Raw genomic sequence first — 57,671 nt, 5'->3', positions numbered from 1 at the left:
CACCACCGGCACACCTCTGGTCGGCCTGGTGGATATTCATTCTTTCTATGTGCTGGGTTATTTCGAAGAAACCAAACTGAAAAATATCCGTGAAGGGGATCTGGCGGACATCACTTTATTTAACGGTAATATTCCTCTTAAAGGCCATGTGGAAAGTATTGGGCGGGCGATTTATGACCAGAGCCTGGACGCCTCTGACGACCTGCTGATGAACGTCAAACCGAATGTACCCTGGGTGCGTCTGGCGCAGCGTGTGCCCGTGCGCATCAAGCTCGACACGGTCCCCGCAAACACCATTCTGGTTGCAGGCACCACCTGCACCATTTCAATCCTTAATTAAGGCCATGCCGTGAATTTCTCCTGGCTGGAATGGAAGAATACCCCGTGGGGAAAAGCCACCGGCGGCCAATGGCGGTACGCCCTGCGCAACTCCATCGCCATGATACTGGCGCTGTATATCGCCTTTGAATTTCAGATGGATGAACCCTACTGGGCGTTAACTTCCGCAGCGGTAGTCAGCTTTCCCACCGTGGGCGGCGTGATCAGTAAAAGTATCGGCCGTATTATTGGCAGCCTGCTCGGTGCGATGGGGGCCGTCTTTATCGCCGGGCATTGTCTCAATGAACCCTGGCTTTTCACGCTGGCCATCGCCACCTGGCTTGGCCTGTGTACTTACGTCTCCAACCATTATCAAAACAACGTCTCATACGCTTTCGCGCTGGCCGGTTACACGGCGGCAATCATTGCGTTTTCAACCGTCGACGTCACGGATCCTACCCAAATTTTTGACATCGCTCAGGCGCGAGTAGGTGAAGTGATCACCGGTATTTTATGCGGTGGTTTCATGATGATGGTGCTGCCCAGCACGTCGGACGGCGATGCCCTGCTCACCTCTTTGCGCAAAATGCACACCCAGTTACTGGAACATGCGCAACTGTTATGGAATGCAGAAATCAATGACCAAATCCGAAGTTCTCACGAGGGGCTGATCGGTCAGATACTGACGCTGAATCTGTTACGTATTCAGGCGGTCTGGAGCCATTACCGGCTACGTCGTCAAAACAATGTGCTTAATTATTTGCTGCACCAGCAACTGCGCATGACCAGTTTTATTTCCAGCCTGCGCCGCATGTTACTGAACTGGCCGCAGCCGCCTGAAAATCTTGCTCAAGTCCTGAGTATTTTGCTCGATGAACTGCGTAAACCCGACACCGACAAATACCGGCTTTCGCAGATCCTTCTGCTGATAAAACCTCAGGACACCGCCGATTTTCGCCATCAGGCGTTTTGGACGCGTTTGCGCGATTTCTGCTGGCTGTACGTGCGCAGCGAACGTTGGTTACGCCGCGTGGAGAACGCTAATGTGGCCGAAGCCGAAACCCTTCAGCCGCCAAAAATCACCCATCTGGCGCAGCATACAGATACCGTTGAAGCCGCTTATAACGGCCTGCGAACGTTCCTGTGCATTGTGATCGGTTGCGCGTTCTGGATGACAACGCAATGGGATTCCGGCGCCGGTGCCGTGGCGCTGACGGCGGTCAGCTGTGTGCTCTACTCCTCCACCGCGTCTCCCATCAGCAGCGTGACATTGCTGATCAAATCCCTGGGGTTACTGTTTATCGGCTGCTTTGTGCTTAAGTTCGGGCTGATGATTCAGATCGATAACTTCTGGGTGTTCTGTGCCTTTTTCCTGCCAATGCTGGTCACCATGCAAATGATGAAACTGCAATATAAACGCTTTGCCGGATTGTGGGGGCAGATGATCGTGTTTATGGGCTCGTTTCTTGCGGTCACTAACCCGCCGGATTATGACTATGGTGCGTTCATGAACGACGGCGTGGCAAAAATCGCGGGCGTAATGTTAGCCGGCATTGCGTTTCAGGTTTTGCGGCCAAGCTCTGATAAGCGCAAAAGCCGTCGCATAATCCGGGCACTGCGCCGGGATTTCATGGATCAACTTAGCCGCAAACCCTCCCTGAGCCATTTCCAGTTTGAATCACTGATTTATCACCGGATGAACCAGCTGAGTCAGAGTAAAGATCAGATTTCCCGCACATGGCTGTTGCGCTGGGGCGTGGTGCTGCTCAACTGCAGTCACATCGTCTGGCAGTTACGCGAATGGGAAACCCGCTCCGATCCGCTGTCAGCGGTGCGCGACGTCTGTATTCATTGTCTGAAGGGTGTGATGACCGAGCGCGGTGTCAGTCATGAAAATCTGGATGCGACACTTACGGAATTATTGCGCATGAGCAACTCGCTGGCGCATCATCCTGAACCTGCGGCGCGTGAACTGGCGGGGGTAATCTGGCGGTTGTACTGCTCACTGTCACAACTTCAACAGGCGATTTCGACGGAAGATGGCCCGGCGGATCCTGCGTTAACCACCACAAAACCCGCCTGACCATTCACCCGCAAAGGGTTACGGAACGTCGTAACCCAGCGCCGCTTTGCGAATACGGAACCACTGCTGGCGGGTCATCTCCAGAGACAACGCTTTGTACGCAGACTGCACGCGTTCAATTTTACCGGAACCGATAATCGGCAACGGCTGCGACGGCAGACGCATGATCCAGGCATACACCACCTGTTCGATAGTGTCGGCGCCGGTTTCATTCGCCACGTTTTGCAGCTCATCGCGCAGCGGCTGGAACCCGGCTTCACTGAACAAACGGCCGCCTCCCAGGCATGACCAGGCCATCGGTTTAATGCGTAATTGCTGGCATTGATCCAGCGTCCCGTCGAGGATCGCAGGCTGATGGATAGGAGAGATTTCAACCTGATTGGTGACCAGCGAAAACGGCAGGCGTGACTGCAACAGGCTGAACTGTGCTGGCGTGAAGTTAGAGACGCCGAAGTGTTTTACTTTGCCGCTTTTGTGCAGTTGTGTGAACGCTTCTGCCACTTCGTCGGCATCCATCAGCGGGTCCGGGCGGTGGATCAACAGCAGATCCAGATAATCAGTGTGCAGATTGGTCAGGGATTTTTCCGCGCGTGCAATGATGTACTGCGCATCAGTAATGTAATGCCCGATTTTATTGTCAGGATCGGCAGTGGTGGCAATACCGCATTTACTGACCAGCTCCATTTGCTCACGCAGCGCCGGTTTTAAGCGCAGAGCCTCACCAAATGCCGCTTCACACTGATAACCTCCGTAAATGTCAGCATGATCGACGGTGGTAATGCCCAGTTCGATATGCTGTTGCATAAACGTCTGAATCTGCTGCGCTGTCATCTCCCATTCCATCAGACGCCAGTAACCGCAAATCAGCGTTGATAAAACCGGGCCTTGTGGCGATAAAGGGGTACGTGGATCCATGATCATCTCCTTATTTTTGATATTTTCGACCAACAGAATACACAACGGCCATCGCGCTGTATTGATGCTGACAGGCAGAAACAAAAGGATGTGAAGCTGAGACGCCCGCTTTGATGATTAAAACAGCTCCGGCTGCTCCGGCTGAGGTTCATCGGGTGTTTTTCCGGCGCGCTGCTGACGCAACAACCGCTGCTGACATAAACGCAGCACATGGCGTTTTTCGGTGTCGGTCATTTTTATCCAGCCAAAGCGTTCATCGCGGCTGCGCAGGCAACCGCGGCAATAGCCCCGTTCGTCGGCCTGGCAGATGCCACGGCACGGGCTGGGGATGTCAAAAAACTCGAGCTGCTGAGCCACAGGCCCTCCGCAAATAGTGCTGAACTTTTATTCAAGACGTTTTCCCGCCATCCCGCAAGGTGAATCATGTCATGCATTTCATTCTTCAAATTACTGCAACACTGATCTGCTACCGTCCGTTCAGCCATTTCACCTGTCGGAAATGGTCAGACTGTTTCGCCTGCCCTCATCAAGAAAACAGAAATTTGCCCTCACCTCAGCCGGCACCCGCCGGCTCTTTTTTATTCTTTTTCTGTTCCTGAACCCGCCATGCACACCCGGCTATGAGAGATATTTCGCGAAAAAGCACCGTGCGCGTAGTCACCGGCAATGAAGATGGGATAAAAAAGACACCATTATTTAAGATCGTTTGACGTGAGTGAGATCCCTTAACGTCTTACCGATCAGTCCATTAACGTTGGAGTTTTTGACATGACCAGGCTTTTCTCCCCGATTGTTGTCGGTAAAAATACCTTACCGAATCGAGTATTTATGGCTCCACTGACCCGTCTGCGCAGCATTGAACCGGGTGATATCCCGACGCCGCTGATGGGCGAATACTATGCCCAGCGCCACACCTCTGGCCTGATCATCACTGAAGCGACGCAGGTTTCTTTCCAGGCGAAAGGTTATGCGGGCGCACCCGGTTTGCACACGCCTGAGCAGGTCGCTGCGTGGAAGAAAATCGTTGCAGGCGTTCATGATAAAAAAGGACATATCGCCGTTCAGCTGTGGCACACCGGGCGTATCTCACACAACAGTGTGCAGCCGGACAATCAGACACCGGTTGCGCCTTCTGCCGTCAACCCCAATACCCGCACCAGTCTGCGTGATGAGCAAGGCAACGCGATCCGCGTCGACTGCCCTACTCCGCGTGCGTTAGAACTGAGTGAAATTCCGGGCATCATCAATGATTTCCGTCACGCTGCGGCCTGCTCTGCAGAAGCCGGTTTCGATTACATCGAACTGCATGCTGCGCATGGTTATCTGTTGCACCAGTTTATGTCTCCGGCGTCTAACCTGCGTGAAGACCAGTACGGTGGCAACATTGAAAACCGCACACGCCTGACGCTGGAAGTGGTGGATGCTGCGATTGAAGAGCTCGGCGCAGAACGTGTGGGTATCCGTATTTCACCACTGGGACCGTTTAACGGCCTGGATAACGGTGAAGATCAGGTGCAGGCAGCCATCTATCTGCTGGATGAACTGAACAAACGTAAACTGGCTTATCTGCATATTTCTGAGCCTGACTGGGCTGGTGGTAAGCCTTACACCACTGAGTTCCGTGAGGTGATCCGCGCGCATTATCAGGGCGTGATTGTCGGTGCCGGCGCTTACACGGCTGAGAAAGGCGAAGAACTGATCGAAAAAGGTTACATCGATGCCGTAGCCTTTGGCCGCAGCTACATCGCTAACCCGGATCTGGTTGAGCGTCTGAAATCTCATGCACCGCTTAACGAGCCAAAACCCGAAACCTTCTACGGCGGCGACGCTCAGGGTTATACCGATTACCCGACCCTGTAATGATATAAAAGTTATCTCCACTTTTCGGCGACCGATGCCCTCCGGCCGCCGTTTTTTTGGTCAGAGATCCAGCAGCTGTTCGGGGTTTTACAGACAAAACCGCCGCTATCGGTTAGGCTGAAACTGATTATTCTCATCCTGCAAATAAAGAGGAACCTATGCGTTTACTCCATACCATGCTTCGCGTTGGCGATTTACAACGCGCAATCAGCTTCTACACCGACGTTTTAGGCATGCGCCTGCTGCGTACCAGTGAAAATACGGAATACAAATATTCGCTGGCTTTTGTTGGCTACACGGATGAAAGCGAAGGCGCAGTCATTGAGTTAACCTACAACTGGGGCGTTGACAGCTATGACATGGGCACTGCCTATGGGCACATCGCGTTAGGCGTGGATAACGTGGCGCAAACCTGCGACGACATCCGTAACGCAGGTGGCAAAGTCACCCGTGAAGCGGGCCCGGTCAAAGGCGGCTCCACCATTATCGCTTTTGTTGAAGATCCGGACGGCTACAAAATCGAGCTGATCGAATCCAAACACGCAGGCCAGGGTCTGGGCAACTGATCCGTTGCGTGCAGTCTCAGGGCGCGAAAGCGCCCTTTTTTTTGCCCACTGAAATGTCGAATATTCGCCACACGCCTGCAACTCGCGGCAAAATTTGTCATAATGTGCGCTGAATTCGATAAAGATAAGAAACTAATGGCCGAGAATAGTGACATTAACGCCCTGAGAGGCCGTTTTCGTGGTTTTTATCCGGTAGTGATCGATGTTGAAACTGCCGGATTCAATGCCAAAACTGATGCGCTGCTGGAAATTGCCGCCATCACGCTAAAAATGGACGAAGACGGCTGGCTGGAAAGCGACGAGACGGTCCATTTCCACGTCGAGCCTTTCGAGGGTTCCATTCTGGTGCCAGAGGCGCTGGCGTTTAACGGTATCGACCCGACAAATCCGTTGCGTGGTGCGGTCAGCGAATATGACGCCCTGCATGAGATTTTCAAAGTCATTCGTAAAGGGATGAAAGAGCAGAACTGCAACCGCGCGATCATCGTGGCGCACAACGCCAATTTTGATCACAGCTTCCTGATGGCCGCCGCCGAACGCGCCGGGCTGAAACGTAACCCGTTCCATCCGTTCGCGACCTTTGATACCGCAGCGCTGAGCGGGCTTGTTCTCGGGCAGACGGTGCTGGCAAAAGCCTGTATCAGCGCGGGGATGGTCTTTGACAGCAGCCAGGCGCACTCCGCCTTGTATGACACAGAGCGCACGGCTGAACTGTTCTGCGAGCTGGTAAACCGCTGGAAGCGCCTGGGCGGCTGGCCGCTGGCCATCAGCGCCGAAGAGCAGGAAGACGAAACCGCATCAGAAGAACATCAGCAGTAAGCGGTTGACGTGAAGGAACACGCTGACGGACAAACAGGCCGGACGCATAAAAACAAAAAGAGCGACGCAATGTCGCTCTTTTTATTGTCATCAGCAGCCCTGAAGGCGGCCAATTTCCGCTGCTGATTACTCTTCAGATTCAGAAGATTTGTATTTCTCAGCGGTTTCTTTGATCAGCTGTTGCAGTTCGCCACGCTGATACATTTCAATCACGATGTCACAACCGCCGACCAGTTCACCATCAACCCACAGCTGCGGGAAGGTAGGCCAGTTAGCAAATTTTGGCATCTCTGCGCGGATATCCGGGTTCTGCAGGATATCGACGTAAGCGAAACGTTCACCACAGGCAGACAATGCCTGAACTGCTTGTGCAGAAAAACCGCAGCTTGGCAGTTTTGGCGAGCCTTTCATGTACAGCAGAATCGGGTTTTCAGAAACTTGCTTCTGAATTTTTTCAATTGTTGGAGTGGTCATTTCTTGCTTCCTCAAGCCGGTACAGGCTGTCACGGTCATTACTCTTCACGCGCAGCACAAAAAAGTGCTGAATCACATTGCCCTCTATTGTAACGATGGCAGCTATCAGATAAAAACGCCATTTTTTGCAGGGTCTTTCGCAATACTGACATTTTATTTCACTATTTTAAGTGCCTGCGTGCGGGCTCACTAAAATAAAGATTCATCGAGAATAACATTTTTGGCGATGACATTAACCAGGGATTTGCATTTCGCCATGGTTTAACACAAATATTAACCTACTGAAAAATGGTCATTTTATTCACTAAAAATGGCGTTTATTTCGACGTTTTAAAAGCTATTAACTTTTTCTCACAATATGATCTAGAATCGATGCAATTCGTGCTGTTTTGTCTGGTTCTTTTAGGCAATACTCTGACATCTCTGATGTTTAACCTAACCACCTATGGTAACGAAGCTATGCGCTTACTGTTCACGCTTTTTGTGCTGCTCTTTACCCAGCTGTTTCTGAATATTGCTCATGCGTCACCGCAGAGTCGTGTTTCTGCCGATCAGCGAAAGAGTCATGTTAATCAGGTTGCCCCTGAGGAACGTCGAAAGCGAAAAACGGTTGCAGCGAAAACCACTAAAAAAACCAAAGTGGCACCGGTGAAAGAACAACAGAGTCAGGAAAAAAATGCCAGGAAGAGAGTCAAAAGCACCGAACTGGTGACGCGAAAGGCCTCTTCTGTCAAAACAGTGAAAACGACGCGAGCTGAAAGTAAGGCCGAGAGTAAGAAAGAAAAATCACTCAAAACCACCAGAGCTGAAACCAAAGCAGATAAGAAAAGTAAAACCCGGGCTTTGGCGAAAAACGCCACTGTAAAGACCAGCAAGAAAGAAGCGTATGGCCGACACCGAAAAGGCAAGAAATTAGCCGAAGAAGACAGCAAGCCCATTACGTTAAGCGCAACCCACAAGAAACGTTATCAGCATGCTCAGCAAACGGCGATGACCAAGCTGATGCACCAGGTCGGCAAACCTTATCGCTGGGGTGGAACCTCCCCCAATACCGGTTTCGATTGCAGTGGTTTAGTGTATTACGCGTATAAAGATCTGATTCGTATCAAAATGCCACGCACTGCCAACGAGATGTACCACCTGCGCGATGCCGCACCGGTGAAACGCGGTGAACTGGAGTCCGGCGATCTGGTCTTCTTTAGAATTAATAACCGTGGTGCCGCGGACCATGTCGGGGTATACGTAGGTAACGGCAAGTTTATTCAGTCTCCGCGTACCGGTGAAGACATCAAAATTACCTCACTGGGCGACGATTACTGGCAAGATCATTATGTAGGTGCACGTCGGGTAATGACCCCGAAAACGATCCGATAATAAGCAGTTCGTTAAATTTGAAGTTCCGCTAATCATCACTGAATAGCATTTAACGAAGCGTTTGTGCAGGGAAGAATGTCGGCGAAAAGGTCAGTGTGCAAAATTGAAAAGGGCGATCCCTGTATCAGGGTTCGCCCTTTTTGTTGCCCGATGACAGAGCTTTTAGTTCATCACTGCGGTGAAGCTGAAAGCGATAATCATAAGCAACGCGCAAACGGTGGTAATCAACGACAATTTCAGATTACTGTCCATAAAACCCCCTTACGGATCAATTGTGGCGTTTCATTAAGCCACATAAAATGTGTGCCAACGCATTTTCTCATACTTCATCGCTAAAATCCCGCGTTGATTCATGCGCGATATTCCACAATAACACTTCCACTTTGCTGCATTATAAGAGAAAATTGTCGGTTACCACGCCTGTGTGCCGGTCGATTTCACCCGAGAGCGTTTTGCGCCTCACTCTGACGAATCCACCCAACGATTTCACTGCCTTTTTAAAAGTCCGCAGTGAAATCCACGCAAGCAAACGATTAACATAATGCTAACGTGCTGAAACACGTGAGTTCAGGAGTCATTGTTTACATGGCAACGATTAAAGATGTCGCTAAGCGCGCTGGCGTTTCCACCACAACCGTGTCGCACGTCATCAATAAAACACGTTTCGTCGCCGAAGACACCAAAACCGCGGTTCTGCTGGCTATTAAAGAGCTTCACTACTCGCCAAGCGCCGTTGCGCGCAGCCTTAAGGTCAATAACACCAAAACCATTGGCCTGCTGGCGACCTCAAGTGAAGCGCCCTACTTTGCCGAAGTCATTGAAGCCGTTGAAAACAGCTGTTTCTCCAAAGGCTACACGCTGATTTTGTGTAACTCGCATAATAATCTGGAGAAACAACAGGCCTATCTGCAAATGCTGGCGCAAAAACGCGTCGACGGCTTGCTGGTAATGTGCGCGGAATATCCGGATGAACTGCTGAATATGCTGGAAGAATACCGCTCCATTCCGATGGTCGTCATGGACTGGGGCGAGGCGCGCAAAAACTTCACTGACAGCATTATCGATAACGCCTTTGAAGGCGGTTATATGGCCGGTCGTTATCTGATTGAACGCGGGCATCGTGATATTGGCGTGATCCCAGGGCAACTGGCGCGTAATACCGGTGGCGGTCGTTTCCAGGGTTTCGTCAAGGCGCTGAACGAAGCCAACATTCCTCTGCGCGAAGAGTGGGTGGTTCAGGGTGATTTCGAACCGGAATCGGGTTATCAGGCGATGCACAAAATCCTGATGCAGAAACAGCGCCCTACCGCTGTTTTCTGTGGCGGTGATGTGATGGCGATGGGGGCTATCTGTGCGGCAGATGAGCTCGGTTTACGCGTACCGCAGGATATTTCGGTGATCGGATATGACAATGTGCGAAATGCGCGTTATTTCTCTCCGGCGTTAACTACTGTGCATCAGCCGAAAGAGCGTCTGGGCGAAATGGCGTTTACCATGCTGCTGGACAGAATTATCAGCAAACGTGAAGAATCACAGACCATTGAGGTTCATCCCAAACTGGTCGAGCGCCGTTCAGTAGCTGACGGCCCTTTCCGCGATTATCGCCGTTAACAAAAATCTGACGCCTGCCTGTGCAGGCGTTTTTTCTCGTCCCGATGAATACTGGCTTCCAGTATCAGCAGCGTTTAAGCAGCGACGATGAGGGTATTCACTCCTGGCAGGCCAATGCGGGGGTAAGAGTTACGTTCTGACCAAACATTTATCACACCAGCCAACATCCGCCTCCCGGAGAGGTGGATGTTTATTTTCTAATCCCGTAACCATTCCTGATTCATCGTTTCTGTATCGCCCATGTATTCCAGCAGCCAGGCCAGCGAAGGAGAGGAATTACTCTGATCCCACGTCAGGCAACACGGGCTGTCAGGGAAGGTATTCTCCAGCGCCAGAACCTGTAATTTCTGCTGTTCAATCTGGTGACTCACGCGATGAACCGGCATCATCCCTACGCATAAACCTTCGCTCAGACACTCCAGCGCGCAAGTCCAGTCAGGCACGACCAGGCGCCGCTGATTATCCAGCGTCCAGGTATCACGCTTGGGTAAAGTGCGCGAGGTATCCTCCAGACACAGCGCCGGATAAGGCCGCAGTTGATCATCGTTCAGTGCGCCGGAGAGTTGCGCAAGCGGATGCTGAGGGCTGACGACACAGTGCCAGTCCATAAAACCCATATCGCGAAAACTGAAACGCCCGCCCACCGGCACCGCCCGCGTCGCGCCAATTGCCACGTCTGCGCGGCCATCGACCAGTGCATCCCAGACGCCGTTAAATACTTCGGAATGAATGATAAGTTCCGTATCGGGGAAATGACGGTAGAAATCGAGCACCAGCCGCCGCGTTCTGGCGGGTTTCACAATTCGGTCTACCGCCACCCGCAGTTCGCCACGCCAGCCGTTTGCAACCTGCTGGCACTGCCGACGCGTAGCTATCATTTTTTTTGTCAGAATCCGTGCTTCATCAACGAAAACTTTTCCGGCAGGCGTCAGCACCACGTCACGGTGACGCCGTTCAAACAAAGGAACAGCCAGCCAGTTCTCCAGCTGACGAACGGTATAGCTGATGGCAGAAGGCACACGGTGAAGATCCTGCGCTGCTGCGCTGAAACTACCGGTACGTGCCACCGCATCAACCACTTCAAGGGCGTATTCTGACCACATCACTTAGCCTTCAATATTTTTCACAGCAGATTGCAAATATTAGCGTTTCACAAGACTGTTATCAAAGCGTTAAACTCTGCATCCCAACTGTTTTCTGCATTACATCATCTGCAATACATAAATTAACGAGACAATAATGAAACCCTCCTTTGGATTTATGCTCTATCTCGCCGGATTGAGCATGCTCGGCTTTTTAGCCACAGATATGTATCTTCCCGCCTTCAGCGCGATGCAAATCAGCCTGATGACCAGTCCGGGCATGATCAGCGCCAGCCTGAGTATTTTCCTCGGCGGTTTCGCGATCGGGCAACTGCTCTGGGGCCCCCTCTCCGACCGCATTGGCCGTAAACCGGTGCTGATTATCGGCCTGACGCTGTTTGCCATTGGCTGTCTGGGTATTTTGTGGGTGGAAAATGTGCGTGCGCTGCTGGCGCTGCGTTTCTTACAGGCCGTTGGTGTGTGTGCCGCCGCAGTCACATGGCAGGCGATCGTCGTTGACCGTTTCTCACCGGATGTGGCGAAAAAAACCTTCGCCAGCATCATGCCGCTGGTCGCACTCTCGCCGGCTCTGGCACCGCTGCTCGGCGCATGGGTACTGAATCACTTTGACTGGGAAGCGATTTTCGCTCTGCTGACGGGGGTCACGGTGATCCTCCTTATCACCACGTTGACCTTGCGTGATAAGAAGCACGCAGAACATCCGCCCGAAAATAAAGCCGGTTTTGGTACTTTGCTCACTTCCCGTATTTACACGGGTAATGTGATGATTTACGCCGCCTGCTCTGCGGGTTTTTTCGCATGGCTGACCGGTTCACCGTTCATTTTGAGTGATATGGGTTACACACCGGCGGTTATTGGCCTGAGCTACGTACCGCAGACCATTGCGTTCCTGCTGGGGGGTTTTGGTTGCCGGTTAATGATCAGCAAAATGGATGGCAACAAAATTCTGCCATTTTTATTAGCAGGTTATTGCCTGAGCGTTGTCTGGCTGTTTGTTATTGCCATGTTCACCGATGCCGGTTTAGTGAGTCTGTTGATTCCGTTCTGTTTGATGGCTTTGGTGAATGGCGCAATCTATCCAATTGTCGTCGCAAATGCATTAATGCCATTTCCTGCTAATACAGGCAAAGCCGCCGCGTTGCAGAATACCCTGCAGTTAGGGCTATGTTTTATTGCCAGTCTGATGGTTTCCGCATTTATTGCGCAACCTCTTATGGCGACAGTTACCACCATGCTGTCTACACTCATCTTGGTAGTTTTAGGTCGCTGGTTGTCACAACGACAAACAAAACGCCAGGCAGACAGCGAAGAGTCCTGTCAGCAGACTGAAGCACGCTCTACTCACTGATCGCGATAATGACCTTGAGTTACAATCACTTAAAGGTCATTAGTTCTCAAGTCGATTAACTATTGAGAATGCATGCAGGCGAGCCTATACTCAATAAAACCTCTAAAAATAACACTTTTACAAAATCTTTATTACAAGCTTTTGTGTGCTACGCGGATCGCGTCACACTATTATTTCAAGGATGATTGACCTGTAAACCTGTTGGTTTGCAGGGGTTCCTCTAAATTTCCTCTGTTGGTGTCGAATATCGGACGGGGCGCTGAGTCGTCTGTTCTCATAAAGACCTGCACAAATAGCCTTTGCTTTTCCCGGCAGGTTAATAAGTCAGAAGAGAAAGTGATGGAGAAGCTATGAGTTCATCGTGTATTGAAGACCAAAGCATTCAGGATAATCAGTGGTATCGGATCGTCAGCGAAATGTTATCTTCCGCCGACATCCAGATTAATGGTAATCGCCCTTTTGACCTTAAAGTAAAAAACACTGACTTCTTCAAGCGTGTTTTGCAGGAAGGTTCTCTGGGTTTGGGTGAAAGTTATATGGATGGCTGGTGGGAGTGTGAACGTCTGGATATCTTTTTCCAGCGCGTTTTGCGAGCCGGTTTAGAAGATAAACTTCCCCACCATTTTAAAGACACATTACGCATCGCAGCAGCACGTCTCACCAATTTGCAATCCCGTAAACGCGCGTGGATTGTCGGTAAAGAGCATTACGATCTGGGCAATGATTTATTCACTCTCATGCTCGATCCCTATATGCAATATTCCTGCGGCTACTGGAAAGAAGCCACCACCCTGGAGCAGGCGCAGGAAGCGAAACTCAAAATGATCTGCGACAAACTGCAATTAAAACCGGGGCTGCGTCTGCTCGATATTGGTTGCGGCTGGGGCGGATTATCTGAATATGCAGCGCGCCATTATGGGGTCAGCGTGGTGGGTGTGACCATTTCCGCTGAGCAGCAAAAGCTCGCACAGGCACGTTGTGAGGGGCTGGATGTCACGATTCTGTTGAAGGATTACCGCGACCTGAACGATCAGTTTGACCGCATTGTGTCGGTTGGGATGTTTGAGCATGTTGGACCGAAAAATTATCAGACCTATTTCAATGTCGTGAAGCGCAACATCAAGCCTGACGGCATATTTCTGCTGCATACCATCGGCTCAAATAAAACCGACCTGAGCGTGGATCCGTGGATCGACAAATATATCTTCCCGAACGGTTGTCTGCCTTCGATTCAACAGATTGCGCACACCAGTGAATCCCTGTTCGTGATGGAAGACTGGCACAATATCGGTGCAGATTACGACCGAACGTTGATGGCGTGGCATGAACGTTTCCAGATTCACTGGCCCGAATTGGCAGAGCGCTACGGCGATCGCTTTCACAGGATGTTCACGTATTACCTCAATGCCTGCGCAGGGGCTTTCCGCGCGCGCGATCTTCAGCTTTGGCAAGTGGTCTTCAGCCCTGAAGGGGTTGACGGTGGACTGCGCGTTCCGCGTTAATTAATGGCAGCGCAACACATAAAAAATCCGGGCATAAGCGCCCGGATTTTTTTATTCACTTCTGAAAGTGCGATGCAATTATTCCGCTTTCTCAATCATCGCCTGCGCCGTCGCAATAGCCGCTTCGCGGCTGGCTAACACACGTTCAACCGTATCGACGATCGCCTGCGTTTGCGGATCGATTTCAATATTAATTTTGTCGCCGAGGCGTCTGGCGCCTAATGTTGTGCGCTGCAACGTTTCAGGAATTAAATGCACGCAAAAACGAGTGCGGGTGACTTCGCCAATGGTCAGACTAATACCATCAATGCCGATATAACCTTTATGTAATACATATTTCATCAAATCTTCATGCGGCATGCGGAACCAGATCTGACGGTTATTTTCTGAGGTGAGAATTTTTGCGACTTCGGCAGTACAAATAATATGGCCTGACATTAAATGGCCACCGATTTCATCATTAAATCGTGCAGCACGCTCCAGATTGACCAGATCGCCAACCTGTAAATCACCAAGATTGGTCAGCCGCAGAGTCTCTTTCATCAAATCAAAACTGACCAGATCACCCTGTACCTCCGTGACCGTCAGGCAACAGCCGTTGTGGGATACCGAAGCGCCGAGCTGAAGATTATCCAGCATATCCTCTGGCATGCGTACAACATGGGTACGGAAATTCGGTTTTTCATCAATCGATACAACCGTTCCGGTACCCTGAACAATTCCGGTAAACATAGCCCTTTCCTCAATTCTGAAATCTGTTGTATTAAGACAACGCTGTCGCCAGTTTGCCGCAGATTTAATTGAAAGCCAAATCTCTGCGGCACAAATAGCACCGGTTCCGGGGATCTCATTATTTAACCAACCATTAACCGCATCGTTTGCTTAAAAATACTGAAAAGGTACAATCTTCTGGCTATTCTCTACACGTCAATGTCGCCTTAAATGGCGTTTTTTTATTCAAAATAATCAACAATAAAGGTGTATCTGTGCAGAAGTACCTCGCAGAAGCGCGGGTGTTATTAGCACTTGCCATCCCGGTCATCCTTGCGCAAATAGCCCAGACATCCATGGGTGTGGTGGATACAATAATGGCCGGTTCAGTCAGCGCGACGGATATGGCTGCCGTCGCCGTCGGGACCTCCATCTGGTTACCGGCCATCTTATTCGGCCACGGTTTATTGCTTTCGCTGACACCGACCATTGCGCATCTCAACGGCGCGGGCCGACGGGATAAAATAGGACATCAGGTGCAGCAAGGTTTCTGGCTGGCCTCCGGTGTTTCAGTGCTGATCATCGCCGTACTTTATCACTGCGATCAGATCATCGGTCTGATGCACAACATTGACCCTGAGCTTCAACGAAAAGCCATCGGCTATCTGCACGCCATCATGTGGGGCGCGCCAGGCTATTTGTTTTTCCAGGTGCTGCGCGACCAGTGTGAAGGATTGTCTAAAACCAAGCCGGGCATGGTGTTTGGTTTTATTGGCCTGCTGGTCAATATTCCGGTTAACTATATTTTCATCTACGGGAAATTCGGTGCTCCGGCCCTTGGCGGGGTCGGCTGCGGTGTGGCAACGGGTGCCGTATATTGGGTGATGTTTTTCATGATGCGCTTTTACGTGCGCCATAATCGCGCACTGAAAGATATTGCCCCACCCTCACGCTTTGCTAAGCCTGACTGGCCGACGCTACGCCGGTTGATTCAGCTGGGTTTGCCGATCGCGCTGGCATTATTTTTCGAAGTGACGCTGTTTGCCATCGTTGCCCTGCTGGTTTCTCCGCTGGGAATTGTGGCCGTTGCCAGCCACCAGATTGCGCTTAACGTCGGTTCACTGATGTTTGTCGTCCCGCTGTCGTTGGGTGTGGCTGCAACGATCCGCGTCGGTTCACGGCTTGGTGAATCTTCCGTTGAAGGGGCAAAAGTCGCCGCTTACACCAGTATTGTGACCGGTATCGTCATGGCCTGTTGTACAGGGATGACGGCGATTCTGTTCCGTGAGCACATCGCGGCACTGTATAACGACAGCCCGGAAGTGGTTACTCTCGCGTCAAATCTTCTGATCTTTGCTGCGCTATTTCAGATTTCAGATGCGATCCAGGTGATCGGCAGCGGCATTTTGCGCGGCTATAAAGATACGCGTTCCATCTTCTATATTACGTTTGTTGCGTATTGGGTTCTGGGCCTTCCGGTGGGATATACCCTCGGACTGACCGATTTGCTGGTGCCGCGAATGGGACCGAGTGGATTCTGGTGCGGATTTATTCTCGGACTGACGTTCGCCGCCGTGATGATGACGGTACGCATGCGCTGGCTGCAAAAACAAACGTCGTTCACGATTTTGCAAAAAGCAGGCCGTTAACCGTCTTTCACTTACGCAATCACTGGCCACGCGCTAAAAAAGATTCATCTGCGCGTGGCTTTTGCCCCTGAGCGAAGGCCGTTATGCCTAAAAAAACAACGCAATGCGCATAAGCTCGTCAGTCGTGCACATTATGAAAGAAAAATGTCTTTTTTCCCTTGCCAGTATTCAGAGACGCCGTTAATATTCGTCCCCGTCGCCAGCACTGGCTGACAAGAAAGAAAACGATGCGTCCGTAGCTCAGTTGGTTAGAGCACCACCTTGACATGGTGGGGGTCGGTGGTTCGAGTCCACTCGGACGCACCAATTTCGAAGCAGTACCGTTGCATGATGTGCGTCCGTAGCTCAGTTGGTTAGAGCACCACCTTGACATGGTGGGGGTCGGTGGTTCGAGTCCACTCGGACGCACCAAAGCAACGCCCGGTTACTCCCTGTGTGACTTTCCCTGATTTCACTCCCTGCTTTGAATCCAACCGCTTCCTCTATAAACACCAGCACCTCCTCTGATGATTATCTGTTTTCAGGATTTCCCGACCACACGCATATGTTCGTCTTGCCTTTAACCGGTTTATTTCGAAGTTGTGGCATTTTCGCCGGTCCCGTAACGAATCTGTTATACCCTGTGGTTTCCGCTCTGCCCACTTTGGGTATTTGCGCAACAACACTCTGTCATCTGCCCTAAGCTTGCGCTTTATCACGTTTTTTATTTGGTTTCCCGCCTCGTTCCCCTCTATAATACGCATCGTCTCTTCGATTGAATGGTTTCAGCCCCTTGATCTGTCGATATCGCACTTATAAAAGCGTGACCACTCCCGTAGCGATCTTAAATCGCACTAATCGCTATGCTTTGGCTGAACTAACTACACCATTCCTTTCACAGTCTTCTACGCTTAGTAATGATTTGATTCAACCAGGCAAGACTTCAATTCCGCGCGGGCAGCCCTGCTGTCAGGCAAACACTTTTCCAATCCATCACAACTTGTAGATAAAATCGTCATGAAAAAGACCAAAATTGTTTGTACCATCGGACCGAAAACTGAATCCGAAGAAATGCTGACCAAACTGCTTGATGCAGGCATGAACGTAATGCGTCTGAACTTCTCTCACGGTGATTACGAAGAGCACGGTCAACGCATTAAAAACATCCGCAACGTGATGGCCTCTACCGGCCACAAAGCAGCTATCCTGCTGGACACCAAAGGTCCTGAAATCCGCACCATGAAACTGGAAGGCGGCAAAGATGCTGCACTGGTTGCGGGTCAGACTTACACCTTCACTACCGACCAGAGCGTAATCGGTAACACCGAACGCGTTGCTGTGACCTACGCAGGTTTCGCCGCCGACCTGAAAATTGGCAACACCATTCTGGTGGACGATGGCCTGATCGGCATGGAAGTGACTAACGTCACCGAAACCGAAGTTACCTGTAAAGTTCTGAACAACGGTGACCTGGGCGAAAACAAAGGCGTTAACCTGCCAGGCGTTTCTATCGCTCTGCCTGCGCTGGCTGAAAAAGACAAGCGCGACCTGATCTTCGGTTGTGAACAAGGCGTTGACTTTGTTGCTGCTTCTTTCATCCGTAAACGTTCTGACGTTCTGGAAATTCGCGAGCACCTGAAAAACCACGGTGGTGAGCATATCCAGATCATCTCCAAAATTGAAAACCAGGAAGGCCTGAACAACTTCGACGAAATCCTCGAAGCATCAGACGGCATCATGGTTGCACGTGGTGACCTGGGTGTTGAGATCCCGGTTGAAGAAGTTATCTTCGCGCAGAAGATGATGATCGAAAAATGTAACCGTGCGCGCAAAGTGGTTATCACCGCAACGCAAATGCTCGATTCCATGATCAAAAACCCACGCCCTACCCGCGCTGAAGCAGGCGACGTGGCTAACGCCATCATCGACGGTACTGACGCTGTGATGCTGTCCGGTGAAAGTGCTAAAGGTAAATATCCGCTGGAAGCCGTGACTATCATGGCGACCATTTGTGCCCGTACTGACCGCGTTATGCAGAGCCGCATTGATGGTCAGAACGACAATCGCAAACTGCGTATTACTGAAGCCGTTTGCCGTGGCGCAGTAGAAACTGCTGAAAAACTGGATGCTCCATTGATCGTTGTTGCAACCAGCGGTGGTAAATCTGCTAAAGCTGTGCGTAAATACTTCCCGCACGCGACTATCCTGGCGCTGACCACGAATGAAATCACTGCCCGTCAGTTAATCCTGACCAAAGGCGTAGTGACTCAGCTGGTGAAAGAAATTGCCTCTACTGATGATTTCTACCGCATTGGTAAAGAAGCGGCGATTGAAAGCGGTTTGGCTCAGAAAGGTGATATCGTAGTGATGGTTTCTGGCGCGCTGGTTCAAAGCGGCACTACCAATACTTCTTCGGTGCACGTTGTTTAAATAAAAACGTGACCCAGAGCATGAATAAACGCCGCATCCCGTGGCGTTTATTTCTTCGGGAAGCATTTTTTCTTAAAAATGGCTTAAGGCAGACGTACTGAAATTGGGATAAGTCCCATGGAAAACAGCTGTTTTCGAAGCAATTTTTAACTTTTTCGTAAAAAAAGATGCTTCTTTGAGCGAACGATCAAAATATAGCGTTTACCTACAAAAAATTATTCTCATTAGAAAATAGTTTGTGTAATACTTGTAACGCTACATGGAGATTAACTTAATCTAGAGGGTTTTATAATGAATCGCACTAAACTGGTACTGGGCGCTGTAATCCTGGCTTCAACTATGCTGGCTGGTTGTTCAAGCAACGCTAAAATCGATCAACTGTCTTCAGACGTTTCTACTCTGAACTCTAAAGTTGACCAACTGAGCAACGACGTGAACGCAATGCGTTCTGACGTTCAGGCAGCTAAAGACGACGCAGCACGTGCTAACCAACGTCTTGACAACCAAGCTCACGCTTACAAGAAGTAATATTTACTTCTCTAGTTCAATGGCGCACTCAGTGCGCCATTTTTTTATCTGTTTTTCCTCACCTTCTTTCCCCTCTTCGTACTCCTCCCATCTCGCGACATTCCATTTTGTTTCCAGCTAACGCATCTGACTTAACAATACGTTTCTAAATACCTCTCTCGCTGCGCCCCTGAGCGCCAGGAACAAAAAAGGAGCCGTAGTGGCTCCTCAGGAAAAAATCGCTTCAGCAGTGGTTTTGCGGCGCTTACTGCGTCCTTGCGGTACTGACATCTGGTTGTGACGTTGCAGCCGTCTGTGGTTCGCTGGCAGCGGGCGCCGTACCGGTGGCTTTATCCCCCACATTCACTACCACAGGCATACCGGAACGACGTGTAATAGCTTCTTTCACCATCGCAGCATTGGTGTCGTCATGCTTAATGAATTTTTTCATCGCTGCCGTCAAGGCTATCGGCTTAGTTTGCGGATCATCTTTTTCAGTATGAGACAGTGGCTGATGTACCTCGATATAGCGTTTACCGTCTGGCTCAATATCATATTTGATTGGCTGATTGATAATCTGCACGCGCGTGCCCTTCGGCACTGTATTAAACAACGCTTCGATATCATCAGGACGCAAACGGATACATCCTGAGCTCACTCGCATTCCAATACCAAAGTTGGCGTTGGTGCCGTGGATTAAATACTGTCCGGTCCCGGCTGACAGACGCATCGCAAATAGCCCCATTGGATTCTCCGGCCCTGCGGGCACCATTCCAGGCAGTTTAATGCCATCTTTCAGGTAAGCTTTACGAATATTGGCGGTCGGAGTCCATGTCGGGTTGGGGATTTTTTGGCTGACTGACGTCACCATCTCCGGGGTATTTCGCCCTAACTGGCCGATACCAATCGGATAGACGATCACTTTGTCTTCACCTTTTGGATAATAATAGAGGCGAAGTTCCGCGAGGTTGACAACGATACCCTCACGTTTGGTATCTGGTAAAAGCATTTGCGAAGGGATGGTCAGCACGCTACCGGCTTTTGGCAAATAAGGGTCCGTACCCGGGTTCGCTTCAAGCATAGCAATCAGACCAATTTGATATTTAGCCGCTACGGCTTCCAGCGGCTGACCGTCATTAGGTACCACATAAGTCGTGTTTTCGCCTACCAGGCGGCTATTATCCGGCGGCAGAGGGTATTCCGCTGCACTTGCGGTCAGGGAGTGCGTTGCCATCATTGTGCCAACTAACATCGCCAAAAGGGGTAATGCGCGTCTCATACTCAGTCCTTTTTCGGCCTGCACTCAGAGGATCTGAGGCCAGACAATTATCTTGTCTGTTAATACTAGCAGCGCAGAACTTCAAGGCAATCAAACTGCAGAAAATCAGAAAGTTACCTAATGGCATGACCGGTTGAAAACACAGTGAAACGGTTTTTTAAACGAATGAAAAGTCAGGAGTAAAACAGAATAAAACGCGGGGATATTCAGAAATGGCTTTGCTCATTAGCAGACGATTCCTAATGAGCAAAGTGAGCAATCAGCGCTTAAGCCAGCGTCGCTGCGTTAGCACGAATAGAACGGATCATCGCTTCCAGCCCCTGCGAGCGTGAAGGCGTGAGATGCTGGCTAAGTTCCAGCTCTGCGAAGAACGGACGGACATCTAGTTCAACAACATCGCGCGGCGTGAGTCCCTGGTACAGACTGAACACAATCGCCACTAATCCTTTCACGATAGCCGCATCGCTGTCGCCTTCAAAGGTGAGCGCGCCGGTTTCATCCGTGCGCATCACGATCCACACCTGGCTCTGACAGCCTGATATCAGATTTTTGTCCTGACGATGTTCCTCCGGCAAAGCCGGTAACTGCCCGCCGAGTTCAATCACGTACAGATATTTCTCTTCCCAGTTCGGGCACCGGGAAAAATTTCTCACTAACTTACTTTTATCTGGCAAAGCCATAACAACATCCTGATCGAGGTTGTCAGGCTTAGCCCAACAACCGGTGAATACGTTGCAGTCCTGCGACCAGACGGTCGACTTCTTCACGGGTATTGTACATCGCAAGCGACGCACGGCACATAGCCGGAACACCGTAGAAAGACATTAATGGCATCGCGCAGTGATGCCCCGTGCGGATGGCAATACCGTATTGATCAAGGAAACTGCCCACATCGTAAGCATGATGTTTACCGAGGTTAAACGCTATCACGCCTGAACGGTGTGCCGGACCGTAGATCTGAATATCAGGCACTGTCGCCATCTGCTCTAGTGCGTAGGTCATCAGTTCCTGCTCGTAAGCATGGATATTCTCCAGCCCCAGTTCAGTCACATAGTCCATCGCCGCGCCCAGCCCCATAATACCACCGGTATTTGGCGTGCCGGCTTCAAAGCGCCATGGTGCGGCCGCGAAGGTCGTACCTTCACTCAGGCTGACATGCTTGATCATCGATCCGCCACCTTCCCATGGCGGCATCTGATCCAGCAGTGCTTTACGCCCATACAGAATACCGATGCCGGTCGGCCCGTAGAGCTTATGACCAGACCAGACATAGAAATCACAGCCCAGCGCCTGAACGTCGACCGCGTAGTGCATGACAGCCTGTGCACCATCAACCAGCACAGTCAGCCCGGCCGCTTTCGCCTGCGGGATGATGGTTTCGAGCGGGTTAACAGTGCCCAGCACATTGGAAACATGCGCCAGCGTCAGCAATTTAGTGCGCGGTGTGATAAGCCCTTCAAGCTGAGATAAATCCAGCTCGCCTTCCGGCGTCAGATGCCAGACGTCGATGTGCAAATCACGTTCTTTCGCCAGCATCTGCCATGGAACGATATTGGCGTGATGCTCCATCTCGGTCAGGATAATGCGGTCACCGGGATGTAAAAATTCACGCCCCCAGGTATTGGCCACCAGGTTAATAGCTTCCGTGGAACCTTTGACGAAGACAATTTCTTCCGCCGATGCAGCATTCATGAAATGTGCGGCCTGAGTGCGGACGTTTTCCATCTGCTCAGTCGCTTCTGCGCTCATGGTATGAATGCCGCGGTGAACCGCAGCATAACCTTGCTCGAAAAAAGACATTTCGCGTTGAATAACCTGATGCGGTTTCTGTGCGCTGGCAGCACTGTCAAGATAGGCCAGCGGCTGGCCGTTAACTTCGCGGCTCAATACAGGGAAATCGCTTCGTACTCTTTCCAGTGGAAAAGTCATTACTTACCTCGATTGAGTCGACCCGCAATACGGGCAATCACGACATCACGCAGGGTTTCATTCTCGATGGCTTCCGTCAGTTCAGCAGCAAAAGCAAAAATGATCATTTGCTGAGCATCATCGCCGCTGATACCACGGGTACGCAGATAGAAAAGCTGTTCGTCATCAATACGACCGACGGTCGCACCGTGGCTGCACTTGACGTCATCGGCATAGATTTCGAGCTGTGGCTTAGTATCAACTTCGGTATGTTTACCCAGCAACAAGTTGTTGTTGGTCATTTTCCCGTCAGTTTTCAGTGCGTGCTTCGCCACCTTAATCATGCCGTTGAAAATCGCTTTTGCGCGATCGTTCACGATCACTTTGTGCAACTGGTTGCTGTTGCAATAACCTTTGTTGTGCTCAAGATAGGTACGGGTATCCGCAATCTCACTGTCAACCGGCAGAACCAGGCTGTTAATGTTGAGATGGGTGTTTTCACCGTTCAGCTGTGCACTGGTGTTATTACGGGTCAGACCCGCGCCCAGCAGGAAACTGTGGCTGGAAACTCGTGCATCACGCCCGACCACCAAATCATTGTGCGAGAAGTGGAAGCTGGCCTGGCTTTCGAACGCCAGTTTGTAATGCGCAAAGTCCGCATTGTCGCCCACATTTACCGTCATACGTGCGCCGGTAAAGTGCCCGTGATCGTTGAGACTCAGGTAATGTTCAATCACTTCTGCATTTGCACCGCTTTCAATGGCTAAATGATAGCGATGATGCACCGTATTCATTTCACGTGACTGGTCGCGACCGCTGCTGATATGTAAAAGATACAGCGGTTTGTCTGCCTGTTTACCGGCAGGAAGGCGTACAGCGATAGGATCCTGCGCCAGACTTTCAGTCAGGTGCAAAAAGACTTCAGACTGAACCGGCTCAGGCAGCGTTTGCTGCGCCGCCGCATTCAGTTTTTGGATCTCAAATGCACCGGTTTCAGCATCACTCAGGCTTGCATCGAAACGACCATCGACGAAAACCAGACGGTATGAATCGAGCGGCAAGGCTAAAGACTTCACTGTCTCAGCCGTTACGGCCTGCTGCTGGGGAGCAAAGAACTGATTGCCCAGCAGAGAGGAAACCGGCGTATATTTCCAGTCTTCCATTTTGGCGTGCGGGAAACCGAGGCGCAGCACCTGTTGCCAGTGCGTGTGGGCGTGAACAGATTGCTCGCCACCGCGGCTTTCAAAAAGACGGTAAAGCTGCTGCATGGCATGTGAACTGCCCGCTGCAGGTGCATTACTCTTCGTCGGTAAGCCAGCCATAACCCTGCTCCTCTAACTGTTTAACCAGGCTGAAATCGCCAGATTTTACAATACGACCCTGATACAGAACGTGCACGTAATCAGGCTTGATGTAGTCGAGGATGCGTTGGTAGTGAGTGACTATAACGAACGAACGTTTGCCGTCACGCAGAGTATTAACACCGTCAGAAACGATTTTCAGCGCATCGATGTCCAGACCGGAGTCGGTTTCATCGAGAATGCAAAGATTTGGCTCAAGCGCCGCCATTTGCAGAATGTCATTACGCTTTTTCTCACCGCCGGAGAAACCGACGTTCACTGAACGGGTCAGCAAATCGGCAGGCATCTTCAGCATCGCGATTTTTTCTTCGATGAAATCCGCGAAGTCAAAACGGTCCATGGCTTCCTGACCGCGGTATTTACGCACCGCATTCACTGCGGTTTGCAGGAAGAAATGGTTGGTCACGCCCGGGATTTCTACCGGGTACTGGAAAGCCATGAAAACGCCTTCACCCGCACGGTCTTCCGGAGCAAGATCCAGTAAATCTTTACCGTTGAACATTACGGAACCGTCGGTAACTTCGTAATCTTCCCGGCCAGCCAGTGTCGCGGAGAGCGTACTTTTACCTGAGCCGTTCGGGCCCATGATGGCGTGTACTTCTCCCGGTTTGATCTCCAGATCGAGTCCCTTGAGAATTTCCTTTTCTTCGACACGGACCTTCAAATTCTTGATGCTTAACATACGTATCCTTGAGTTTGCGCCTGCGCGCTCATAATTCTGATTATGCTTTGACTGTGCTGAACTCAAACCTGTCCGCCGCGACGTCACACCACGCTGCGACGGCAGAAAAGACGTCGGGTTTTTAACCGACGCTGTGTTCAAGGCTTATCGCCAGCAGTTTCTGTGCTTCGACAGCAAACTCCAGCGGCAGCTCGGAAAAGACATCTTTACAGAAACCGTTAACAATCATGGAAATAGCATCGTCTTCGCTGATACCACGTTGCAGACAGTAAAACAGCTGGTCATCGCCAATTTTCGACGTTGTTGCTTCATGTTCCAGCTGAGCAGTGTTATTACGCACTTCAACATACGGGAAGGTATGCGCTGCGCTGTCCGGACCAATCAACATGGAATCGCACTGCGTAAAGTTACGGGCATTTTCCGCGCCTGGTAGGATCTTCACCAGACCGCGATAGCTGTTCTGGCTATGGCCTGCGGAGATACCTTTCGAGATGATCGTGGATTTGGTGTTTTTACCAATGTGGATCATCTTGGTGCCGGTGTCAGCCTGCTGTTTGCCACTGGTCAACGCCACGGAGAAGAACTCACCGATCGAGTTATCCCCTTTAAGGATAACGCTTGGGTATTTCCAGGTGATCGCCGAACCGGTTTCAGACTGCGTCCAGGACATCTTCGACCCTGCTCCTTCACACAATGCGCGTTTGGTCACAAAGTTGAGGATCCCGCCGCTGCTGTCTTTGCTGCCGGAGAACCAGTTCTGCACGGTGGAATATTTCACTTCTGCATCTTTATGCAGAATGACTTCTACAACAGCCGCATGCAGCTGGTAAGTGTCACGCACCGGCGCAGAGCAGCCTTCGATGTAACTGACATAGCTGCCTTCATCGGCAATCAGAATAGTTCGTTCAAACTGACCCGTTTTCGCGGCATTGATACGGAAATAGGTCGACAGCTCCATCGGGCAGCGCACGCCCTTCGGCACGTAAACGAACGTGCCGTCAGAGGCGACAGCGGCATTGAGTGCGGCGAAGAAGTTGTCCTGCGCAGGCACCACGGTGCCGAGATATTTGCGAACCAGATCTGGATATTCGTGAATAGCTTCACCGAAAGAGCAGAAAATGACGCCAGATTCCGCCAGTTTTTCACGGTAAGTCGTGGAGACAGAAACGGAGTCAAAAATTGCATCGACTGCCACTTCTCTCCCTTCACGTACCGGGACGCCCAACTGTTCAAAGGCTTTTTCAACTTCGCTGGTCAGGTAGTTTTTACCCTCAAGCGCAGGAATACTGTGCGAGTCTGCCGGAGGCTGCTGTGTGGCACCAGGCTGAGAACCACAGGTATCATCGCAGCTGCCACAGGATGGCGCAGAATAATAGCTGTAATCCTGATAATCGAGAGGCGTGTAATACGCTTTCAACCAGTGCGGCTCTTCCATTTTCAGCCAAGCATGATAAGCCTGCAGACGGAACTCCAGCATCCACTCAGGTTCGTTGCGCTTCGCGGAAATCGCGCGAACCACATCTTCGTTGATGCCTGATGCTAATTCATCGGTTGCCAGCTGGGTGAAAAACCCTTCCTTGTAATTCACTCCCTCGCCGACCCAAGACTGCACATCGTCTGGAATTTCTACGTTGCTTCGTGACATGTTGGTTACATCGCTTTGTTTACAATAATCTTAAAAATCAAAAGACTCGGTCTTACAGGCCGAAACTTTCGCCACAACCACAGGCGTGTTGCGCTTTAGGATTATTGAATTTAAATATCTGATTCAGCCCTTCACGGACGAAATCCACCTCGGTTCCGTCGATGAAAGGCATCGCCTTCAGCGGAACAAACAGCAAAGCGCCGTCATGCTCAAACACCAGGTCATCGCTGGCCGGTTGTTTGGTTAAATCCAGAACGTAGCCAAAGCCGGCACAGCCCGATTGTTTTACCGAGAGCTGGAGGCCTTTCACTTCAGGATCCTGGGTCATCAGGGTTTTAACCTGTTTCGCCGCAGAATCGGTCAGGATCACGCCTTGCCATACGTTGTCGTCTAAAGAGAACGAGCCGACAGTTTCAGTTTGCATCTGTCTTACCTCATAGTTTTATGGTCATAGACAAGACCTATTGTCTCTATTCTAGTGATTACAATTATCACTTCAACCTCTTGTTTTAAGAGGGTATAGCGATGACCCACGAGGAACGTCGCTCAATGTGCATCGGCTTTGGGTCCGGTTGCCGGCGGGTCTTGAACACCGCAACCATCAACTGATTGAATAAGTTGTCAATTTTTTGTTAAAAAACTCAAAATTAACCTTACAAAGCTCATGGTTTAATAGCTTTCATTATGTCTATTATAAAACATTCATCGGAAATGCCTATTTATGAATTCACCCTAAACGCAATAATAAGGCTCTTTTTGTCTATGCTTTGGCAGATGACAAAACAAAAAAATCCGATGAAAACGTTGATCCGCTGATTTTTTGCCAATATGATGTTTATTCTTTGATAATGATTATCATTCAGATAATCCGGAATACTGAGAATGGCTCAATCGGTAAATGCGTGGTTGCAAGGCAAGATTGACGAATACAAATCGACTGTCCGCGATGCCACCGTGGATTTCTATATGGCTGACGCAGCCTTACGACGCCCTGAGGCACATCTGTGCCAGCTAAAACGCTTTAATAGCATTTGCCTGGACATGGCCAATTTATGCCTGCAAAACGGGGATGATCACAGTTATCTGCACGCGTTATGCAAACTGCATAACCGCCTGATTCTGGAAATAAACAGCGTCGTTCGATGTGAACTCTTCCGTGTTCAGAGCTACCATTTTGCGCGGCACACGCTCAAACTCATTTGCCAGTATTATGCCATGTTGGGCATCTGGGAAAAAGCGACGGCCTTCCAGACCGACTTCGCAAAACGTGTTCCTTATCATCTTTGATATATTTTCAACACGTTAGCGCAGAAAGACTTCTGAATAAAAAAGGCGGACAACTTTTCAGTATGTCCGCCCCTTCCAGCGCTATAAGTCCCGCTCATTCACTTTAGTTATCTGTCGATGACCATCGTCGTTAGCCTGGAAACACAGCATAATTCACCTTGCTGATCGAAAATCTCAATCTGCCAGACCTGACTGCGACGCCCCGTGCGTAATGCACGACACACCCCGCGAACATGGCCTTCTCTGGCCGACTTCATATGGCTGGCGTTAATCTCCACGCCGACCACCGTCTGTTGACCTTCACTGCACAGGTAACCGGCCATCGATCCCATGGTTTCTGCCAGCACCACGGATGCGCCGCCGTGTAATAAACCGAAAGGTTGGGTGGTACGGGCATCTACCGGCATGGTGGCTTCAAGAAAATCATCACCCAGCCGGGTAAACACTATCCCTACATGCCCTACCATGCATCCCTGACTGCGCTCATTGAGCGCTTCAAGCGTGGTGGTTCTTTTCCAGAATGACATTGTGCTTCCTTATCCTCAGGGAATGATTTCCAGCAGAGCCTGTAGCGGATGGCGAACCCCATTACCCTCAATACGTTTGACCTGGCTGCGGCATGAGTAACCCGTCGCCAGACAGCGCTGACGCGGTAAGCGCTGCAGCGAGGTATGCCATGACAGCTCATAAATTCCGAGTGAGTTTTTTAGATTTTTAGCTTCATGACCGTAGGTGCCTGCCATTCCGCAGCATCCGACGCTGACATTTTCCAGCTTCGCGCCGTAACGGGCAAAAATATCGCTCCACTGTTTTCCACTGGTCGGCAGCGCCGTGCTTTCGGTGCAGTGTCCAAAGAGATACCACGATTCGCCGCTTTGCTGCTGCGCCGGACGTTCTGCCAGCCAGGTATCCAGCCATTCGTGCACCAGCTGAACCTGGAAAGACCCGCGGGTGTCACCGAGAATTTCTTTATATTCATCGCGATAACACAATACCAACGCAGGATCGACGCCGACCATCGGCATTCCCAATTGCGATACGCGGTTGAGGAACAACGACGTTTTCTTCGCCGTTTTGGCAAAACGTTGCAGGAAACCTTTTATATGCTGCGCCTTTCCGTTCGGGGAGAACGGCAACAGCACCGGCTTCAGGCCGAGTTTTTCGATTAAACGAACGAAATCGGCCACCACCTGCGCATCGTAGAAGCTGGTGAACGGATCCTGAACGACCAAAACATATTCCCCTCGCTGAGCCGGTGATATTTTTTCCAGCTGTTCGAGCGTCATCGTAATGGCACGGTGCCCCAGCAATTGCTCACGTAGCGTCGGTGAAGACAGCAGCGGCAGATCCACCATGCCGATGCTTTTGCGGCTCATCTCCCGCACCCAGGGTTGTTTAAGGAAGAAGTTAAACAACTTTGGCGCCCGCGCCATCAGCGGAGCATAACTTTCCACGCTCGCGACCACATGGTCGCTGGTTGGGCGCAGATAGCGCGTGTGATAAAGCTGGAGGAAACGCGAACGGAACCCGGGAACATCTATTTTGATCGGACATTGCGTTGAACAGGCTTTACAGGCAAGACAGCCTGACATGGCCTCTTTAACTTCATGTGAGAAATCATATTCGCCTTTATTGGCATGCCAGGTATTACGCGTGCGATCGATCAGAGTGCGGAAACTCAGGCCTTTTTCCGGCAGGGCATTTTCCAGCACCAGCGGATCAACGCCCTGCTCTGACAGCAATCTCAGCCACTCGCGCACCAGACCTGCACGGCCCTTAGGCGAATGAATACGACTGCCGGTTATCTTCATTGACGGGCACATCGGGCTTTTCACATCAAAGTTAAAACACAGACCGTTGCCATTACATTCCATCGCGCCACGGAATGACTGACGCACCTCGAGCGGAATACGCCGGTCCAGGGTGCCCCGTTTGGCGGCATCCACTTTCATCATCGGCTCATCGCAGTCAAGCGGCGCACAGATTTTGCCGGGGTTCAGGCGGTTATCAGGGTCGAAGGCGGTTTTTATCCGTCGTAATTCATGGAACAACGTTTCGCCGAAAAATGCAGGACTGTATTCGGCGCGAAAACCTTTGCCGTGTTCACCCCACAGCAAACCGCCGTACTTGGCCGTCAGCGCCACCACCTCGTCAGAAATCTGTTTCAGCAACATCTCCTGCTGCGGGTCACACATGTCGAGTGCCGGACGCACATGCAGTACACCCGCATCAACGTGCCCGAACATGCCGTAGCTCAGATTATGGCTGTCGAGGAGTGCGCGAAACTCCACGATGTAATCCGCCAGATGCTGCGGAGGCACGCAGGTGTCCTCTGCAAACGGCAGCGGTTTTGCCTGCCCCTTGGCATTTCCGAGCAGCCCAACCGCTTTCTTACGCATATTGTAAATGCGTTCGATTCCGGCGAGATCGGCGCAAATCTGATAGCCAATCACCCCGCCTTCCTTGTCGCTCATGAGCCCGTCAAGACGTTCGCATAATGCACTCACCTGATCTTCAATCAGATCGGCGTCGTCACCGGCGAATTCAACAATGTTCAACCCCTGCATATCTTTGCCGTCAACGTCCTTAATGTACTCACGGACGCTATGCCAGACGATATCCTCACGTGCCAGATTCAGCACCTTTGAATCGACGGTTTCCACTGACAAGGCTCTGGCGTCGACCATAAACGGCGCATTACGCAGCGCGGAATTAAAGGAGTCGTACTTAATATTGACCAGCCGACGCACTTTGGGGATGGGTGTGATATTCAGGCGCGCTTCAGTAATAAACGCCAGCGAACCTTCGGAACCGGTCAGGATCCGTGTCAGATTGAAGGTTTGCAGATCATCGCTTAATACATGGCGCAAATCGTAACCGGTGAGGAAGCGGTTAAGTTTTGGAAACTTTTCAATCACCAGCGCGCGGTTATCGCGACAACTGTCTAATACCGTGCGGTAGATTCTGCCAATCACCGAGTCTTCTTCACCGAGTTTGTCGGCAAGCGCAGCGGGCATGGCGGTGGTATCGAGCATCTCCCCACCGAGCACAATCGCCCTCACCCCGAGAACATGGTCCGAGGTTTTGCCATAAACCAGCGACCCCTGCCCTGACGCATCGGTATTGATCATGCCGCCGAGCGTCGCGCGGTTACTGGTCGACAATTCAGGTGAGAAGAAATAACCCAAAGGGCGCAGATAGTCATTGAGCTGGTCTTTGATAACACCAGCCTCAACCTTGACCCACCCCTGTTCAGTGTTGATATCGAGAATGCGGTTCATATGACGGGACATATCAACCACGATGCCGCGGTTCAGAGCCTGACCGTTCGTGCCAGTGCCCCCGCCGCGCGGCGTGAAGACCAGCGTTTTAAAACGTTCCTGCCCGGCAACGCGGGCAATCAGGGCAACGTCTGAGGTTGCCAGCGGAAACAGGACCGCATCCGGTAACAGCTGATATACGCTGTTGTCGGTCGCCATCGTCAGGCGATCCGCGTATGTCGTGGTTAGATCACCGGTAAAACCGTTGCTCTTTAAGGCTTCCAAAAAATCGAGCACCAGCTGGATGACACCCGGCGCCTGAGAAATCTGTGGGATCATTGAATTATGACTCTGTCTTTGTTGTATGCCTGGCAGACGCTAAGCGCTTGCCGGATCTGCCGGGCAGATCCACCCTGTTCTTTACCCAGAATAAAAACTAACATACTTCGTTTTTAAGCGCTCCGTCTGGCTGAACTTTGTTTCAATTGTTTCATGACGTTCCGCAAAATGCCGGTCTGGCAACACCGTGTTGCAACTAAATTTGCGGCGCGCTATCCAAACCTGACTGAATGTTCCATGATTATTGATGGATGCCGTCGGCGCGGCGTATCGCTATTTTGGAGGCTCAAGGCTGAAGCCTCTTCGTTTATCCTTATGAGAAACATGAATGAATCTCCCAATTAAACGTTATGACTTACCACAAATTATGTTTGGGGTGCTCTTTATTGCGCTGATGACTGTTGCCAGCATCTGGATAGTTCAGCCCTTTATATTAGGCTTTGCCTGGGCGGGAATGGTGGTGATTGCCACCTGGCCGCTGATGATCAAATTACAGCGCATATTGTGGGGGCGACGTTTCCTTGCCGTCATCGTCATGACCCTGCTGCTGATCTTACTCTTCGTCTTACCCATTGCTTTACTGGTCAGCAGCGCCATTGAAAATGGTGCGCCGCTGGTGGCGCTGGCAGGCAATCCCTCGACCTTGCATATGCCGGATTTTCAGTGGCTGAAAGCGATCCCGCTGGTGGGTCATAAGCTGTATTACGGCTGGCACGCGCTGATTAATGGCGGCGGCAATGTTTTGATGACCAAAGTACAGCCTTACGTCGGACAAACGGCATCCTGGTTCCTGACGCAGGCCGGGCATCTGGGGCGCTTTATTGTTCACTGTTCTCTTATGTTGTTGTTCAGCGCCCTGCTCTATAGCCGGGGTGAACAAGTCGCGATGGGGATCCGCCACTTCGCGGTGCGTCTGGCGGCAGAGCGCGGCGATGCGGCTGTCATTCTGGCCGGTCAGGCGATCCGCGCGGTCGCTCTGGGTGTGGTGGTGACCGCCATTGTGCAATCCGTTCTCGGGGGTATCGGGCTGGCGATTGCCGGCATTCCTTATGCGACCGTATTAACCGTCGTGATGTTTGTCTGCTGCGTCGCGCAAATTGGCCCGTTGCTGGTGCTTATCCCTGCCATCATCTGGCTTTACTGGTCAGGTGATAATACCTGGGGCACGGTGCTGCTGGTCTGGAGTTGTGTGGTCGGTTCACTGGATAATGTGCTGCGCCCGGTGCTGATCCGCATGGGTGCCGATTTGCCTATGTTGCTGATTTTGTCAGGCGTTATCGGTGGCCTGTTTGCTTTCGGCATGATTGGTCTGTTCATCGGCCCGGTGGTACTGGCCGTTTCATACCGCCTGATTTCGCTTTGGGTGCATGAGGCACCAGAGCCTGAGTCAAACCCGGAAGAAGCATTAAAAGCGCTAAACGAGTGATACCTTCAGACATTCATTAACGCTCTGGCGTTGTCCCATCTGAATAATGAGACAACGCCACTGCCTGTTATTCCCGCCAATATTTTTACCTCTTCTTGTGTTAAAAAAACGTCTTATCCTCTTTCAGCTAATAATAAAACCTATTAGGAGGATTCTTACAGACTAAATACCTTGAGAAACCTAGTATTATTAACAGTTCGGATTTCAACCCACTGATTTATATACACGCTTTCCCCTAAAGCATGTATACCCCAAATTGCTGTGTGTAGTCTTTGCCTGTCTTCGTGACGGGCTTTTTTTTATCCGAAATTTGCCCTAGGTTATTTTTCGCACCTGACATACCCCGGTATTTTTAGTTCATAAAAAAAGCCATCGCTTTTACACGATGGCCTGCATTCATTATTTCACCTACATTCGGAATTTATTTACTTGCCTGCCAGCGCCAGCCAGGTCTGCACGACGGTATCCGGATTGAGCGACAAGCTGTCGATACCCTCTTCCATCAGCCACTGGGCAAAGTCCTGATGATCAGAAGGACCCTGTCCGCAGATGCCTACGTACTTGCCCTGTTTCTTCGCGGCTTTAATCGCCATCGATAAAAGCGCTTTCACCGCTTCGTTACGTTCATCAAAGAGCTCAGACACCACGCCGGAATCGCGATCCAGCCCCAGCGTCAGCTGGGTCATGTCGTTTGAGCCAATAGAGAAACCGTCGAAGTGTTCAAGGAACTGATCTGCCAACAGCGCATTCGATGGGATTTCACACATCATGATGACTTTAAGGCCGTTCTCACCACGTGTTAATCCCTGACGGGCCAGTTCTGCAACCACGGCTTCAGCCTGTGCAACGGTGCGAACAAACGGGATCATCACTTCAACATTGGTCAGGTCCATGTCATTACGCACCCGTTTCATGGCTTCACATTCCAGCGCAAAACAATCGCGGAAGCTGTCAGACACATAACGGCCCGCACCACGGAAGCCCAGCATCGGGTTTTCTTCATGCGGTTCGTATTTCTCGCCACCGACCAGGTTAGCGTATTCATTCGATTTGAAATCAGACAAACGCACGATCACGCGTTTTGGCCAGAAAGCTGCGCCCAGCGTGGCGATCCCTTCGGTCAGCCGCGCCACGTAATACTCACGCGGGCTGTCATATCCCTGAATAAGTTTACTGATTTCGTTCTGCAACTCCGGCGTCTGCTGGTCAAATTCCAGCAATGCTTTCGGATGCACCCCTATCATGCGGTTGATAATGAATTCTAACCGCGCCAGACCGACACCTTCATTTGGCAGGCAGGCAAAATCAAATGCGCGATCCGGGTTACCGATATTCATCATAATTTTCAGCGGGAGCGCCGGAAGTTCATCTACCTCAGAACTTTGTATCGTGAAGTCCAGCTCATCCTGATACACATAGCCGGTGTCGCCCTCGGAACAGGACACCGTGACCTTCTGTTTTTCTTTCAGTTTTTCAGTGGCATCACCACAGCCAACCACTGCCGGGATCCCCAGTTCACGGGCAATGATCGCCGCATGACAGGTTCGGCCACCGCGGTTGGTGACAATCGCCGACGCTTTTTTCATGATCGGTTCCCAGTCAGGATCCGTCATGTCGGTCACCAGTACATCGCCGGGCTTAACGTGATGCATTTCACTGATGTCATGAATGATTTTCACCGGGCCCGCGCCGATACGGTGACCGATGGCCCGGCCTTCCACCAGCACGTTGCTGCTGCCGTTGAGCTGGTAACGCTCCATCACCTGACCGTTAGAACGTACAGTTTCCGGGCGTGCCTGCACGATATACAGCTTGCCGTTATGTCCGTCTTTCGCCCATTCGATATCCATCGGACGGCCATAATGTTTTTCAATTAACAATGCCTGACGCGCCAGCGCCTGAATTTCTTCGTCCGTCAGCGAGAAGGTTGTGCTGAGTTGGGCGGGCACATCTTCAATCTGAACTTGTTTGCCGTGCTCCTGGCTGGCTGCATACACCATGCGAATTTTCTTGGAGCCCATGGTGCGGCGCACGATGGCCGGCTTGTTTTTCGCCAGCGTCGGTTTGTGCACGTAGAACTCATCCGGGTTTACCGCGCCCTGAACCACCATTTCGCCCAGGCCGAAGGCTGACGTGATAAAGACCACCTGATCAAAACCAGACTCAGTATCTATGGTGAACATCACCCCTGCGGCCGCGAGATCAGAACGCACCATGCGTTGTACGCCGGCTGAAAGCGCAACGCCGCGATGATCGTAACCCTGATGCACACGATACGAGATTGCACGATCGTTAAATAACGACGCGTAAACGTGCTTCACTGCAGTCAGTACGGCATCGAAACCCTGAACGTTGAGAAATGTTTCCTGTTGCCCGGCAAAAGAAGCATCGGGCATATCTTCAGCCGTGGCGGAAGAACGCACGGCAAAAGAAGCATCAGGCTCACCTTCAGAAAGTTGCTGATAAGCCTCACGGAGGGAGGCTTCAAACTCAGGCAGGAAAGGCGTTTCCACTATCCACTGTCGAATTTTTTCCCCCGCCTGCGTTAACTGCGCAATATCATCTACATCGGTTTTATCCAGTAACTCATGGATGCGATGATTCACGCCGCTTTGGTCGAGAAAGTCATTGAAAGCCTGAGAAGTGGTGGCAAAACCATTAGGGACAGATACCCCTAACTCAGACAAATTGGTGATCATTTCCCCGAGGGATGCGTTCTTGCCCCCGACTTTATCAACGTCGTTCATACCCAGTTGGTTGTACCAGATAACATTGCGTAAATCGGGATCGAGATGAGCCATGAAACAATCCTTTCTTAATATTCAGTAGGAGAGCAGAGAGTCGTCATTCATTCGCACAGTCAGAAGACAAATGACTTAATTTTATCTGGCAGCGTGTCTGTTAACACCGGTTCATATATCACGCTGTTATTTCGAGACTAGCATAATGATCCATAAGAGCAGGACAGGTGAATCGATCCAGCAAAACAAACTATTTTTGTTTCGGAAAATTCCACAGCCCGGCGGCGGACCGTTCAGGTGAAAATCACAATATTCCTTATGAATCAGCATGAAATTGTCTGTAAACCTGTCACAAAAATCAGGCTACCAGAGAAGCTGACGCGCTGCTGAAGCAAATCAAAAAGCTGCGGAGAATCGCGAAAAAATTAAAATCCTATTTCATTTATTACAGTCATTTTGCGCACTGTCTCGCAGCAATGAACATAAGTCTGAAGGTCAGGTGAAATAGCCTTTTTATTTATGCGATTTCTCGGTATTACTAAGCGTGTTCCCGAAAGGGTGAGGTAAACAGAAAGAATTTCAGGAGCGGTGTGTGGACAGATGTGTATTTTACATTTCCGACGGTACGGCAATTACGGCTGAGGTATTAGGCCATGCCGTGTTGTCACAGTTTCCGGTCAACGCGACCACGTATTCGCTCCCTTTCGTCGAGAGTGAGGAACGCGCTAAAAAAGTGTGCGAGCAAATCAACACCATTTATGAAAACACGGGTGACCGCCCGCTGGTGTTTTACTCGATCGTTTCACCGGACATTCGTGACATCATCAAAGCCAGTGAAGGGTTTTGTCAGGATATTGTGCAGTCTCTGGTGGCGCCGCTGCAAAATGAGCTGGGCGTGGAGCCAACGCCGATTGCCAACCGCACGCACGGCCTGACCGCCAGCAATATCACTAAATATGATGCACGTATTGCCGCCATTGATTACACCCTGGCGCATGACGACGGGATTTCTTTGCGAAATCTGGATCAGGCGCAGGTGATTTTGCTGGGCGTGTCCCGCTGCGGCAAAACACCGACTAGCCTCTATCTGGCACTCCAGTTTGGGATCCGCGCGGCAAACTACCCGTTTACCGCCGATGATATGGATAATATTCAGCTGCCTGCGGCACTGAAACCTCATATGCATAAGCTTTTCGGGCTGACCATCGATCCTGAACGCTTAACCGCTATACGTCAGGAACGGGTGGAAAACAGCCGCTACGCCTCCCTGCGCCAGTGCCGCATGGAAGTCTCTGAAGTGGAAGCACTTTTCCGTAAAAATCAGATCCGCTATCTCAACAGCACAAACTATTCTGTTGAGGAGATTGCAGCGAAGATCATGGACAGCTTCGGCATGAGTCGCCGCATGTTCTGAGCCTTTTGCTGATGTGGGTGGCATAACCCGCCAACAGTGGTTGAATTCATCTGTTATTACGTTATTGTGATCGCCATCACTTCCCGGTATTCCTGCCGCAGCGAAGAAACAAATTTTAGAGAGCACCATGTCACAAACAGATGAGCTGCGTACGACGCGCATCGACAGCCTGATTACGCCTCAGGCACTGGCAGATAAATTGCCAATCTCTCCGTCGGTCGCCCAACACGTGATGGCATCACGTAAACGTATTGAAAAAATTATTACCGGTGAAGACCCGCGTCTGCTGGTGGTTGTCGGGCCCTGCTCAATTCATGATATTGAAGCCGCTATTGATTACGCCGGAAAGCTGAATGTTCTGCGTGAGAAATATCAGGATCGCCTTGAAATCGTGATGCGAACCTATTTTGAGAAACCCCGCACCGTGGTGGGCTGGAAAGGTCTGATTTCAGATCCGGAGTTAAACGGCTCATGCCGGGTTAATGAGGGTATCGAGCTGGCGCGCAAAGTCTTACTGGCCATCAATGAGCTGGGTATTCCTACCGCGACCGAATTTTTGGATATGGTGATCGGCCAGTATATTGCCGATCTCATCAGCTGGGGCGCTATCGGTGCGCGTACCACTGAGAGCCAGATCCATCGCGAAATGGCGTCCGCCCTGTCCTGTCCGGTGGGTTTTAAAAACGGTACAGACGGCAACACCCGCATCGCCATTGATGCTATGCGCTCCTCCCGCACCAGCCATATGTTCCTGTCGCCGGACAAAAACGGTCAGATGACGATATATCGCACCGCCGGTAATCCTTACGGCCATGTCATTATGCGCGGTGGTAAAAAACCGAATTATCATGCTGAAGATCTTAAACAGGCTTGTCTGAATCTTGCCGAATTCGACCTGCCACAGCGCCTGGTCATTGATTTCAGCCACGGTAACTGTCAGAAACAGCACCGGCGCCAGCTGGATGTTGCGGCCGATATCTGCGAGCAAATTCGCAGCGGTTCTACAGCGGTAGCAGGCATCATGGCGGAAAGTTTCCTGGTCGAAGGAACTCAGCCTATCGTGCCCGACAAACCGCTGGTATACGGAAAATCCATTACCGACCCTTGCCTGAGCTGGGAAGATACAGAAACGCTGCTGTCCATGCTGGCGGATGCCACCGACAGCCGGTTCTGATCCCTTCCGGTAAACCACGCAAGACAGCCCAGGGCAACGTTCACGTTGCCCTTTTTTATGCCTTCAGATCGCCCTGACGTTCACCTCAATATTTTCAAAACCACTGCGTTATCCCCCGGTATTTAAAGGGCTATTTTCCGAAAATTACATTCTGCCAACAAAAATTTTCTTGATGTGTTTCTGCAATGATTTGATAATGATTATCAAATTGATATTAATTCCCATTACCATGCTTGAGCGAGATAGTGGTCATGCGGAACAATATTTTACAAATCATTCACATAACAGCTCAAATTTTTATCTGCCCAATGGCGGATGACGTTTAAGACTACGAGGAGACAGCCATGCATTCAGTTCACTATCAGGATTATTTACAGGCAAAAGACGCTAATCCAGGTAAATACGCACGCGATCTGGCCAACATTCTTGGTATCAGCGAAGCCGAATTAACGGCCCTGCGCGTTTCCCACGACTCAGCAAGACTGAATGTTGATGCCCGCACGCTGCTCGCCGCGCTGGAACACGTCGGCGGCACAAAATCCATCACCCGCAACGAATATGCCGTTCACGAACAACAGGGCCATTATCAGAATCAGCATCTGAACGGACACGCCGGGCTTATCCTCAATCCGCGTGCGCTGGATTTGCGCCTGTTCCTGCAACACTGGTTGCACATTTTCAGCATGACGGAATCCACCGCACGCGGCGATCGTCACAGCATTCAGTTCTTTGATGCTCAGGGCGAGGCGGTGCATAAAGTTTATACCACCGATGAAACGGACATGGCGGCGTGGAATGCGCTGGTTGAACAGTACAAAAGCGACGTTAACCCGCCGCTGCAACTCGAAGCCGCACCCGCTTCACCGGAACCGACACCTGCAGACACCAGCACTCTTGATGCCGAGTGGCGTGCGATGACAGACGTTCACCAGTTTTTCCAGTTGCTTAAACGTCATGATGTCACGCGCCAGCAGGCATTCAACGCGGTTGGCGATGATCTGGCCTGGCGGGTTGAAAACGATTCCCTCACCCGTTTACTGAACATTGCCAAAGACAGTCAGAACGAGATCATGATTTTCATCGGCAACAAAGGCTGTGTGCAAATCTTCACCGGCAAGATCGAAAAAGTGATGCCACACGGCGAATGGATCAACGTTTTCAATACGCGTTTCACACTCCATCTGGTGGAAAGTGCCATTGCAGAGAGCTGGATCACCCGTAAACCTACCAAAGATGGCTTCGTCACCAGTCTGGAACTGTTCGCCGCAGATGGCACTCAGATTGCGCAACTGTATGGTCAGCGCACCGAAGGCACGCCTGAACAAACGCAATGGCGCGAACAGCTGGCACAACTGAGCAACGAAGGCGCCACGGTATGAAACACACACTGAAAACGCTGATCGCCACCGTCGCCCTGCTCTCTTCGCCGCTGATCCACGCCGCAGAAAAGCTGGTAAGTATCGGCGGTGACGTGACTGAAATTGTTTACGCACTGGGTGCGGGCAATGAAATGGTGGCGCGCGACAGCACCAGTCTGCGCCCCAAAGCCGTGCTGGCGCTGCCGGACGTCGGTTATATGCGTCAGCTTAATACCGAGGGCATTCTCTCCATGCACCCGACGATGGTGCTGAGCAGTGAACTGGCCGAGCCTTCGCTGGTATTACAGCAATTGGCACAAAACGGTGTGAAGGTCGTCCGCGTGCCGGGCATGGCGTCAGTGGATGCCGTGCCGAAAAAGATTGATGTGATTGCCAAAGCGCTGAACCGTCAGGCTGAAGGTGAAAAGCTGATTGCGACTTATCGCACCCAGCTTTCTGCCGTCAAACACGATCCTCTGCCGGTAAAAATGCTGTTTGTGATGAGCCACGGCGGCATGACCTCGATGGCCGCCGGTCAGGATACGGCAGCCGATGCGATGATCACGTCGGTTGGCGCGAAGAATGCCATGCAAGGTTTCAGCCGCTATCGTCCGCTGTCCCAGGAAGGGGTGATTGCCAGCGCGCCAGACATTTTGCTGCTGACCGCTGACGGAATTAAAAGCTTAGGCGGAATGGATCAGGTGTGGAAATTACCCGGCGTGGCCATGACGCCAGCCGGTAAAAACAAACGCGTACTGGTGCTCGATGATATGTCCCTGCTGGGCTTTGGATTACAAACTCCGGCAGTGATGACTCAGCTCCGTCAGGCGGCGGAAAACGTTAAATGAGCAGCATGAGCCCCCCAATGCCATCCCGCCGGCGCTCGCCGGTCTGGGCGCTGACGGGCCTCGGTGGAGCTCTGCTGCTGCTGGCTATTCTGGCGGCGAATACCGGTGCCATGTCGCTGTCGCTGCGCACTCTGGCAGGCCTGCCGTTCAGTGACGGATTATGGCAGGTGTGGTTAACCGTCCGCCTGCCGCGCGTGTTGCTGGCGGTGGTGGTCGGCTGTGCGCTGGCAAGTTCCGGCGCGGTGATGCAGGGGCTGTTCCGCAATCCGCTGGCCGATCCGGGCCTTCTTGGGATCAGCAGCGGTGCCGCGCTGGCGGTGGCGCTGACCATAGTGATGCCGCTGGCCCTGCCGCCGCTGCTGGCGTTGTACAGCCATATGATCAGCGCTTTTGCAGGCAGCCTGGCGATTTCACTGGTGGTTTTCACGCTGAGCCGGTTCGGACACGGCGGATTATCGCGCCTGCTGTTGGCCGGAATTGCGATTAATGCACTGTGCGGCGCGGCGGTTGGCGTGCTGACCTATGTCAGTGACGATCAGCAACTGCGCCAGTTCTCGCTGTGGAGTATGGGCAGCCTCGGGCAGGCGCAATGGCCGACGCTGGCGGTGGCCTCCTCCCTTATTTTGCCCGCCTGTATCGCCACCTTTTTCATGTCCCGCCGTCTTAATATTTTGCAACTGGGCGAAGAGGATGCGCATTACCTCGGCGTCAATGTTCGCCGGACGCAGTTGCAATTGCTGCTTCTCAGCGCGCTGCTGGTCGGTGCCGCGGTGGCGGTGTCAGGCGTGATTGGCTTTATCGGACTGGTGATCCCGCATTTGCTGCGCATGCGCATCGGTGCCGACCATCGCTGGCTGCTGCCGGGGTCGGCGATGGCGGGTGCCTGCCTGCTCTTACTGGCCGACACACTGGCCCGCACACTGGTGGCACCGGCAGAAATGCCGGTCGGGTTGATCACCAGTATCATCGGCGGTCCTTATTTTTTATGGCTGATTCTTCGCCCGGGAGTACCGCGTAATGTCTGATTTTTCCTCCGCCCTGGTGGCAGAAAATCTGGTGTACGCCGTTGAAGGCCGCCGGTTAATTGACGATGTGTCGCTCAGTCTGCACAGCGGTGAAATGGTGGCGCTTATTGGCCCTAACGGTGCCGGAAAATCGACACTGATGCGCATGCTGACCGGCTATCTGGCACCGCAAAAAGGCCGGTGTACCTTGCAGGGAAAAGCGCTGACGGAGTGGCCCGCGCAGGAACTGGCGCGTACCCGTGCGGTCATGCGCCAGAACAGTACGCTGGCGTTTGGTTTCAGTGTGCGGGAAGTGCTGACGCTCGGACGATCTCCGCATGGTCAGCTGAATATGCAGCAGGCGCTGAACGACGTCATGGCGCAAACCGGTTGTCTGAATCTGGCGGATCGTGATTATCGTCATCTGTCAGGCGGCGAACAGCAGCGCGTCCAGCTGGCCCGCGTACTGATTCAGCTCTGGCAGCCAGACCCTTCACCACGCTGGTTGTTTCTGGACGAACCGACATCGGCACTGGATTTGTATCATCAGCAACATGCGCTGCGCCTGTTACGCCAGCTGACGCAGCAGACGCCGCTGTCCGTGTGCTGCGTGCTGCATGATCTGAATCTGGCGGCGCTGTATGCCGACAGGATCATTTTGCTGCACAGCGGCAGAGTGGTCGCCAGCGGAACACCTGCCGTAGTATTGAGCGAGGAGACATTGAGCCGCTGGTATCAGGCAGATTTGAACGTCTGCCCGCATCCGGAAACGGCGTTACCACAGGTCTTTCTGCGGCAGTAAATCTGCCTGCAGAGCGTGCGGGTCAGCTTGAGCAGGAAATTTCCAGATGTTTGCCCCAGTCAGGCGGCAGTACGGTCAGATGATCGTACTGCGGATCGTCACCGTACGGATCCTGCAACGCCTGATGTAACGCCGTCAGCGCACTGATATCGTCCACTTCCGCCAGTTCAATGGCCTGCTGTGCCAGGTAATTACGCAGAATGATGCGCGGATTACTCAATTTCATTGCCTGCTGACGGGTGGCGTCCTCCACGCCCTCTTCCTGCAAACGCTGACGATAACTCTGGTACCAGCTGTCAAACGCCGCGCGGTCAATAAACGCATCGCGCAGCGGCGACGTGGCCTGTTGCTGCTCAACCTGACTGAGCAACCGGAAAGTTTGCGTGAAATCCCTGCCCTCTTTTTCCATCAGACTCAGCAACCCGGTGAGCAGATTGTTGTCCTGCTTATTCTCGGTAAAGAACCCAAGTTTGCCCCGCATCAGCGTGCCGTAGGCTTTCATCAGCGCTGGCTCATACCCGCTCAGCGCGGCCTGCAACTGTTCGGTGCTCATCAGCCCGGACAAGGTCTGCGCCAGCCGGTGAAGATTCCAGTACGCGACTGCAGGCTGATTATCGTAACTGTAGCGCCCCTGATGATCCGAGTGATTACAGATGTAACCCGGCTGGTAATCGTCAAGAAAACCGTAGGGGCCATAATCCATCGTCAGCCCGAGAATCGACATATTGTCGGTGTTCATCACGCCGTGCGCGAACCCCACACTTTGCCACCGGGCAACCACTTCCGCCGTTCGCTTCACCACGTCACTGAACCATTGCTGATAGCGGCTTGCCGCCACGGGCTCATTTTCTGACAGCTGCGGCCAGTGATGAGCAATGACATAGTCGGCCAGCATTTTTACCTGTTCAGGCTGTTTGCGGTAATAGAAATGCTCGAAGTGACCGAAGCGGATATGGCTTTCGGCTATGCGCATCAGCATAGCGCCGCGTTCAGGTTGCTCCCGAAATACCGGCTGATCGCTGGTGACGATCGTCAGCGCACGCGTGGTCGGAATGGACAAATGGTGTAAGGCTTCGGAGGCCAGAAACTCACGGATGACGGAGCGCAATACTGCGCGGCCATCGCCCATGCGCGAATATGGCGTCAGCCCGGCGCCTTTCAGGTGCCAGTCAACACGTTTGCCGTCAGGCAATACCTGTTCACCCAGCAAAATACCCCGGCCATCGCCCAGCTGCCCCGCCCACTGACCAAACTGGTGGCCGCTGTAGACCTGCGCCAGCGGCAACATGCCGGGGAAAAATGTCTCACCGCACCAGAATTCGCGGTGGGCATCATCGAAGAGCGTCTCATCCAGCCCCAGCTCCCGCGCGAGTGGTGCGCTGTGATACAAGAGCCGCGCGCCCTTGAGCGGCGTGGGTGGCAAGGCAGTGTAAAATCCGTCCAGTTGATCGGCATAATGGTGTTCGAATAGCGGCATAAATCCCCCTTTTCTTTAGTGTAGAGCCGCCCTGCCGGGATTAACACGGAGTAAACGCAGGGAGATTGGTGTCGTGACATAAAAAATCCCGGCGCAGCAAGGCCTGGCCGGGATTGACTCATACTCATAAAGACGGACGATTAATGAAATTGGTCGGGCCTGATCAGCAGGCTGTCGAGTTGTTCCGGGTCTACGCCCGGCCACAACAAGCCTTTAAGGCCCTGAACGTCATTTTTACGTAAGGCATCAAAATAGTCCTGACTGTCCAGCCCATCCACCACAATGTTGCGGCAGAAACGGCTGACGTTTCTTAATAAAGAAGGCATAACGATGGTGAAATGCTCTCCCTCGTAAAGTTGCCAGAATAAGTTTTTATCCAGTTTGACCCATTTAAAAAGATGGTCGTAAACCGGTGTCATCGTGACGTTGCCTGAACCGAAATTATCCAGCCACAGCGTGAAATGTTGTTGCAGGGCGACCAGTTGCGGATTGTTCCGGCCTTGCGCAAGCTGCGGAAACGACTCGCTCAGATTCAGATGTACAAACGCATGGGCTTTAAAGGCATTTCGCAGAGGTTCATCCTCCAGCAGAATCGCCACCAGCCGCTCTTCAACACCGATATTTAAGATGACCTGGTTATCACTGAACCATTGTGCATGCTCAGTCGCCCAACGTTGCTGCTCATTGAGAAAACGTAACAGCTGTGCCTGTGACAGCAAATTCAGCACCAGTTCTGTCGGCATAGTTAACTTACTGTCTGTGCTGGAGAAGCGACAAATTAATTCAATCGCAAGCAATTTCCCCTGAACGGAATAAATTGGCTGACACAGGTAGCTGCTGTTAAAGGCCGTATCGAATTGTATTTTCATTATTTTCCAAAACTTCAACGGCACTGCGAGGTGATTACAGTCTTTCTTGTGTCGCGGTCAGAGCAAAAAATCATGTAATCCCGAGGTATTACCGGAAAGTGAAAAATTGAATATCAAAAAATAGTTTAGGACTAATCTTATTTCCATTATGTATAACGTGCAACTCCGTCTATATGCGGATGACGTTTTATGTGCAGGGGATCGGAGATCCCCACATTTTCACTGGTCCGGAGGCGGAAAAATGTCAATTTCGCTAATGGTTATAGTGTCTTATAAGATATTGCGCAAGCTCCGGAGAGTGCGTGACACCGCACTCTCCGGGCAGATTATTTAATGCACCTCACCAGCCAGGTATGAAGTTCCGCTAATTCTGAGCGGAAGGCCGGATACTGCTGAATAATTTTCTCGCACACTTCTGAGACATCCTGAGCATTGTATCGCGTTCCGGTTAACTGCCCCGCCAGCGCCAGTAAAGGGGCCGGATTCAGGCTGTCGGTGAAAATTTGCGCCCGGCTGATATCACCCTTTTCCACGTCAAAGTGAATATCCACGCCTCCCCAGACAAAACGCTCATTCAGTTCATGGCTGAACGCAGGCGCTTTGCCGAAATTCCACTCCCAGCTGCTTTGCTTAGCGAACCGCTCAGGAAAACCCGGTAAGTCAGGGAAAACGTCCGGTGAGATGATTTCAGGTTCCACCCGTGCGCCGTACCACTCAAAGAAAGCCTCAGCCACGGCGGTGCTGATTTGCTGATGGTCAATGCCGGGAACAAATTCATTCAGATTTGCCACGCGTGAACGCACCGAGGTAATGCCTTTTGCCTGCAGCTTTTTCACATCAGGATTCAGGTAATTAGCCAGACGGCTGAGATCGGCATTGAGCAGTAAGGTGCCGTGATGAAAACCGCGATCGACGGTTTCACGGTAGGCTGAACCGGAAATTTTGCGCTCGCCTTCAGGGGTCTGAACCACCAGATCGTTGCGGCCCGAGGCACTGGCATCAATACCCAGCGTTTTTAATGCGTTGAGAATGATGCCGGTAGAGACGCTTTTGTCGTACTCCGGTTTACCGGCCATAAAAGTAAAACAGGTATTACCCAGATCGTGGAAAACCGCGCCGCCGCCGCTGCTGCGGCGTGCCAGACGAATACCGTCTTCTTCCATCCGGCGGGTATTGCACTCTTTCCACGGGTTCTGCGCCTGCCCGATGACCACGGTTTCCGCATTGCGCCACAGGAACAGTACCCTTTGCGTGGTCATTTCACGAAAGATGCAGTCTTCTACAGCCAGATTGAACCAGGGGTCGTAAGAGTCGGAGAGTAATAATCTGAGAGGTGTCATCGCGTATTCATCCTGAAAAAGTCTGTTTTGATAATAACAGCAAAAATCAGGATGAAATACGTAGGGAATTCAGGGGGAATACGTCAGATGCGCCGCGCCTGCCAGTAGACCTTACGCCAGTAAACGTTATCGAGTGAAGAACGGGTGACGCCCTGGCTGGTGGATGCATGAATAAACTGGTCGGCGGTGTCGTAAATGCCGACGTGGAGTCCATTTTCACCGCTGCCGGTTTTGAAGAAAACCAGATCGCCGGGAAGCAGTTCATCGCGGGACACTTTAGTGCCAATTTTTGTCTGATCGGCGGTGGTGCGTGGCAGCACGACGCCGAAACGGTCGCGGTAGGTACGGAAAACAAAACCGGAGCAGTCGACGCCGCTCGGTTGTAATCCGCCATAACGGTACGGTGCGCCATGCCACTGGCTGAGCTGGTCGTTAAGCTCGGCAACCACGGTGATGGAATCGGCAAAGCGGCCACTTGGCGGCGGTGCGTGGCTGCTGCAGCCGTTAAGAATTAACGCGGCAACAGCCAGCAGGGAATACATGGATACGGACGACCAGCGCATAGTGCATTCCTTCTCGAATAGCGTCACGGCCAAGGCCGAAACGCGAGGATTTGCGCAGGCCGGATAAGTCGCCGTTATCTAAGAACTAATAGAATTTAGCGCTATTTTATCCGTCATCCAACCTTTAAATGATGATTTTTATCGTTGCCGGAGGGCGTTAATGTGATTTTTTAGAGGGTTTGCTGTGAATGACCCACACGCCTGAGAGGATCAGTAACCCGCCGAGGGTCTTCGTCAGGCTGATGCTCTCATTGAACCACGGCAGCGCGACAGCGGCGATGTAGACCAGCGCATAGCTCAGACTCAGCAACGTATAAGCGCGGTTGAGAGGTAAAACGCGTAACGCAAAGAACCAGCAGCCCATGGAAAGCACATAGCCGCACAGGCCAAAAAATACCGCCGTCAGCGCACTTAAGTGATTCTGTACAAACACAATTGTGATCTGGGAAAGTGAAATCCACGGGATCTGTACCATGCCCCACTTCATCAGTAATTGCGCCAGCGTCACTAACAGTACGCTGGCACCGCCCCACAGATAGCCTTTCATAAACTGACACTCATCAGCGCAATACCCGACATGATAAGCACGACGCCACACCAGTGTCGGGTATCCACGTATTCATGGAAGAACCAGCGGGCGCAAAGCGTGATCAGCACGAAGTTCAGGCTGAGCATCGGATACGCCAGGCTGAGAGGCAAAAGCTGTAAGACCCGCAGCCAGAGCAACATGCCAATCCCCAGCAATACCACCGCCAGCGCCAGCCAGCGCAGGACGAAACTCACACCTTTGCCTGAAACCTGTGCGGCCTGCTTCTGACAAAGCTGGCCGGCACAGGTGATCACGCTGACCGCAAGCACCAGAAGGAATCCGGTCATGGCAGCTTTTTATAGAACAGCAGAGCCAGACGGTTCACTTGCACCGTATGATCCGCCGGTGGCAGTTTATCGGCAGAGACAATGTTGCTGTCGAGTTTGATGACCACTGAAATATTCCCCTCCTGCCGCGCTTTTTGTAACCATGCCGGGAATCCGGCGGCATCTACAAATTTATCCTGCGCATCAGGATAACTCAGGCCGTATTCCAGCTCTCCCCTTTCATCAAACATGATGATGTCACTGCGTTTAAGCATCCACGCCAAACCGGTCGCCACACCCACGTTATCTGCCAGAATGTAACGGCTCTGGTGAAGCAGCGCGCTGTTCTGATCCAGGAATGCCTGCGGCTGTTTGGAGTCGATCACTTTCTGCGGAATAGCCTGACCGATAAGCAATGCCAGCACCAGCGGGCAAATTGCCGCCCAGTACCAGCGTTTTTTCAGATCAGTCAGCGACATAGCACCGGCAAGCGCCCAGACTGCAAAGCACAAAATACCAATCAGCGCCCGGGGCAGTTCAGCACGGCCAAACACCGCTTTAACATGAACCGGCAATATTCCGGAGATCACCAGCACCGCCAAGGCCATCAGCACGCCAAAGACGATGTTGATGATGCCGTTGGCTTTCAGCGCGCGCAATTTCCCTGACTGGCGGATCTGATCAAGGTGATCGGCCAGCAGCAACGCCAGCGGTGCAAAGCACGGTAAAATGTATGTCGGCAGCTTACCTTTGGCGATGCTGAAGAAAATCAGCGGCATCACAGCCCAGCTCAGCAGGAAGAACAGCTCAGGTCGCAGCACGCGTTTAGTCCAGCCATCGCGCAGTGCTCCCGGAAGTAGTCCCAGCCACGGCAGCGCGCCGAGGCAAAGCACCGGCAGGTAATACCAGAACGGGGCTTTGTGCTGTGCGTTCGATTCGGCAAAGCGTTGAACATGCTCGACCCAGAAGAAATAGCGCCAGTAGTCCGGTTCCTGACGAGCGACGGCCAGCACCCACGGCAGGCTCAGGGCGACGGCACTGACGATCGCAAGCGGCCCCCAGCCAAACAGGGTTTTGAAGCGTTTTTCGCGCCAGACAATCGGCAATACAGCAATGACCGGTAACGCCAGCGCCAGAAAACCTTTGGTCATGAAGCCCATGCCGCAGGCCAGCCCCAGCACAATCCAGCTCAACGCCTTTTGCGGCGTGCCCGAAACGCGCAGACAAAAGTAACTGGCGACCATCGCGGCGGTCATCCACAGGGTAATCATCGGATCCAGCACGCTGTAGGTGCCGATGCTGAACACCAGCGTGCAGGAAAGATAGATCAGCGTCGCGATGTACGCCGTCTGGCGGTTACGCCACATCAGGTTTGCCAGCCAGAACACCAGCAACGCGCTGAGCATGGTGCTGAACACGGAACCAAAGCGGACAGCAAAGTTGCTGTCACCGAAGATCATCTGGCTGATATTGTTGAACCAGTAGCCAGCCACCGGTTTTTCAAAATACCGTAAACCCAGCAGATGTGGCACCACCCAGTCGCCGCGTTGCAGCATTTCCCGGCTGATCTCTGCATAACGGGTTTCATCGGGTTGCCACAACAGGCGGGTGTTAAGAGGAACAAGGTAAACCAGCGCGAAAAACACCAGAACCAGTGTACTCCACACGCTTTTATATGCTTTCGACATCAGGAAAAACCTTCTTGCTGACAACCTAACCAGCCTTCCCGTCCCGGGAAACTGGCGCGAACCACTTTGCCTTTCGGCAGCGAACTCAGATCCTGCGGGAGCAGATCACCCAGTGCGCAGAACTGGATCCCCTGCGCCGCCGCACGGGTTAATAACGCGTCAAACTGTGCAGCCAGAGACATGCCTTCCACTTCTGCGTGAATGGTGTAAACCGGCACGCCCTGATCCTCAGTGATGGCCCTGAGGATAAAGTCGTTGAAGTTATCGGCGTTAATGTCGCCACCGGCCACTTCATCGTAAGTCGGTAACGTCACCGGAATTTGTACTGTCCCGAGGGTGCCGTTTTCCAGCACAGGAAGGAACGGGTATTTTCCGCGGCAATCACTGTTGTAATAGAAGTGGAAACGCTCTTTAACTTCGATCACCCGTTCGTCAGCACGCCAGCCTGCTACCGCTGAACATTCGACGTCATGACCGAGACTTTTTTCCAGTGCGTCCAGCCCCAGCTGAATTTGCTGCTCAAGCTGTGCTTCGGACCATTTACCCACTTTAGCCTGCCAGCCCTGATGATCCCAGGCGTGCAGCCCGACTTCATGCCCGCGTTTGGCCGTTTCTTTCATCAGATAACCCAGATCGCGCGCGATAGGTTTACCCGGCCACGCGGTACCGGCCAGTAAAATATCCCAGCCATAGAGTGACGCGGCATTGGAGCGCAGCATCTTCCAGAGAAAGCGCGGTTTAAGCAGGCGCCACAAGTGACGCCCCATGTTATCCGGCCCAACGCTGAAGAAGAAACTGGCGGTAATTTTATGTTTCGCAAGCGCTTGCAGAAGCTGAGGGACACCCTCGCGGGTGCCGCTCCAGGTATCTACATCAATGCGCAGACCCACTTTCTTCATGAATGGCACCGTTTCAGGAGTGATCCGCTTCCGGGTTTACGGAGCGCAGGAAGAAATCCAGGGTGTCAGCGACGGTTTTATCCATGCCCACTTCCGGTTTCCAGCTCAGCAGGCGACGGGCATTTTTAATGCTCGGCGTGCGGTGCTCAACGTCCTGATAGCCTTTGCCGTAATAGGTGCTGCTTTCCACCAGATTGAAACCGGCAAACGGCGGGAACTGTGCGCGCAACGGATGCGCTTCAAAGCTCGCCAGCAGCATTTCCGCTAGTTCACGAATACTCGCTTCGTTGGTCGGATTACCGATGTTGATGATCTGGCCGTCACACAGGTTGTCACGGTTTTCAATGATACGGAACAAGGCTTCAATGCCGTCGTTGATGTCGGTGAAACAGCGTTTTTGCTCGCCACCGTCAACCAGTTTGATCGGCGAACCTTCTACCAGATTGAGGATCAGCTGAGTGATTGCACGGGAGCTGCCGATACGCGCGGCATCGAGGTTATCCAGTCGCGGCCCCATCCAGTTAAACGGACGGAACAGCGTAAACTTCAGGCCTTCTTTGACGCCGTATGCCCAAATCACGCGGTCCAGCAACTGTTTGGATACTGAGTAAATCCAGCGCTGTTTGTTGATAGGCCCGACGATCAGACGCGAGTTATCCTCGTCAAATTCCTTGTCATCACACATGCCGTACACTTCAGACGTGGACGGGAAAATGATGCGTTTTTTGTATTTCACACAGTCACGAACGATTTTAAGGTTTTCCTCAAAATCGAGCTCGAACACGCGCAGCGGATTACGGGTGTATTCGATTGGCGTGGCGATGGCAACCAGCGGCAGCACAACGTCACATTTTTTGATGTGATATTCGATCCACTCGGAATGAATGCTGATATCGCCTTCAACAAAGTGGAAATGCGGATTGCCCATGAAGCGGCTGATAGCATCAGAACTGATGTCCAGACCGTAGATTTCGTAACGGTCTTCACGCAGCAAACGCTCGCTGAGGTGGTTACCGATAAAGCCGTTTACCCCCAGGATCAGCACGCGGGTACGGCGTTTCATCACCGCAGTAGGCAGCGTGGAAAGACGCATTTCCGGCATAATGCCCAGTTCCAGCGCCAGACGAGAACCCTGAACGTACAACCCGTTTTCACTCTGACCGGCCTGGATCTGCAACGCACCTTCGCCACAGGCAATGGTCAGCGGATCAGCGCAAAGGACGGTACCCGGTTGTTTGTCGTGCTGAGTGTTCAGCGGCAACGCGCGCCAAACCGTCAGTTTTCGTTGCCCGAGGAAAGTGAATGCGCCCGGATAAGGTTCGGTCACGGCGCGGATCAGGTTGTTAATCTCAGTGGCTGATTTATGCCAATGAATTTCTCCGTCAGCCGCCGTACGGCGACCAAAGTAGCTCGCCTGCGCTTCATCTTGCGGCGTCAGGGTTATCTTGCCTGCTTTCATTTCTGGCAGTAAATCGGTCAGCAATTCTTTCGCCGCTTCGCGTACTTTCGCGTGCAGCTTCAGTGCCGTGTCATCCGCGGCGATCGCCACTTTACGCTGGCCGACAATGTCACCGGCATCAGGGCGCTTCACCATTTTGTGCAAAGTGACGCCGGTTTCAGTTTCACCATTGAGCAGCGCCCAGTTTACCGGTGCGCGGCCACGGTAACGCGGCAGCAGTGAACCGTGCAGGTTAAAACCACCCTGCGGCGCGAGAGATAAAATCTCTTCGCTGAGCATGTTGCGATAGTAGAAAGAAAAAATCACATCAGGCTGCAAGGCGCGAATACGATCAATCCACAGCGGATGATTCACGTCTTCCGGCGCGTATACCGGCAGATTTAATTCGGCACCCTGACGGGCGACAGAGGAAAAGAATTGGTTTTCATTCGGTGCATCCGTATGGGTAAAGACCGCCTGAACGTCATAACCGGCATCAACCAGAGCCTGTAAACCAACGCAACCAATATCATGGTAGGCAAATACAATCGCTTTCATCACTCTTCTTCCTGACTGTTTTCTTCGGAACGAACGCCGACGACTTTTTGAACGAAATAACGGGGACGTGCGCGAACATCGTTGTAGATCCGCCCGATGTATTCACCGAGTAATCCCATGCCGACAAACTGCGCACCGATAAACATAAATAGCAAAGCAAAGAGGGTGAACACCCCGTCCGCAGCCCAGGCCGGGCCGTGAATCAACCGCATGAGGATCAGGAAAATCGCCAGCACGAAACCGAAGATGGCGATCGCACTGCCGACAACGCTAAGCATGCGCAGCGGCGTGGTGGTCAGGCAGGTGATCAGGTCATACATCAGGTTAATCAGCTTCATCAGGCTGTATTTGGAATCACCAAATTCGCGCTCAGAATGCTGCACCGGAATTTCCACGGTTTTCCGTGCAAAGGTGTTCGCCAGAATAGGAATAAAGGTACTGCGCTCGTGACAATGCAGCATCGCCTCAACAATGTGGCGACGGTAAGCCCGCAGCATACAGCCGTAGTCGCCCATCGATTTACCGGTGGCGCGCTGAATCATCATGTTGATCATTTTGGAGGCGGTTTTACGGAACCAGGAATCACGGCGGTTAGCCCTTACCGTGCCCACGACGTCATAACCTTCATCGGCTTTGGCCACCAGACGCGGGATTTCTTCCGGCGGATTTTGCAGATCGGCATCAAGCGTGATGACCAGATCGCCGGTGACATGGCTAAATCCGGCCATGATCGCCGAGTGCTGCCCGTAATTGCGGTTGAGCAAAACCGCGATGATGTGACTGTCAGGCTGCTCTGCGGCGGCGGCAAGCATGTCGCCGGAGCTGTCGGCGCTGCCGTCATCCACCAGGATAATTTCATATTGTTGCGTCAGTTGCTGACACGCAGCCTGAGTACGCGTCAATAACGCGGGCAGGCTTTCTTCTTCGTTGTAGACCGGGATAACCACCGAGACTTTACGAATAGGTTCATAATGCGCCACTACTGCGCCTCCAAAAGGGAAAAAAGAGCCGAGACGACACGATCAACGTCGCTGTCCTGCATATCAGGGAACAGCGGCAGGCTGCACAGACTGGCTGAGTTCCATTCACTGTTTGGCAGGCTAAGTTGCGGATAACGTTCGCGGTAATATTTTTGAGTGTGGGCAGCCCGGAAATGTAAACCGGTTCCGATGCCCTGCTCTTTCAGACGTTCCATCAGTGCATCGCGGTTTATGCCACAACGTTTTTCATCTACGCGGATCATGAATAAATGCCAGGCATGAAGATGCGGATAATCCGGCACTTTCATTGGCAGATACGGCGACCCTTGTAATTTATCGAGGTAACGTTGCGCCAGTTCGGCACGACGGGCGTTCATTTCACTCAGGCGTTTGAGTTGCACAACAGCAATGGAGGCATGAATGTCTGAAAGATTGTATTTGAAGCCAGGCTCGACCACTTCTGCCTGCGGTTTGCGCCCCTGAACCTGACGGTCAAACGCATCGACCGCCAGCCCGTGGAATTTCAGCGCACGCACTTTGGCGGCCAGCTCATCGTCGTCGGTAGCGACCAGGCCACCTTCGGCGCAGGTCATGTTTTTAATCGCGTGGAAGGAGAAAATTGCCGTTCCCTGCGCGCCAACCCAGCGATCGCGATAACGCGCACCGACGGCGTGAGCCGCATCTTCAATCACCGCAATACCATGCTGGTTTGCCACGGCGTATACAGGGTCGAGATCTAAAGGGGCACCGGCGTAATGCACAGGAATGATTGCTTTGGTTTTAGGCGTAATGGCGGCGGCAATAGCCTCTGCGCTGACCATCAGCGTATCCGGGTCCACATCAATCATCACCGGCTCGGCACCGAGCAGAACAATCATGTTCAGCGTCGACACCCAGGTCTGAGAAGGTGTAATCACTTCGTCGCCGGGGCCAATGCCCAGCGCCATCAATGTAACGTGCATTCCACCCGTTGCGGAGCTGACCGCAATGGCATGTTTACAACCAAAGGCAGCAGAAAAATCTTGTTCAAGCTGATGTGTCTGCGGGCCGGTCGTGATCCAACCTGAACGCAACACTTGCCCTACAGCCTCGATCTCTTCTTCGCCCATAGACGGACGGGAGAAAGGCAAAAAGTTTTCCATTTCACTATCCCAAAAGGTAATTAGCTCAACACGACTGTAGACTGTGTTTATTTAACCGTAAGTAAACACCGCCCTGAATTTTGGATCTTATGATGTCGGTTTAAGCTTAATTTAACCTTAAGGATTTGCCAGTTTTGTGAAGTTAAACAGAAGTTAAATAAGAAGAGGATAAATAGTATCGTCTATTACAAAATCAATAAAAACAATAAGTTAAAATATATTAAGGATTTATTAAAAAAATGAACTTTATTAATAAAACCTCAGGCAGTGTTTTTTATGAACAATGAGAGTGTTTCGTGTTTAAAATAGGGTTCGTTAATATAATTAAACCGCTATTCATTTAACGAAAAAGGCGTCGCCGTGGTCATTATCCACTGACGTCCGGCAAGAGAATGTATCTGAAATTGGACGTTGTATACCTGAGAAAGCCTTTCAATCTGCATGACGTCAGCACATTCACCGGCAGCCACAACGCTTCCCGCCGACATCAGCCACACCTGACGGGCATAATGTAAGGTGTGATTGAGATCGTGATCGCTCATCACAACAGCGCGGCCTGAGGCGCAGAACTCCGTCAGCAATTGATCCAGCGCCTGCTGCTGTGCCACATCAAGGCTGTTCATCGGTTCATCCAGCAATAACATCAGCGAATCTGGATTCACTGACGGCCAGACCTGTAACAACACGGCCGCCAGCCGTACCCGCTGCCATTCGCCGCCAGAAAGATGCGTGACCGGCTGCGCCAGTTTATCGCTCAGCTGTAAAGCGTCACAAAGACGCGCAATCGTCTTTTCAACGGCGGCAGGTTGAGCAAGGCGGGGCTGGTGCAAAGATAAGTATTGAAACACCGGCATCATGGACGCCGGGGTCAGCTGCTGGCAAAGCCAGGCACGCAAACGCGCGAGCTGCAAGCCACCGAGATCGGCAATCCGCTGGCCGTTAAACCGCACATCGCCCGTCAGGGTGCCCTTTCCTTCAAATACCCCCGCCAGCCTTGCCAGTAAGGTACTTTTACCCGCGCCGTTCGGCCCGATAAGGTGAACGCGGCTGCCCGGCGCAATCTTCGCGCTGAATGCACGAAGGCGCCCTTCCACACTGATTTCACGACACTCCAGCATCCGCGCTCCCTGCCCTTCAACGTTAATGAATTACTTCGCCAGTGCGGCCTTGATCGCTTCCATCAGAATCGGATCTTCCGGTGCCATGTCAGGTGCGAATCGCTGGACGACAGTGCCGTCGCGGCCAATCAGGAATTTTTCGAAATTCCACAGGATATTTTCAGGTTTCACCGGCTGACGCCCTTTACTCGCCAGACGCTCGTAGAAACCGCTGGCTTCAGGTTTGACCGCTTCAGGACGGGCAGCAATCAACGCGCTGTATAGCGGGTGACGGTTTTCGCCGTTGACGTCAATTTTGCTGAACATCGGGAATTTAACGCCAAACTGCGTGGTGCAGAACGTTTTGATTTCATCTTCTGTACCCGGTTCCTGCGCGCCAAATTCGTTGCAAGGGAACCCGAGGACTTCAAAACCCTGGTCATGCCAGGCCTGATAAATATTTTCCAGACCTTCGTATTGCTTGGTCAGGCCGCATTGTGACGCCACATTGACCACCAGCAACACCGAACCTTTGTAATCGCCAAGCGTTTTGGTTTCGCCATCAATGGTTTTCAGGGAGATATCAAAAATGTCATTACTCATCGCTTTTTATCCTGATAGGTAGAAGGTAGGGAGAGAATAGTTGATCTCTTGAAAGATGATCAGCGTATTTGTCCGGCTCTGACCAGTAGCCAGATGAAAACGGGTGCGCCCAGCGTCGCCGTGACGACACCGATCGGCAACTCCGCCGCGTACAACCCGATGCGTGACAGCACATCCGCCAGCAGCAATACCGCCGCACCGCACAGTGCACAGGCCGGAAGCAGACGACGCTGGTCGGTCATACCGCACAAACGGAGAATATGGGGGATCACCAGACCGATAAACCCTATCACACCTGCCAGCGCAACGCTCAGGCCGACCATCCAGCCGACGGCCAGCACCAGAATATAGCGCCAGGATGTCAGGGAGACGCCCAGTTGCTGCGCCTGTTGCGTACCCAGTGAAAGCAGGTTCAGCGTCTTACCCTGACCTGTCAGCCAGAGCAGAACCGGTAACAGCATGACGCCGAGCCAGACTTGTCGCCAGTCCACCCCACCGAAACCGCCCATCATCCAGTACATCAGCTGGCGTAAATCCAGATTGCTGCTGAAGTAAATAGCCCAGGTCATCAGGGCGCTGCACACAATACCAATGGCAACACCCACCAGCAGCAGACGGGCATTATTCAGCCGATGCCTGCGCGCGGCGTATAACAGAAAGAAAGTGACAGCTAATGCACCCGCCACAGCAGCCAGACTCATGACCCAAACTGGCAGCATCCCGTGACTGAGCATCACACAAAACACCAGCGCGACACCCGCGCCGTTCGCCACGCCAAGCAGGCCGGGTTCTGCGAGAGGATTTTCAAACAGCGATTGCATGACGGCACCGGCGACAGCCAGACTCGCGCCGACCAGAATCACCGCTATCGCACGCGGTAAGCGTAACTGCCAGACAAATAACCGCGCTTCATTACTGAGCCATTGATCCGGCCACAGCCAGTTTTCGCCCGCGCTGAGACTCAGCCCCAGCACCAGAATTAAGAGCACGCTCAGACCGTAAAGCCCGCGCCGATCACGCTTTTTTTGCTGATGTTCCAGGGTCGAAAAGGTCTGCCGGTTAGACATGAATTGCAGTTTCCGGGGGCTGAAAGGCATAGTAGGGATCTCGCTATCCTACCGATATTAAGCAGTTAGCTCCACTGCGCGGAAACAGAAAATGAAAAAGCCGGTGACTGAGCACCGGCTTTTTGTATTTTGCATAGGCGATCAGGATTAACGGCCTGGCTGGCCATTTGGCGGAATCGGCTGGCCGTTCCCCTGATGACCGCTATTGCCACCCTGATGATTATTGTTGCCACCGCCCTGATGTCCGTTGTTATCACGGTGATCACCGCCATCCGGGCGGCCCTGATTATGCGGCTGCTGTGGCGGCCGCGGCGCGCTATGACCCCGCTGAGGCGGTTTGGCATCCCAGCGGTTGCCGTGCCAGTACATCCCGCGCTCGTTACGCTCACCATAATGATGGCCCTGATGCGCGCGCCACCACTGCGGCGGACGCCAGTCGTAACCATCCCAGTAGTAACCGCGCTGATCCTGATCCCCGAGGTGAAGCGTTACGCCAGGTACGTTAACGTCAATGGAAACATTTGCCTGTGCGATCACAGGCAAGGCCAGCGCACAACAAAGCAATAAGAGAGATTTTTTCACGGTAGTCACGCCTTCTATATTTTATATGACGTGTTTTTTATATCAGGGGGGTACAGAACTGACTATGAGCCAAAGGCGGATTTTCGTTTAACTTGCTGCGGGCTTACGTAATAAATACAAACGTATCCTGATTGAAATAATTCAACAGGCGTGAATGTGTTATCTGTTCAATTCTTATGAAAATATTAACGAACCTTAACGCAAGCCTGACAACAGCTTATTCACTAATTATTTATACTCGCCCTGTTTATTCAAAAAGGATCTATTTTATGCGTCGTATTTTAGCCCTGTTAAGTATTGGCCTGGTTGTTGTCAGCCTGAGCGGTTGTCTGTTTCCTCCGTTTTGGGGCCCTGGTGGCGGCGGTCACGGTGGTGGTCATGGCGGCGGTGGTCCTGGTGGACCTCGCATGTTCTACAACCATTAATTATCTTTCGAATTCAATTTATTCCGGCGAAAGCGGATAAATAATCCACTCCATATCCCGCTACCGGTTTAATCATTTGATTTAAGGGGCTTCGGCCCCTTTTCTGTTTCTGATGTTGTGCTTTTATTTTGGTATTTTATTTATGTCACAAAATCGGCTTCAGCATAGCGCAAAGAAATAATAAGAGTCTTTAGCGCGTGAATTAAATCTATCAGACTAATCCTGAACCGCCCACCGCTTTAACACTATCTTTTCGCTTTCTGTGCGAATTACTTAAAACCCTGGAAAATTACCCACCAGCAAAATAATTT

General features: G+C 51.9%; 51 protein-coding genes and 2 tRNA genes (1 of these 53 running past the window's edge). 22 read left to right on the top strand and 31 right to left on the bottom strand.

The features are described from left to right. Together J1779_RS06980 and J1779_RS06975 are read left to right on the top strand one after the other, a co-directional pair. A protein-coding gene (locus J1779_RS06980; protein WP_056773621.1) for an efflux RND transporter periplasmic adaptor subunit crosses the window boundary here: on the top strand, positions 1-340 show its 3' end. 518 nt of this gene lie to the left of the window's left edge; 340 of the gene's 858 nt are visible here — the last part of the coding sequence; its start codon lies beyond the left edge, outside the window; its stop codon occupies positions 338-340. A gap of 9 nt (positions 341-349) precedes the next feature. Continuing rightward, positions 350-2,401 (top strand): FUSC family protein, encoded by a 2,052-nt coding sequence (locus J1779_RS06975; protein ID WP_217203274.1) that lies wholly within the window; start codon positions 350-352, stop codon positions 2,399-2,401. A gap of 18 nt (positions 2,402-2,419) precedes the next feature. Here J1779_RS06975 and J1779_RS06970 read toward each other — a convergent pair whose 3' ends face one another. Together J1779_RS06970 and J1779_RS06965 are read right to left on the bottom strand one after the other, a co-directional pair. Then, complete coding sequence (locus J1779_RS06970; protein WP_217203273.1) at positions 2,420-3,316, bottom strand: aldo/keto reductase; 897 nt, start codon at positions 3,314-3,316, stop codon at positions 2,420-2,422. Positions 3,317-3,433: 117 nt separating this feature from the next. Then, a complete protein-coding gene (locus J1779_RS06965; protein ID WP_056773615.1) occupies positions 3,434-3,673 on the bottom strand; it encodes a DUF1289 domain-containing protein in 240 nt (79 codons plus the stop codon). A 411-nt stretch (positions 3,674-4,084) separates the two neighbouring features. Between J1779_RS06965 and nemA the strand changes: the two genes are divergently transcribed. The 3 genes from nemA to rnt all read left to right on the top strand — a co-directional run bounded on the left by nemA (position 4,085) and on the right by rnt (position 6,561). Beyond that, entirely contained in the window at positions 4,085-5,176 is a 1,092-nt protein-coding gene (nemA, locus tag J1779_RS06960; RefSeq protein WP_217203271.1) for an alkene reductase, read from the top strand. 158 nt (positions 5,177-5,334) lie between these two features. Continuing rightward, positions 5,335-5,742, top strand: a complete 408-nt coding sequence (gene gloA / locus J1779_RS06955; RefSeq protein WP_056773609.1) for a lactoylglutathione lyase — start codon at positions 5,335-5,337, stop codon at positions 5,740-5,742. A gap of 102 nt (positions 5,743-5,844) precedes the next feature. Further along, positions 5,845-6,561, top strand: coding sequence for a ribonuclease T (rnt, locus tag J1779_RS06950; RefSeq protein ID WP_072158074.1), 717 nt, complete (start codon positions 5,845-5,847; stop codon positions 6,559-6,561). Positions 6,562-6,687: 126 nt separating this feature from the next. Here rnt and J1779_RS06945 read toward each other — a convergent pair whose 3' ends face one another. Further along, positions 6,688-7,035 (bottom strand): Grx4 family monothiol glutaredoxin, encoded by a 348-nt coding sequence (locus J1779_RS06945; protein ID WP_056773605.1) that lies wholly within the window; start codon positions 7,033-7,035, stop codon positions 6,688-6,690. 459 nt (positions 7,036-7,494) lie between these two features. Here J1779_RS06945 and J1779_RS06940 point away from each other — a divergent pair, with 459 nt between their 5' ends. Further along, complete coding sequence (locus tag J1779_RS06940) at positions 7,495-8,409, top strand: C40 family peptidase (RefSeq protein WP_217203334.1); 915 nt, start codon at positions 7,495-7,497, stop codon at positions 8,407-8,409. 162 nt (positions 8,410-8,571) lie between these two features. On the opposite strand, the gene cydH is transcribed toward J1779_RS06940, so the two are convergent. Continuing rightward, complete coding sequence (gene cydH, locus J1779_RS06935) at positions 8,572-8,661, bottom strand: cytochrome bd-I oxidase subunit CydH (protein WP_122095584.1); 90 nt, start codon at positions 8,659-8,661, stop codon at positions 8,572-8,574. Positions 8,662-8,994: 333 nt separating this feature from the next. Between cydH and purR the strand changes: the two genes are divergently transcribed. Then, positions 8,995-10,020, top strand: a complete 1,026-nt coding sequence (gene purR, locus J1779_RS06930; protein WP_056773596.1) for an HTH-type transcriptional repressor PurR — start codon at positions 8,995-8,997, stop codon at positions 10,018-10,020. 197 nt (positions 10,021-10,217) lie between these two features. On the opposite strand, the gene punR is transcribed toward purR, so the two are convergent. After that, complete coding sequence (punR, locus tag J1779_RS06925) at positions 10,218-11,123, bottom strand: DNA-binding transcriptional activator PunR (protein WP_122095585.1); 906 nt, start codon at positions 11,121-11,123, stop codon at positions 10,218-10,220. A gap of 136 nt (positions 11,124-11,259) precedes the next feature. Here punR and punC point away from each other — a divergent pair, with 136 nt between their 5' ends. Together punC and cfa are read left to right on the top strand one after the other, a co-directional pair. Next, a complete protein-coding gene (gene punC / locus J1779_RS06920) occupies positions 11,260-12,471 on the top strand; it encodes a purine nucleoside transporter PunC (protein WP_056773587.1) in 1,212 nt (403 codons plus the stop codon). A gap of 350 nt (positions 12,472-12,821) precedes the next feature. Continuing rightward, positions 12,822-13,973, top strand: coding sequence for a cyclopropane fatty acyl phospholipid synthase (gene cfa / locus J1779_RS06915; protein WP_122095586.1), 1,152 nt, complete (start codon positions 12,822-12,824; stop codon positions 13,971-13,973). 78 nt (positions 13,974-14,051) lie between these two features. On the opposite strand, the gene J1779_RS06910 is transcribed toward cfa, so the two are convergent. Next, the gene (locus J1779_RS06910) at positions 14,052-14,705 is read right to left on the bottom strand and encodes a riboflavin synthase (protein WP_056773582.1); all 654 of its coding nucleotides are present in this window, start codon (positions 14,703-14,705) and stop codon (positions 14,052-14,054) included. A gap of 254 nt (positions 14,706-14,959) precedes the next feature. Between J1779_RS06910 and J1779_RS06905 the strand changes: the two genes are divergently transcribed. From J1779_RS06905 to J1779_RS06885, 5 genes are all read left to right on the top strand, one after another. Continuing rightward, complete coding sequence (locus J1779_RS06905) at positions 14,960-16,333, top strand: MATE family efflux transporter (protein WP_217203269.1); 1,374 nt, start codon at positions 14,960-14,962, stop codon at positions 16,331-16,333. Positions 16,334-16,562: 229 nt separating this feature from the next. Further along, a tRNA-Val gene (locus tag J1779_RS06900) sits at positions 16,563-16,639 on the top strand. Between the two features lie 28 nt (positions 16,640-16,667). Next, positions 16,668-16,744 (top strand) — tRNA-Val (locus tag J1779_RS06895). 585 nt (positions 16,745-17,329) lie between these two features. Beyond that, the gene (pykF, locus tag J1779_RS06890) at positions 17,330-18,742 is read left to right on the top strand and encodes a pyruvate kinase PykF (protein WP_056773577.1); all 1,413 of its coding nucleotides are present in this window, start codon (positions 17,330-17,332) and stop codon (positions 18,740-18,742) included. 291 nt (positions 18,743-19,033) lie between these two features. Beyond that, positions 19,034-19,270 (top strand): major outer membrane lipoprotein, encoded by a 237-nt coding sequence (locus tag J1779_RS06885; RefSeq protein ID WP_056773575.1) that lies wholly within the window; start codon positions 19,034-19,036, stop codon positions 19,268-19,270. 244 nt (positions 19,271-19,514) lie between these two features. Here the strand turns inward: J1779_RS06885 and J1779_RS06880 are convergent, their stop codons facing one another. The 7 genes from J1779_RS06880 to sufA form a co-directional block, all read right to left on the bottom strand. Beyond that, on the bottom strand, positions 19,515-20,528 hold the full coding sequence (locus J1779_RS06880) for a L,D-transpeptidase family protein (RefSeq protein ID WP_217203267.1): 1,014 nt from the start codon (positions 20,526-20,528) through the stop codon (positions 19,515-19,517). A 266-nt stretch (positions 20,529-20,794) separates the two neighbouring features. Then, the gene (sufE, locus tag J1779_RS06875) at positions 20,795-21,208 is read right to left on the bottom strand and encodes a cysteine desulfuration protein SufE (RefSeq protein WP_056773571.1); all 414 of its coding nucleotides are present in this window, start codon (positions 21,206-21,208) and stop codon (positions 20,795-20,797) included. Between the two features lie 28 nt (positions 21,209-21,236). Beyond that, positions 21,237-22,457 (bottom strand): cysteine desulfurase SufS, encoded by a 1,221-nt coding sequence (sufS, locus tag J1779_RS06870; RefSeq protein WP_183846586.1) that lies wholly within the window; start codon positions 22,455-22,457, stop codon positions 21,237-21,239. Beyond that, positions 22,457-23,758 (bottom strand): Fe-S cluster assembly protein SufD, encoded by a 1,302-nt coding sequence (gene sufD, locus J1779_RS06865; protein ID WP_217203265.1) that lies wholly within the window; start codon positions 23,756-23,758, stop codon positions 22,457-22,459. The genes sufS and sufD overlap by 1 nt, the downstream gene beginning before the upstream one ends. Then, positions 23,733-24,479 (bottom strand): Fe-S cluster assembly ATPase SufC, encoded by a 747-nt coding sequence (gene sufC, locus J1779_RS06860; protein ID WP_056773552.1) that lies wholly within the window; start codon positions 24,477-24,479, stop codon positions 23,733-23,735. Before sufC ends, sufD begins: the two co-directional genes overlap by 26 nt. Before the next feature lie 121 nt (positions 24,480-24,600). Continuing rightward, on the bottom strand, positions 24,601-26,124 hold the full coding sequence (sufB, locus tag J1779_RS06855; protein ID WP_056773544.1) for a Fe-S cluster assembly protein SufB: 1,524 nt from the start codon (positions 26,122-26,124) through the stop codon (positions 24,601-24,603). A gap of 52 nt (positions 26,125-26,176) precedes the next feature. Then, positions 26,177-26,548, bottom strand: a complete 372-nt coding sequence (gene sufA / locus J1779_RS06850; RefSeq protein WP_056773540.1) for a Fe-S cluster assembly scaffold SufA — start codon at positions 26,546-26,548, stop codon at positions 26,177-26,179. 458 nt (positions 26,549-27,006) lie between these two features. Between sufA and J1779_RS06845 the strand changes: the two genes are divergently transcribed. Then, positions 27,007-27,411 carry a hypothetical protein gene (locus tag J1779_RS06845; RefSeq protein ID WP_056773538.1) on the top strand — a complete coding sequence of 135 codons (405 nt, stop codon included), beginning with the start codon at positions 27,007-27,009 and terminating at the stop codon, positions 27,409-27,411. 107 nt (positions 27,412-27,518) lie between these two features. On the opposite strand, the gene J1779_RS06840 is transcribed toward J1779_RS06845, so the two are convergent. Together J1779_RS06840 and ydiJ are read right to left on the bottom strand one after the other, a co-directional pair. Next, entirely contained in the window at positions 27,519-27,938 is a 420-nt protein-coding gene (locus tag J1779_RS06840; RefSeq protein WP_056773534.1) for a hotdog fold thioesterase, read from the bottom strand. Between the two features lie 15 nt (positions 27,939-27,953). After that, positions 27,954-31,010, bottom strand: coding sequence for a D-2-hydroxyglutarate dehydrogenase YdiJ (gene ydiJ, locus J1779_RS06835; protein ID WP_217203263.1), 3,057 nt, complete (start codon positions 31,008-31,010; stop codon positions 27,954-27,956). A gap of 328 nt (positions 31,011-31,338) precedes the next feature. Here ydiJ and ydiK point away from each other — a divergent pair, with 328 nt between their 5' ends. After that, a complete protein-coding gene (gene ydiK / locus J1779_RS06830; RefSeq protein ID WP_056773526.1) occupies positions 31,339-32,436 on the top strand; it encodes an AI-2E family transporter YdiK in 1,098 nt (365 codons plus the stop codon). A 425-nt stretch (positions 32,437-32,861) separates the two neighbouring features. Here ydiK and ppsA read toward each other — a convergent pair whose 3' ends face one another. After that, positions 32,862-35,237: a phosphoenolpyruvate synthase gene (gene ppsA / locus J1779_RS06825; RefSeq protein WP_217203261.1), complete on the bottom strand. Its 2,376-nt coding sequence runs from the start codon at positions 35,235-35,237 to the stop codon at positions 32,862-32,864. Between the two features lie 532 nt (positions 35,238-35,769). On the opposite strand from ppsA, the gene ppsR reads away from it, so the two are divergent. The 6 genes from ppsR to J1779_RS06795 all read left to right on the top strand — a co-directional run bounded on the left by ppsR (position 35,770) and on the right by J1779_RS06795 (position 41,777). Then, entirely contained in the window at positions 35,770-36,591 is an 822-nt protein-coding gene (ppsR, locus tag J1779_RS06820) for a posphoenolpyruvate synthetase regulatory kinase/phosphorylase PpsR (protein ID WP_122095592.1), read from the top strand. Between the two features lie 127 nt (positions 36,592-36,718). Further along, positions 36,719-37,765, top strand: a complete 1,047-nt coding sequence (locus tag J1779_RS06815) for a 3-deoxy-7-phosphoheptulonate synthase (protein WP_217203259.1) — start codon at positions 36,719-36,721, stop codon at positions 37,763-37,765. Positions 37,766-38,109: 344 nt separating this feature from the next. Then, positions 38,110-39,144, top strand: coding sequence for a hemin-degrading factor (locus J1779_RS06810; protein WP_217203257.1), 1,035 nt, complete (start codon positions 38,110-38,112; stop codon positions 39,142-39,144). Beyond that, positions 39,141-39,971 carry a heme/hemin ABC transporter substrate-binding protein gene (locus tag J1779_RS06805; RefSeq protein ID WP_217203254.1) on the top strand — a complete coding sequence of 277 codons (831 nt, stop codon included), beginning with the start codon at positions 39,141-39,143 and terminating at the stop codon, positions 39,969-39,971. Before J1779_RS06810 ends, J1779_RS06805 begins: the two co-directional genes overlap by 4 nt. A gap of 17 nt (positions 39,972-39,988) precedes the next feature. Beyond that, positions 39,989-40,996 (top strand): FecCD family ABC transporter permease, encoded by a 1,008-nt coding sequence (locus J1779_RS06800; RefSeq protein ID WP_136375160.1) that lies wholly within the window; start codon positions 39,989-39,991, stop codon positions 40,994-40,996. Continuing rightward, positions 40,989-41,777, top strand: a complete 789-nt coding sequence (locus tag J1779_RS06795) for a heme ABC transporter ATP-binding protein (protein ID WP_217203252.1) — start codon at positions 40,989-40,991, stop codon at positions 41,775-41,777. The genes J1779_RS06800 and J1779_RS06795 overlap by 8 nt, the downstream gene beginning before the upstream one ends. A 22-nt stretch (positions 41,778-41,799) precedes the next feature. Here J1779_RS06795 and J1779_RS06790 read toward each other — a convergent pair whose 3' ends face one another. The 15 genes from J1779_RS06790 to J1779_RS06720 all read right to left on the bottom strand — a co-directional run bounded on the left by J1779_RS06790 (position 41,800) and on the right by J1779_RS06720 (position 56,935). Next, on the bottom strand, positions 41,800-43,254 hold the full coding sequence (locus tag J1779_RS06790; protein WP_217203250.1) for a protein adenylyltransferase SelO: 1,455 nt from the start codon (positions 43,252-43,254) through the stop codon (positions 41,800-41,802). A gap of 140 nt (positions 43,255-43,394) precedes the next feature. Beyond that, positions 43,395-44,123 carry an EAL domain-containing protein gene (locus J1779_RS06785; protein WP_122095596.1) on the bottom strand — a complete coding sequence of 243 codons (729 nt, stop codon included), beginning with the start codon at positions 44,121-44,123 and terminating at the stop codon, positions 43,395-43,397. 326 nt (positions 44,124-44,449) lie between these two features. Next, positions 44,450-45,463: a lipoate--protein ligase gene (locus tag J1779_RS06780; RefSeq protein WP_056773496.1), complete on the bottom strand. Its 1,014-nt coding sequence runs from the start codon at positions 45,461-45,463 to the stop codon at positions 44,450-44,452. A gap of 83 nt (positions 45,464-45,546) precedes the next feature. Continuing rightward, on the bottom strand, positions 45,547-46,026 hold the full coding sequence (locus J1779_RS06775; RefSeq protein ID WP_082465713.1) for an NlpC/P60 family protein: 480 nt from the start codon (positions 46,024-46,026) through the stop codon (positions 45,547-45,549). Between the two features lie 157 nt (positions 46,027-46,183). Then, a complete protein-coding gene (gene arnF / locus J1779_RS06770) occupies positions 46,184-46,573 on the bottom strand; it encodes a 4-amino-4-deoxy-L-arabinose-phosphoundecaprenol flippase subunit ArnF (protein ID WP_122096220.1) in 390 nt (129 codons plus the stop codon). Continuing rightward, positions 46,570-46,902 (bottom strand): 4-amino-4-deoxy-L-arabinose-phosphoundecaprenol flippase subunit ArnE, encoded by a 333-nt coding sequence (arnE, locus tag J1779_RS06765; RefSeq protein ID WP_217203248.1) that lies wholly within the window; start codon positions 46,900-46,902, stop codon positions 46,570-46,572. The genes arnF and arnE overlap by 4 nt, the downstream gene beginning before the upstream one ends. Beyond that, positions 46,899-48,569, bottom strand: coding sequence for a lipid IV(A) 4-amino-4-deoxy-L-arabinosyltransferase (gene arnT, locus J1779_RS06760; RefSeq protein ID WP_217203247.1), 1,671 nt, complete (start codon positions 48,567-48,569; stop codon positions 46,899-46,901). The genes arnE and arnT overlap by 4 nt, the downstream gene beginning before the upstream one ends. Next, complete coding sequence (arnD, locus tag J1779_RS06755) at positions 48,569-49,468, bottom strand: 4-deoxy-4-formamido-L-arabinose-phosphoundecaprenol deformylase (protein WP_217203245.1); 900 nt, start codon at positions 49,466-49,468, stop codon at positions 48,569-48,571. Before arnD ends, arnT begins: the two co-directional genes overlap by 1 nt. A 13-nt stretch (positions 49,469-49,481) precedes the next feature. Then, entirely contained in the window at positions 49,482-51,464 is a 1,983-nt protein-coding gene (gene arnA, locus J1779_RS06750) for a bifunctional UDP-4-amino-4-deoxy-L-arabinose formyltransferase/UDP-glucuronic acid oxidase ArnA (RefSeq protein WP_056773477.1), read from the bottom strand. Next, positions 51,464-52,444 (bottom strand): undecaprenyl-phosphate 4-deoxy-4-formamido-L-arabinose transferase, encoded by a 981-nt coding sequence (gene arnC / locus J1779_RS06745; protein ID WP_056773473.1) that lies wholly within the window; start codon positions 52,442-52,444, stop codon positions 51,464-51,466. Before arnC ends, arnA begins: the two co-directional genes overlap by 1 nt. Then, positions 52,444-53,586 carry a UDP-4-amino-4-deoxy-L-arabinose aminotransferase gene (arnB, locus tag J1779_RS06740; protein ID WP_217203243.1) on the bottom strand — a complete coding sequence of 381 codons (1,143 nt, stop codon included), beginning with the start codon at positions 53,584-53,586 and terminating at the stop codon, positions 52,444-52,446. Before arnB ends, arnC begins: the two co-directional genes overlap by 1 nt. 332 nt (positions 53,587-53,918) lie before the next feature. Next, on the bottom strand, positions 53,919-54,704 hold the full coding sequence (btuD, locus tag J1779_RS06735) for a vitamin B12 ABC transporter ATP-binding protein BtuD (protein WP_217203241.1): 786 nt from the start codon (positions 54,702-54,704) through the stop codon (positions 53,919-53,921). 30 nt (positions 54,705-54,734) lie between these two features. Next, entirely contained in the window at positions 54,735-55,286 is a 552-nt protein-coding gene (locus tag J1779_RS06730; RefSeq protein WP_056773466.1) for a glutathione peroxidase, read from the bottom strand. Positions 55,287-55,345: 59 nt separating this feature from the next. Beyond that, complete coding sequence (gene btuC, locus J1779_RS06725; protein ID WP_217203240.1) at positions 55,346-56,353, bottom strand: vitamin B12 ABC transporter permease BtuC; 1,008 nt, start codon at positions 56,351-56,353, stop codon at positions 55,346-55,348. Positions 56,354-56,500: 147 nt separating this feature from the next. Next, on the bottom strand, positions 56,501-56,935 hold the full coding sequence (locus tag J1779_RS06720) for a DUF2502 domain-containing protein (RefSeq protein ID WP_122096212.1): 435 nt from the start codon (positions 56,933-56,935) through the stop codon (positions 56,501-56,503). Positions 56,936-57,671: the final 736 nt, after the last annotated feature.

It is taken from the genome of Rahnella rivi, assembly GCF_019049655.1.
In the GTDB taxonomy this organism is placed as follows: Bacteria; Pseudomonadota; Gammaproteobacteria; order Enterobacterales; family Enterobacteriaceae; genus Rahnella; species Rahnella rivi.
The sequence above is the reverse complement of the archived record's forward strand: the minus strand, read 5'-3'. Positions and strand labels throughout refer to the sequence as shown.

Excerpts from the sequence above, each read along its gene's own strand:
- J1779_RS06970 (WP_217203273.1), bottom strand. The coding sequence starts at position 3,316 with ATGGATCCACGTACCCCTTTATCGCCACAAGGCCCGGTTTTATCAACG.
- nemA (WP_217203271.1), top strand. The coding sequence starts at position 4,085 with ATGACCAGGCTTTTCTCCCCGATTGTTGTCGGTAAAAATACCTTACCG.
- gloA (WP_056773609.1), top strand. The coding sequence starts at position 5,335 with ATGCGTTTACTCCATACCATGCTTCGCGTTGGCGATTTACAACGCGCA.
- rnt (WP_072158074.1), top strand. The coding sequence starts at position 5,845 with ATGTGCGCTGAATTCGATAAAGATAAGAAACTAATGGCCGAGAATAGT.
- J1779_RS06945 (WP_056773605.1), bottom strand. The coding sequence starts at position 7,035 with ATGACCACTCCAACAATTGAAAAAATTCAGAAGCAAGTTTCTGAAAAC.
- J1779_RS06940 (WP_217203334.1), top strand. The coding sequence starts at position 7,495 with ATGCGCTTACTGTTCACGCTTTTTGTGCTGCTCTTTACCCAGCTGTTT.
- cydH (WP_122095584.1), bottom strand. The coding sequence starts at position 8,661 with ATGGACAGTAATCTGAAATTGTCGTTGATTACCACCGTTTGCGCGTTG.
- purR (WP_056773596.1), top strand. The coding sequence starts at position 8,995 with ATGGCAACGATTAAAGATGTCGCTAAGCGCGCTGGCGTTTCCACCACA.
- punR (WP_122095585.1), bottom strand. The coding sequence starts at position 11,123 with ATGTGGTCAGAATACGCCCTTGAAGTGGTTGATGCGGTGGCACGTACC.
- punC (WP_056773587.1), top strand. The coding sequence starts at position 11,260 with ATGAAACCCTCCTTTGGATTTATGCTCTATCTCGCCGGATTGAGCATG.
- cfa (WP_122095586.1), top strand. The coding sequence starts at position 12,822 with ATGAGTTCATCGTGTATTGAAGACCAAAGCATTCAGGATAATCAGTGG.
- J1779_RS06910 (WP_056773582.1), bottom strand. The coding sequence starts at position 14,705 with ATGTTTACCGGAATTGTTCAGGGTACCGGAACGGTTGTATCGATTGAT.
- pykF (WP_056773577.1), top strand. The coding sequence starts at position 17,330 with ATGAAAAAGACCAAAATTGTTTGTACCATCGGACCGAAAACTGAATCC.
- J1779_RS06885 (WP_056773575.1), top strand. The coding sequence starts at position 19,034 with ATGAATCGCACTAAACTGGTACTGGGCGCTGTAATCCTGGCTTCAACT.
- J1779_RS06880 (WP_217203267.1), bottom strand. The coding sequence starts at position 20,528 with ATGAGACGCGCATTACCCCTTTTGGCGATGTTAGTTGGCACAATGATG.
- sufE (WP_056773571.1), bottom strand. The coding sequence starts at position 21,208 with ATGGCTTTGCCAGATAAAAGTAAGTTAGTGAGAAATTTTTCCCGGTGC.
- sufS (WP_183846586.1), bottom strand. The coding sequence starts at position 22,457 with ATGACTTTTCCACTGGAAAGAGTACGAAGCGATTTCCCTGTATTGAGC.
- sufD (WP_217203265.1), bottom strand. The coding sequence starts at position 23,758 with ATGGCTGGCTTACCGACGAAGAGTAATGCACCTGCAGCGGGCAGTTCA.
- sufC (WP_056773552.1), bottom strand. The coding sequence starts at position 24,479 with ATGTTAAGCATCAAGAATTTGAAGGTCCGTGTCGAAGAAAAGGAAATT.
- sufB (WP_056773544.1), bottom strand. The coding sequence starts at position 26,124 with ATGTCACGAAGCAACGTAGAAATTCCAGACGATGTGCAGTCTTGGGTC.
- sufA (WP_056773540.1), bottom strand. The coding sequence starts at position 26,548 with ATGCAAACTGAAACTGTCGGCTCGTTCTCTTTAGACGACAACGTATGG.
- J1779_RS06845 (WP_056773538.1), top strand. The coding sequence starts at position 27,007 with ATGGCTCAATCGGTAAATGCGTGGTTGCAAGGCAAGATTGACGAATAC.
- J1779_RS06840 (WP_056773534.1), bottom strand. The coding sequence starts at position 27,938 with ATGTCATTCTGGAAAAGAACCACCACGCTTGAAGCGCTCAATGAGCGC.
- ydiJ (WP_217203263.1), bottom strand. The coding sequence starts at position 31,010 with ATGATCCCACAGATTTCTCAGGCGCCGGGTGTCATCCAGCTGGTGCTC.
- ydiK (WP_056773526.1), top strand. The coding sequence starts at position 31,339 with ATGAATCTCCCAATTAAACGTTATGACTTACCACAAATTATGTTTGGG.
- ppsA (WP_217203261.1), bottom strand. The coding sequence starts at position 35,237 with ATGGCTCATCTCGATCCCGATTTACGCAATGTTATCTGGTACAACCAA.
- J1779_RS06815 (WP_217203259.1), top strand. The coding sequence starts at position 36,719 with ATGTCACAAACAGATGAGCTGCGTACGACGCGCATCGACAGCCTGATT.
- J1779_RS06810 (WP_217203257.1), top strand. The coding sequence starts at position 38,110 with ATGCATTCAGTTCACTATCAGGATTATTTACAGGCAAAAGACGCTAAT.
- J1779_RS06805 (WP_217203254.1), top strand. The coding sequence starts at position 39,141 with ATGAAACACACACTGAAAACGCTGATCGCCACCGTCGCCCTGCTCTCT.
- J1779_RS06800 (WP_136375160.1), top strand. The coding sequence starts at position 39,989 with ATGCCATCCCGCCGGCGCTCGCCGGTCTGGGCGCTGACGGGCCTCGGT.
- J1779_RS06795 (WP_217203252.1), top strand. The coding sequence starts at position 40,989 with ATGTCTGATTTTTCCTCCGCCCTGGTGGCAGAAAATCTGGTGTACGCC.
- J1779_RS06790 (WP_217203250.1), bottom strand. The coding sequence starts at position 43,254 with ATGCCGCTATTCGAACACCATTATGCCGATCAACTGGACGGATTTTAC.
- J1779_RS06785 (WP_122095596.1), bottom strand. The coding sequence starts at position 44,123 with ATGAAAATACAATTCGATACGGCCTTTAACAGCAGCTACCTGTGTCAG.
- J1779_RS06780 (WP_056773496.1), bottom strand. The coding sequence starts at position 45,463 with ATGACACCTCTCAGATTATTACTCTCCGACTCTTACGACCCCTGGTTC.
- J1779_RS06775 (WP_082465713.1), bottom strand. The coding sequence starts at position 46,026 with ATGCGCTGGTCGTCCGTATCCATGTATTCCCTGCTGGCTGTTGCCGCG.
- arnF (WP_122096220.1), bottom strand. The coding sequence starts at position 46,573 with ATGAAAGGCTATCTGTGGGGCGGTGCCAGCGTACTGTTAGTGACGCTG.
- arnE (WP_217203248.1), bottom strand. The coding sequence starts at position 46,902 with ATGACCGGATTCCTTCTGGTGCTTGCGGTCAGCGTGATCACCTGTGCC.
- arnT (WP_217203247.1), bottom strand. The coding sequence starts at position 48,569 with ATGTCGAAAGCATATAAAAGCGTGTGGAGTACACTGGTTCTGGTGTTT.
- arnD (WP_217203245.1), bottom strand. The coding sequence starts at position 49,468 with ATGAAGAAAGTGGGTCTGCGCATTGATGTAGATACCTGGAGCGGCACC.
- arnA (WP_056773477.1), bottom strand. The coding sequence starts at position 51,464 with ATGAAAGCGATTGTATTTGCCTACCATGATATTGGTTGCGTTGGTTTA.
- arnB (WP_217203243.1), bottom strand. The coding sequence starts at position 53,586 with ATGGAAAACTTTTTGCCTTTCTCCCGTCCGTCTATGGGCGAAGAAGAG.
- btuD (WP_217203241.1), bottom strand. The coding sequence starts at position 54,704 with ATGCTGGAGTGTCGTGAAATCAGTGTGGAAGGGCGCCTTCGTGCATTC.
- J1779_RS06730 (WP_056773466.1), bottom strand. The coding sequence starts at position 55,286 with ATGAGTAATGACATTTTTGATATCTCCCTGAAAACCATTGATGGCGAA.
- btuC (WP_217203240.1), bottom strand. The coding sequence starts at position 56,353 with ATGTCTAACCGGCAGACCTTTTCGACCCTGGAACATCAGCAAAAAAAG.